Origin of the sequence: Singulisphaera chitinilytica (genome assembly GCF_049331405.1) — a bacterium.
Classification (GTDB): domain Bacteria; phylum Planctomycetota; class Planctomycetia; order Isosphaerales; family Isosphaeraceae; genus PoT.
Map to the genome: position 1 here is coordinate 5,687,444 of NZ_CP186274.1, position 57,671 is coordinate 5,745,114.

The 57,671-nt window shown below is 66.7% G+C and carries 39 protein-coding genes and 1 riboswitch (2 of these 40 running past the window's edge); of the genes, 22 read left to right on the forward strand and 17 right to left on the reverse strand.

All coding sequences use genetic code 11. From position 1 onward, the window contains the following. Positions 1–3,131, forward strand: the final stretch of a protein-coding gene (locus ACOYYX_RS22605; RefSeq protein ID WP_422923925.1) for a DUF4082 domain-containing protein. 4,591 nt of this gene lie to the left of the window's left edge; only the last 3,131 of its 7,722 coding nucleotides appear in the window; the start codon falls outside the window, past its left edge; the stop codon is at positions 3,129–3,131. A gap of 293 nt (positions 3,132–3,424) precedes the next feature. Continuing rightward, on the forward strand, positions 3,425–4,252 hold the full coding sequence (locus ACOYYX_RS22610) for a metallophosphoesterase family protein (protein ID WP_422923927.1): 828 nt from the start codon (positions 3,425–3,427) through the stop codon (positions 4,250–4,252). A gap of 418 nt (positions 4,253–4,670) precedes the next feature. On the opposite strand, the gene ACOYYX_RS22615 is transcribed toward ACOYYX_RS22610, so the two are convergent. From ACOYYX_RS22615 to ACOYYX_RS22630, 4 genes are all read right to left on the reverse strand, one after another. Further along, on the reverse strand, positions 4,671–7,202 hold the full coding sequence (locus ACOYYX_RS22615; protein WP_422923929.1) for a protein kinase domain-containing protein: 2,532 nt from the start codon (positions 7,200–7,202) through the stop codon (positions 4,671–4,673). A 54-nt stretch (positions 7,203–7,256) separates the two neighbouring features. Further along, complete coding sequence (locus ACOYYX_RS22620; RefSeq protein ID WP_422923931.1) at positions 7,257–7,874, reverse strand: RNA polymerase sigma factor; 618 nt, start codon at positions 7,872–7,874, stop codon at positions 7,257–7,259. Positions 7,875–8,011: 137 nt separating this feature from the next. Further along, complete coding sequence (locus ACOYYX_RS22625; RefSeq protein WP_422923933.1) at positions 8,012–9,004, reverse strand: serine hydrolase; 993 nt, start codon at positions 9,002–9,004, stop codon at positions 8,012–8,014. A gap of 226 nt (positions 9,005–9,230) precedes the next feature. Further along, positions 9,231–10,604, reverse strand: a complete 1,374-nt coding sequence (locus tag ACOYYX_RS22630; RefSeq protein ID WP_422923935.1) for a DUF4832 domain-containing protein — start codon at positions 10,602–10,604, stop codon at positions 9,231–9,233. 463 nt (positions 10,605–11,067) lie between these two features. On the opposite strand from ACOYYX_RS22630, the gene uvrA reads away from it, so the two are divergent. From uvrA to ACOYYX_RS22650, 4 genes are all read left to right on the forward strand, one after another. Further along, positions 11,068–13,632, forward strand: a complete 2,565-nt coding sequence (gene uvrA, locus ACOYYX_RS22635; protein WP_422923937.1) for an excinuclease ABC subunit UvrA — start codon at positions 11,068–11,070, stop codon at positions 13,630–13,632. Positions 13,633–13,829: 197 nt separating this feature from the next. Beyond that, the gene (locus ACOYYX_RS22640; protein ID WP_422923939.1) at positions 13,830–14,702 is read left to right on the forward strand and encodes a glucose 1-dehydrogenase; all 873 of its coding nucleotides are present in this window, start codon (positions 13,830–13,832) and stop codon (positions 14,700–14,702) included. A gap of 445 nt (positions 14,703–15,147) precedes the next feature. Further along, on the forward strand, positions 15,148–16,311 hold the full coding sequence (locus ACOYYX_RS22645; RefSeq protein ID WP_422923941.1) for an NADH:flavin oxidoreductase/NADH oxidase: 1,164 nt from the start codon (positions 15,148–15,150) through the stop codon (positions 16,309–16,311). 11 nt (positions 16,312–16,322) lie between these two features. Beyond that, entirely contained in the window at positions 16,323–17,012 is a 690-nt protein-coding gene (locus ACOYYX_RS22650) for a DsbA family oxidoreductase (protein ID WP_422923943.1), read from the forward strand. 45 nt (positions 17,013–17,057) lie between these two features. Here ACOYYX_RS22650 and ACOYYX_RS22655 read toward each other — a convergent pair whose 3' ends face one another. After that, entirely contained in the window at positions 17,058–17,822 is a 765-nt protein-coding gene (locus tag ACOYYX_RS22655) for a sugar phosphate isomerase/epimerase family protein (RefSeq protein ID WP_422923945.1), read from the reverse strand. A gap of 166 nt (positions 17,823–17,988) precedes the next feature. Between ACOYYX_RS22655 and ACOYYX_RS22660 the strand changes: the two genes are divergently transcribed. Then, on the forward strand, positions 17,989–18,144 hold the full coding sequence (locus ACOYYX_RS22660; RefSeq protein WP_422923946.1) for a hypothetical protein: 156 nt from the start codon (positions 17,989–17,991) through the stop codon (positions 18,142–18,144). Positions 18,145–18,380: 236 nt separating this feature from the next. Then, positions 18,381–19,805, forward strand: a complete 1,425-nt coding sequence (locus tag ACOYYX_RS22665) for a DUF1501 domain-containing protein (RefSeq protein ID WP_422923948.1) — start codon at positions 18,381–18,383, stop codon at positions 19,803–19,805. 98 nt (positions 19,806–19,903) lie between these two features. On the opposite strand, the gene ACOYYX_RS22670 is transcribed toward ACOYYX_RS22665, so the two are convergent. Together ACOYYX_RS22670 and ACOYYX_RS22675 are read right to left on the reverse strand one after the other, a co-directional pair. Continuing rightward, positions 19,904–21,763 (reverse strand): serine/threonine-protein kinase, encoded by a 1,860-nt coding sequence (locus ACOYYX_RS22670; RefSeq protein WP_422923950.1) that lies wholly within the window; start codon positions 21,761–21,763, stop codon positions 19,904–19,906. Continuing rightward, positions 21,760–22,341, reverse strand: coding sequence for an ECF-type sigma factor (locus tag ACOYYX_RS22675; protein ID WP_422923952.1), 582 nt, complete (start codon positions 22,339–22,341; stop codon positions 21,760–21,762). Before ACOYYX_RS22675 ends, ACOYYX_RS22670 begins: the two co-directional genes overlap by 4 nt. Before the next feature lie 549 nt (positions 22,342–22,890). Between ACOYYX_RS22675 and ACOYYX_RS22680 the strand changes: the two genes are divergently transcribed. Next, the gene (locus ACOYYX_RS22680; protein WP_422923954.1) at positions 22,891–24,579 is read left to right on the forward strand and encodes a hypothetical protein; all 1,689 of its coding nucleotides are present in this window, start codon (positions 22,891–22,893) and stop codon (positions 24,577–24,579) included. A 142-nt stretch (positions 24,580–24,721) separates the two neighbouring features. Here ACOYYX_RS22680 and ACOYYX_RS22685 read toward each other — a convergent pair whose 3' ends face one another. After that, positions 24,722–26,986 (reverse strand): protein kinase domain-containing protein, encoded by a 2,265-nt coding sequence (locus ACOYYX_RS22685; protein ID WP_422923956.1) that lies wholly within the window; start codon positions 26,984–26,986, stop codon positions 24,722–24,724. Continuing rightward, the gene (locus ACOYYX_RS22690; protein WP_422923958.1) at positions 26,983–27,594 is read right to left on the reverse strand and encodes an ECF-type sigma factor; all 612 of its coding nucleotides are present in this window, start codon (positions 27,592–27,594) and stop codon (positions 26,983–26,985) included. The genes ACOYYX_RS22685 and ACOYYX_RS22690 overlap by 4 nt, the downstream gene beginning before the upstream one ends. Before the next feature lie 986 nt (positions 27,595–28,580). Between ACOYYX_RS22690 and ACOYYX_RS22695 the strand changes: the two genes are divergently transcribed. The 3 genes from ACOYYX_RS22695 to ACOYYX_RS22705 all read left to right on the forward strand — a co-directional run bounded on the left by ACOYYX_RS22695 (position 28,581) and on the right by ACOYYX_RS22705 (position 31,467). Further along, positions 28,581–30,182: an alkaline phosphatase D family protein gene (locus tag ACOYYX_RS22695; protein WP_422923960.1), complete on the forward strand. Its 1,602-nt coding sequence runs from the start codon at positions 28,581–28,583 to the stop codon at positions 30,180–30,182. A 176-nt stretch (positions 30,183–30,358) separates the two neighbouring features. After that, positions 30,359–30,916 carry a sugar O-acetyltransferase gene (locus tag ACOYYX_RS22700; protein ID WP_422923962.1) on the forward strand — a complete coding sequence of 186 codons (558 nt, stop codon included), beginning with the start codon at positions 30,359–30,361 and terminating at the stop codon, positions 30,914–30,916. Between the two features lie 227 nt (positions 30,917–31,143). Beyond that, positions 31,144–31,467, forward strand: a complete 324-nt coding sequence (locus tag ACOYYX_RS22705; protein ID WP_422923964.1) for a hypothetical protein — start codon at positions 31,144–31,146, stop codon at positions 31,465–31,467. A 158-nt stretch (positions 31,468–31,625) separates the two neighbouring features. Here ACOYYX_RS22705 and ACOYYX_RS22710 read toward each other — a convergent pair whose 3' ends face one another. The 3 genes from ACOYYX_RS22710 to ACOYYX_RS22720 all read right to left on the reverse strand — a co-directional run bounded on the left by ACOYYX_RS22710 (position 31,626) and on the right by ACOYYX_RS22720 (position 37,712). Beyond that, complete coding sequence (locus tag ACOYYX_RS22710; protein WP_422923966.1) at positions 31,626–32,312, reverse strand: response regulator transcription factor; 687 nt, start codon at positions 32,310–32,312, stop codon at positions 31,626–31,628. After that, a complete protein-coding gene (locus ACOYYX_RS22715; RefSeq protein ID WP_422923967.1) occupies positions 32,309–33,529 on the reverse strand; it encodes an ATP-binding protein in 1,221 nt (406 codons plus the stop codon). The genes ACOYYX_RS22710 and ACOYYX_RS22715 overlap by 4 nt, the downstream gene beginning before the upstream one ends. A gap of 2,119 nt (positions 33,530–35,648) precedes the next feature. After that, positions 35,649–37,712: a sigma-70 family RNA polymerase sigma factor gene (locus tag ACOYYX_RS22720; protein ID WP_422923968.1), complete on the reverse strand. Its 2,064-nt coding sequence runs from the start codon at positions 37,710–37,712 to the stop codon at positions 35,649–35,651. 223 nt (positions 37,713–37,935) lie between these two features. Here ACOYYX_RS22720 and ACOYYX_RS22725 point away from each other — a divergent pair, with 223 nt between their 5' ends. Then, positions 37,936–39,414, forward strand: a complete 1,479-nt coding sequence (locus tag ACOYYX_RS22725) for a sulfatase (RefSeq protein WP_422923970.1) — start codon at positions 37,936–37,938, stop codon at positions 39,412–39,414. 15 nt (positions 39,415–39,429) lie between these two features. Here ACOYYX_RS22725 and ACOYYX_RS22730 read toward each other — a convergent pair whose 3' ends face one another. Continuing rightward, entirely contained in the window at positions 39,430–39,927 is a 498-nt protein-coding gene (locus ACOYYX_RS22730) for a GNAT family N-acetyltransferase (protein WP_422923972.1), read from the reverse strand. Between the two features lie 203 nt (positions 39,928–40,130). On the opposite strand from ACOYYX_RS22730, the gene ACOYYX_RS22735 reads away from it, so the two are divergent. Beyond that, positions 40,131–40,448, forward strand: coding sequence for a plasmid stabilization protein (locus ACOYYX_RS22735; RefSeq protein ID WP_422923974.1), 318 nt, complete (start codon positions 40,131–40,133; stop codon positions 40,446–40,448). 281 nt (positions 40,449–40,729) lie between these two features. On the opposite strand, the gene ACOYYX_RS22740 is transcribed toward ACOYYX_RS22735, so the two are convergent. Then, positions 40,730–40,933: a hypothetical protein gene (locus tag ACOYYX_RS22740; protein ID WP_422923976.1), complete on the reverse strand. Its 204-nt coding sequence runs from the start codon at positions 40,931–40,933 to the stop codon at positions 40,730–40,732. A gap of 488 nt (positions 40,934–41,421) precedes the next feature. Between ACOYYX_RS22740 and ACOYYX_RS22745 the strand changes: the two genes are divergently transcribed. After that, positions 41,422–42,453: an ADP-ribosylglycohydrolase family protein gene (locus ACOYYX_RS22745; protein WP_422923977.1), complete on the forward strand. Its 1,032-nt coding sequence runs from the start codon at positions 41,422–41,424 to the stop codon at positions 42,451–42,453. Between the two features lies 1 nt (position 42,454). Here ACOYYX_RS22745 and ACOYYX_RS22750 read toward each other — a convergent pair whose 3' ends face one another. Beyond that, a complete protein-coding gene (locus tag ACOYYX_RS22750) occupies positions 42,455–43,642 on the reverse strand; it encodes a sialidase family protein (RefSeq protein ID WP_422923979.1) in 1,188 nt (395 codons plus the stop codon). 229 nt (positions 43,643–43,871) lie between these two features. Between ACOYYX_RS22750 and ACOYYX_RS22755 the strand changes: the two genes are divergently transcribed. Beyond that, positions 43,872–44,354 carry a hypothetical protein gene (locus tag ACOYYX_RS22755; RefSeq protein WP_422923981.1) on the forward strand — a complete coding sequence of 161 codons (483 nt, stop codon included), beginning with the start codon at positions 43,872–43,874 and terminating at the stop codon, positions 44,352–44,354. A gap of 56 nt (positions 44,355–44,410) precedes the next feature. Next, positions 44,411–44,552, forward strand: a riboswitch (cyclic di-AMP (ydaO/yuaA leader). Positions 44,553–44,665: 113 nt separating this feature from the next. Next, the gene (locus tag ACOYYX_RS22760; RefSeq protein WP_422923983.1) at positions 44,666–46,690 is read left to right on the forward strand and encodes a universal stress protein; all 2,025 of its coding nucleotides are present in this window, start codon (positions 44,666–44,668) and stop codon (positions 46,688–46,690) included. A gap of 42 nt (positions 46,691–46,732) precedes the next feature. On the opposite strand, the gene ACOYYX_RS22765 is transcribed toward ACOYYX_RS22760, so the two are convergent. Beyond that, a complete protein-coding gene (locus ACOYYX_RS22765; RefSeq protein ID WP_422923985.1) occupies positions 46,733–47,515 on the reverse strand; it encodes a DUF6171 family protein in 783 nt (260 codons plus the stop codon). Then, positions 47,397–48,173, reverse strand: a complete 777-nt coding sequence (locus ACOYYX_RS22770; protein ID WP_422923987.1) for a hypothetical protein — start codon at positions 48,171–48,173, stop codon at positions 47,397–47,399. The genes ACOYYX_RS22765 and ACOYYX_RS22770 overlap by 119 nt, the downstream gene beginning before the upstream one ends. A 266-nt stretch (positions 48,174–48,439) precedes the next feature. Here ACOYYX_RS22770 and ACOYYX_RS22775 point away from each other — a divergent pair, with 266 nt between their 5' ends. From ACOYYX_RS22775 to ACOYYX_RS22795, 5 genes are all read left to right on the forward strand, one after another. Further along, positions 48,440–50,857: a PSD1 and planctomycete cytochrome C domain-containing protein gene (locus ACOYYX_RS22775; protein WP_422923989.1), complete on the forward strand. Its 2,418-nt coding sequence runs from the start codon at positions 48,440–48,442 to the stop codon at positions 50,855–50,857. Positions 50,858–50,862: 5 nt separating this feature from the next. Continuing rightward, positions 50,863–52,311: a DUF1501 domain-containing protein gene (locus ACOYYX_RS22780; RefSeq protein WP_422923991.1), complete on the forward strand. Its 1,449-nt coding sequence runs from the start codon at positions 50,863–50,865 to the stop codon at positions 52,309–52,311. 289 nt (positions 52,312–52,600) lie between these two features. Next, the gene (locus ACOYYX_RS22785; protein WP_422923993.1) at positions 52,601–55,384 is read left to right on the forward strand and encodes a PSD1 and planctomycete cytochrome C domain-containing protein; all 2,784 of its coding nucleotides are present in this window, start codon (positions 52,601–52,603) and stop codon (positions 55,382–55,384) included. Positions 55,385–55,436: 52 nt separating this feature from the next. Continuing rightward, on the forward strand, positions 55,437–56,954 hold the full coding sequence (locus tag ACOYYX_RS22790) for a DUF1501 domain-containing protein (protein ID WP_422923995.1): 1,518 nt from the start codon (positions 55,437–55,439) through the stop codon (positions 56,952–56,954). Positions 56,955–57,148: 194 nt separating this feature from the next. Continuing rightward, positions 57,149–57,671 carry the 5' portion of a YdeI/OmpD-associated family protein gene (locus tag ACOYYX_RS22795; RefSeq protein ID WP_422923996.1) on the forward strand. The gene runs 92 nt beyond the window's last position, so 523 of the gene's 615 nt are visible here — the first part of the coding sequence; it begins with the start codon at positions 57,149–57,151; the stop codon falls past the right edge of the window.

Consider the following 57,671-nt stretch of genomic DNA (forward strand, 5'->3'; position numbering starts at 1 on the left):
AGTCGGACGTCGGCGGCTACGTCACGGGCGTCCGGTTCTACAAGGGCCCCCTCAACATCGGGACGCATGTCGCCCACATCTGGGCCGCGAATGACACGCTCCAGTTCGGCCCCTGCCCGGGCTGCAATTGCGGGGCCGTCTGCTTCCTGAAGTTCTCCGCCGGCGCGCTCATCGCCAGCGCGACCTTCACCAGCGAATCGGCCTCGGGCTGGCAGGAGGTCACGTTCGCTCAGCCGGTCCTCATCATGCCCAACACGACCTACGTGGTCTCGTACACGGCCCCGAGCGGCGGGTATGCCTACACCGGCGGGTATTTCGCCAACTCGGGGGTCGATTCCGGGGTGCTGCACGCCTCGGCGAGCGGCCTCGTCGGCGGCAACGGCGTCTTCGGTGCACCGGGCGCCTTCCCGAGCAACTCCTACAACTCGGCGAATTACTGGGTCGATCCCGTCTTCAGCAACAGCCTGGGCGACCACACGGCCCCGACCATCGTCGCCACGACACCGCACGCGAGCGACAACAACGTCAGCCCGGCGTCGAGCGTGACCGTGACGTTCAGCGAGACCGTCGACCCCGGATCGGTGGCATACTCCCTGGTCGACGCCTCGGGTCAGGCGGTGCCCGTGACGGCCTCGTGGATTCCGACGCCAGGCGACTCCAGACCGGGGATCGGCAACACCCTGATCCTGACGCCGCAATCGCAGCTCTCGCCCTCGACGACCTACACCGTCACGATCAGCTCGGCCTTGGACCTCGTCGGCAACGCCCTGGCGGCGCCGATGATCTGGTCCTTCACCACGGCCGTGGGATCCACCTTGGCGAGCAGCACGCTCTTCCCCAACTCCGCCACCCCGGCCGTCGCCTCCGCGAACGACACCGCCTCGCTCGTCCTCGGCGTGCGATTCACCTCCGACGCATCCGGCTACGTCACTGGCCTCCGCTTCTACAAGGGCCCGGGCAACACCGGCACCCACGTCGGCTACCTCTGGGACGCCTCCGGGAACCTCCTCGCGACCGCCACTTTCGCCGACGACGGCTCCGACGGCTGGCAGCAGGTCTCCTTCCCGACACCCGTCCCCATCGCCCCGGGCGCCACCTACGTTGCGGGATACTACGCACCCAACGGCGGATACGCCTACACCAGCGGGTACTTCAACTCCTCGGGCGCCGACTCCGGACCGCTCCACGCCCCCGCCGGCAACAACGGCGTCTTCTCCTACGGCGCCGGCGGATTCCCCGAACAGAGCTACAACGGCACCAACTACTGGGTCGACGTCGTCTTCGGGCAGCCCGTCGTCCAGGCGGCCACCAACACCTCTCTCGCCGCCTCGACCTCTTCGGGCTCGGGAGGGACCCTGACCCTGACGGCGACCGTGGCAGTGTCCGGCGGCGGCACGCCCGCGGGCTCGGTGACCTTCCTCGACGGGAGCACGTCGCTGGGCACGGTGACGCTCGACGGCTCGGGCGTCGCCACCCTGGTCACCTCGACCCTGCCGGCGGGAGCCCACCAGATCACAGCCGTCTTCGGCGGCTCGGCGATGTTCACGGGCAGCACATCGAACGCGATAAGCTATTACAAGGTCGGCGTCACCCCCGGGCCTGGCGAGTCCAACGTGGGCCTGTCGTCGAGCGTGACGGCGACGTTCGGCGGGTCGGTGGATCCGGGCTCGGTGACATACTCGCTGGCGGATTCGTCGGGGCATGCCGTACCGGTCAACGTCTCGTGGACGACGGCGAGCGACGGCAGCATCACGCTGACCCTGATGCCGCAGTTGGGCCTGTCTCCATCCACGACCTACACGGCCTCGATCGGCGCCGCGCTCGACACGGCCGGCAACGCCCTGACGGCGCCGGTGACCTGGTCGTTCACCACGGCCCTCGGATCCACCTTCACGAGCAGCACGCTCTTCCCCAACTCCGCCACCCCGGCCGTCGCCTCCGCGAACGACACCGCCTCGCTCGTCCTCGGCGTGCGATTCACCTCCGACGCCCCGGGCTACGTCACCGGGGTGAGATTCTACAAGGGCCCGGGCAACACCGGCACCCACGTCGGCTACCTCTGGGACGCCTCCGGGAACCTCCTCGCGACCGCCACTTTCGCCGACGACGGCTCCGACGGCTGGCAGCAGGTCTCCTTCCCGACACCCGTCCCCATCGCCCCGGGCGCCACCTACGTTGCGGGATACTACGCACCCAACGGCGGATACGCCTACACCAGCGGGTACTTCAACTCCTCGGGCGCCGACTCCGGACCGCTCCACGCCCCCGCCGGCAACAACGGCGTCTTCTCCTACGGCGCCGGCGGATTCCCCGAACAGAGCTACAACGGCACCAACTACTGGGTCGACGTCGTCTTCGGGCAGCCCGTCATCCAGGCGGCCACCTCTACCACGCTCTCGGCTTCCACGGCCCCGGCCGGCATCGTGACGCTGACGGCGACCGTGGCGGCGGGGGCGGGCACACCGGCGGGCTCCGTCACCTTCCTCGACGGCGGAGCGCCGCTGGGCACCGTCGCGATCGACGGCTCCGGCACCGCCACCCTCGTCACCTCCGCGCTCTCGATCGGCTCCCACCAGATCACGGCCGCCTTCGCCGGCGACTCGACGTTCACGGGCAGCACGTCGGACGTCCTCAGCCTGGTCGTGAACAAGCTCGCGACCAACGTCACTGTGAACTCCTCGGCATCGTCGTCGACCATCGGCCAGACGGTCACGTTCACGGCGGCTGTCGCGGCCTCCGCCGCGTCGGGAATCCCTACCGGCACGGTCACCTTCTTCGACGGCTCGACCCCCCTCGCCACCGTCACGCTAGGCTCCGACGGCCTCGCCGCATTCACCACGGCGGTGCTCGGGATCGGCTCGCACGACATCGGCGCCGTTTACAATGGCGACTCGACCTTCGAGGCCAGCACGGCCACCCCGATAACCCAGGTCGTCAATGGGACCGGTGGATCCGATGGAGGAGGTTCCTCCTCGTCGATGTCCATGATGGCGTTCGATACCGCCCTGGACACGGTGGGCAGCGACGGGGCCAGCCATCTCTTCGAGATCCTCATCCCCGAGGACCTCTCCGCGGCGATGACTCCGGGCGATTCGGATCCGAAGAAGGCCAAGCTCGTCGGCTCGGCCTGACGAGGTGGCCGACGACCCCTCGGATCTGGGATCTCAGATCCGAGGGGCACGAGCAGCGCGACAAGATCGGGGTCACTTCGACCGTCGGGATCCAGTATCCTGATGAACGAGGCGACCCCGTTCGCTGCGCATTCCACCCCGAGGGTCGAGCGTGATCGCCTGCAAGATCGACGGTCGGGTCGGGAGGCGGATCGAGGCGATAGGGGTCGCCCGCGTCGATTCTCGCGCCCGGGTCATGGATAGGCCGCCGCCCGAGGCGCTGTCGTGAGTGATCCTATGCGAGCCTCTAATCCATGCAGCTCTGGGCCCTGAGCGACCTCCACCTCGGATATGAGATCAACCGCGACGCGCTCCCGACCCTCCCTTTTCTGCCGGACGACTGGCTCATCGTCGCCGGCGACGTCGGCGAGACCGAGGCCGAACTCCGGTTCGCCTGGGAGACCCTCGGGCCTCGCTTCGCGAAACTCTTCTGGGTCCCCGGGAACCACGAGCTCTGGACGACCCCCAGGCAGCCGGAGCTCGCCGGAGTCGGGCGTTACCAGCGGTTCGTGGAGGTCTGTCGGGAATACGGCGTCGTCACCCCCGAAGATCCCTACGTCGAGTGGCCCGGCGGCGGGGCTCCGACCATCATCGCCCCCCTCTTCCTGCTCTACGACTACACTTTCTCGCCGGATGGGTTCGACCCCGAGGCCGCCAAACGCTGGGCCCGCGAGGAAGGGATCGAGTGCGCCGACGAGAGATACCTGAAGCCGACCCCCTACTCCACGATCCAGGACTGGTGCGACGCGCGCCTGGCAACGACCGAGGCTCGCCTGATGGGCCTGCCCTCGGATCGGCGGACGGTGATCGTCAACCATTACCCGCTTCGCTACGACCTCGTCCGACTCTTCCGCATCCCGCGATTCAGCCCCTGGTGCGGCACGAGGCGGACCGAGGATTGGCACCGCCGATTCCGGGCCGACGTCGTCGTCAGCGGGCACCTGCACATCCGCGGCACGGACTGGCGGGACGGCACTCGCTTCGAGGAAGTGTCGCTCGGCTACCCCAAGCACTGGAACCAGGCCAAGGGGATCGGCCACTACCTGCGCCGCATCCTACCACTCACTGAAATGAACACCTGAGTTCTCGACCAGGCCCCTTGAAACAAGCCACTCCGCTCATCTCTCTTCGGGCCGACAACCCAGGCATCGGCCTATCTCGCGACTGAGTTCGGTTCATGCGGGATCCGTACCGGCGGCAAAAACTCGCCGTGAAGCCAGGCTCCCGTCGCGGGGCGCATTGAGATTCGACTCCGCTAACAGCATTAATGGGATCACTACCATGCAGAAATAATCCAACAAACATAGCCAACTGCAATCCGCAAAAGTGCTCCTACGCCAACTCATGTTTTTAAGCAAATGGGCAACGGATGGCCGAGTTGTTCGGCCATCCGTTGCCCATGACTTGGAGCAACTCCGGGGAAGACATTTTCAAGACACGAATATCAAGCAGTAAACATGCACCACCGTGCGATCGAACTGCGGGATTCGGCTCCCGTCGTCACTGGAAGCCGTCCAGGCGATCCGAGGCGAAGAGGAGGTAGCGGCCGTCGGGGGAGAGGCTGAGGCCACTCAGCTTGAACCCGCCGGTGTCGAGCTGAATCGGGGGGTCCCCTTCGCGAGCTTTCGCGGGAAGGGTGTAGATCGTCCGATCATGATCGACCTGCTCGTCGTCTCCGGTGAAGAAGAGGTCCCCCGTGACGGCCGAGATGATGGGCCAACGCGCGAAGACGTCCGGCCCCGTCGACCGCTTCCAGAGGGTTTTGACCACCTTCGATTGCGCTGGCTGGCTGACGTCCAAGAGGGCGAGAGAATCCGGCGAGGCCACAGCTCCAATGCTCGCGACGAGCCGATCGTTGCCAACCCAACGAGCCCAGGAAGAGATCGTCTGGCCAGGCACGTTGACCACGGTGCGTTCCTTCGTCGCGACGTCGTAGATCGTTACCTCGGTGGGAGTCACCATATTGTTGAAGGCCAACCGCTTGCCGTCGGGCGACCACCTCATAGGAGCGAACTCGCCGATGTGCTGCCGATTGGTCCCATCGGAGTCCATCAGGTAGTTCCCCCTCAGCTCGCCGGGATTGTCGGGGAGAACGAGGGTAAAGGCGATCTTCCGACCGTCGGGCGAGAAGCTCACGCAGCAACCCGTCCCGAGGAACTGGAAGTGGGGCTTCCCGTCGCGGACCTCGATCGTGACGATCAGGGTCTGGGTCCAGTCGTTCTTCCTCGGCTGGATCTGGAAGATGATGCGCTTGCCGTCGTGCGACCAGTCGGGCATCTCGGCGAAGGCCATACCAAGCTGTAATGGCTCGACGATCAGATACGTCCGGCCCTCGACCAGGTCACGCATGAAGAGTCGCATCCCCCCAGCAGCGACGCGATTGCGCGGAGGCGGAGGATTTAGCTTCAGCGCCTCGGCCATTCGCTCCACCTCTTGCGACACTTCATTCACGGGAGGGCGCGGCTCGTCAGCCAGGGCCAGAGCGATTCGAAGTTGATCCGCCTTCGCCTTCGAGGCCCGAGTCGGCTCCGGTTCCGGCTCCCTGCGGACCTTCAACACCGAACGGCCTCCGCGAGTGATCGACACCAGTTCGTCGCGCAGGACCTTGCCGTCCTTGAGGGCCTGGACGCTGTGCGGGCCGACCGAGACCCTCAGCTCCTGGACGCCCGCGCCGTTGATGAAGAGGTCGTTGCCGTCGAGCTTGATATTGAGGTTCGGGTCGTCGGCCTCGATGACGAGGATCCCCTCGGGCGTCTTGAGCCGCAGCATGACGGCCATGTAGCCGACAGCACGGCCCGCGGCCTGACGAGCCCCGGGGGATCCCAGCGAGATCGCCAGCATGAGGACGACCGGGAGAGCCCCCCAGAGGGCGATCGCCCGCCGGTTCCGCGCCGGGAGGAGTTCGGCCGGCAAGGGCATGGTGGCCGGTTGCTGGACGTGGGCCAGGCAGCCGCCGAGTAACAGGGCAACTTCGGCGGCCGAGCCGTAGCGGTCGGTCGGGTTCTTGGCGTGCAGCCGGTCGATGACCTTGACCAGCCATGAGGGGATCTCGGGGTTGTACGAGAGGATCGGCCTTGGCATGTGCTCGCAGACCTTTCTGAGCGTGGCCATGCTGGAATTGCCCCGGAACGGCGCCTGCCCCGTACAGAGGGCATAGAGGACGCTTCCCAGGCTGAAGAGGTCGGTGCGGTGATCGATGGGCTCGCCACAGGCCTGCTCGGGCGACATATACTGCGGCGTCCCGGCCACCATCCCGGAGAGCGAGATGGTCACGTCGTCCACCGCACGCGCCAGCCCGAAATCCGTGATCTTGACCCGGTCGACGCCATCCTCGAGCAGGATATTGGCGGGCTTGATGTCGCGGTGGATCAACCCTTGCGCGTGGGCCGCGGCGAGGGCGCCGGCGGCCTGGCTGCCGATCCGGAGGATCTGGACGAGTTCGAGGGGCTTCCCTTCGTCAATCAGCTCCTGGACCGACTTGCCGGCCACGTACTGCATGACCAGGTAGGGAACCCCTTGCGGCAACATATCCACGGCGTGGATCGTGACGACATGCTCATGGACGACCGCCGCCGCGGCCCTGGCCTCCCTCGCGAATCGCCGACGCGCCGCGCCCGTCGCGGCCATGCCGGGCCTCAAAAGCTTGATCGCCACGAGCCGGTCGAGTGCCCTGTCCCTCGCCAGGAAGACGATGCCCATGCCCCCGCGGCCGATCACGCGCAGGATGTCATAAGGGCCGATCCTCCCGAGTTGTCCCGCCTCGTCGGTGGGCTCCAGCAGGCCCAGCGGGATCTCTTCGTCGTCATCGCCCGATGTGTCCTCTTTCAACGAGCCGCCCGAGGTCATCCCGAGCGTGGGGTCGCGGAGGAGCGAGAGGTCGTGCCAGATCCCGCTCTGGGCTGCGAGGCGGTCGAGCGTGGCTCGACACTTGGGACAGGTCTCGAGGTGGGCGGCCAGTTCCGCCTGGTCGTCCTGCGTCGGGTCGTCGCGGAGCAGGCGGAGCCAGCGATCCGGGCTCGGGCAGGTCGACATGGCGAAGGCCCTCAGTGGAAGCGCCGGGGAATCGTCAACAGTGCGGCCCGGGGCTCATGAATCTTCCGCGTCCTCATCGCCCCGGATCCGTTCGATCTCCTGCCTGAGCCGGGCGATCACTCGGCTGCGGGCGACGTAGAGGGCCCCCGGCGTCAGGCCCAGTTCGACGGCGACCTCGGCAACGTCACGGTTCTCGACGCCCGCCCGCCAGAAGGCCTCCCAGGTCGTTTCCTGGAAGTGCTCGCGGACGCGCTGGGACGCGACGGCGAAGACCTGGCGACGATACTCGAGGTCGAACTCGGCGGCATCGGCATCGACCCCGGGCAACGCTTCCAGGAGTTCGAGCATCTCGGTCCCCCCCTTCCCGAAACTCGCGGTCTGCCGGCCGTGCGCCGCCAGCAAATTGACGATCAGGTTCCGGGCGATCCGCGAGAGCCAGGCGCGAAACGAGCCCCGGGCCGGGTCGATATCCCACCTCTCGATCGCGCCGGCGACGGCCCGGAAGACGTCCTGCGCGAGGTCGTCCGCATCGGCCTTCTGCACCCCTTTGGCGCGGGCGAGGCGATGGATGAGCGGTTCGTAGATCTCGACGAACTCCGCCCAGGCCCGCTCGTCGCGGGGCGATTTCAGGCGGACCAGCAAACTCGCCCGCGTGGTTGGAACGTCGGCCAAGGAACCCTCCTGGAAGGATTCACAAACTGCTCCGAGCGATCTTACAGGTCGAACGCAAAATTTTCGGATGCGACCGCCCTACCTCGAGCAAACGGTCGCATCGACGGGACTCTAACCAGGAATGCCGGGGGCGATCGTCAGCGGGCGAGATCTTCCGCCACCATGCGGAAGATATTCCTGGCCGCTTCGACGAACCTGGGCTCGATGCCCTCGTCGTTCGAGTTGGTCATCAGGCCGAAGTAGACCCAGCGTTTGGCGACCCACATGCCGCCGGCCAGGCAGATGACGTGATCGGGCCCGAAGTCGATGCTGCCTCCCTTGGCGAACGCGCTCACGCCCAGCGGCATGACCATGGCGATCGCGTTCGCCGTCGAGAGGATCGCCCGGAACGCGTGCAGGCTCGCCCGGTTCGGGAAGAACTCGCCCTGCAAGGCGCGGGAGTAGAACGAGACGAAATCGGCAGGGGAGCAGACCATCGTCTCCACGTCGTTGATGATCGGGCGGAGCGGAAAGGGGGTCTCCTTCCGAGCGATCAGGTCGATCAACGTCGGCCAGTCCATGTCCTGCCAGTTGGGATGCCCGCTGACATAGGCGATGAATCGCCGGGTGCTCGTCGGGATCCGGGCGGAACGCAGGCCGATCGTGGCGATGAACCGACGCACGTTGTCGGCCCCCGCGCGACGGAGCACCATGTCGGTGGCCGTGTTGTCGCTGTGCGCGATCATGGCCTCGAGTGCCGTCCTCGCGGTCACCTTGCCCGTCAGGTGCGGCGGGTTGAAGACGGGGCTGCTGGGCGAGAAGACCTTCGCGTCGAGGTCCCACTGCTCCGCGAGCCATTCCTTGAGGCGCGACTCGGCGGTCCCCACCTGGCGCAGGTATTCGGCCAGGGCGAAAGCCTTGAAGGAGCTGCCGCAGAAGAGCGCCGCGTCGGGATCGATCTCGGCCGACCAGTCGGGTGCGCCGCCGGTCGCCGGAGCCCAGAATTTCAGGGCCTTCTTGCCCGGCACGCGGCCGAACTCCTCGACGACCTTCCGGGTCAGGTCGCCCTCCTCGGAACGAGCCGTGGCCGTCGCACCGAGGGTCGCCGCGGTGGCCGCGCCCGAGAGGAACAAGCGTCGCGTCTGGCTCATCGTCTCAAGATCTCTGGGTGTGGGAGAGGTGGCGGAGATCCCGCCAGTCGAGGTGATTTTGCCAGGCCCACAGCCCGGATGCCAGGATCTTCGTCAGCTATCGATTCTTGAACAAGTCGTTTCTCGTGAACGCGCAACTTGATTTTCAGTCTTCGGGAAATTCATGGGCATGCCCGGCCCCCACCGGGACGTCGTGTCCCGGCGGGTTTCGGTTCGATGCCAAGCGTCAGCGGACCTCAACATCCTCGGCCAGGATATTCAGGCCGGTCGGCTCATCGAAGCGGATATCCTCATTGGCAAGGCGGATGGCGTAGCGCCCGTCGTTCTTCAAGCTCGCCGAGGGATCCGCGAGTTGGAGGGCCAGGGTCCAGGCGCCTCGCGAGGCGTCGGCGGGTAGGCGCAGTTCTGCCTGGATGGGGATCGGGCTGCCCGGGATCCAACGCCGGGGATCGACGTTCACGACGACCCGGTGGCGGGTCTCGCCCTGACTCAACACCAGGGCCACCTCGCGCGGGAGTACTGGTGCGGCGAAGCCGACGTTCTTGAGCTCGAGTTCGACGCGGAGCAACCCGCCGGGCGCGAGGGTGGCCGTGCGGCGAAGCTTGTCGGCGACGAGCCGGTAGCCGAGGCGTCGCTCGATCTGGGAATACCCGTTCTCGCCGAGGTAGGCGGCCTTGCGCCAGCCCTCGATGGTCCCTCGGTGATAGGCGCTGTTCAGATAGGTGACGTGGATCCGCTCCATCTCGCTGACCACCTGCTTGATGGGGGTCTTCGCCGACGGGGGGACCGTCTCGCCGCCGACGAGCGTGTAGAGGCCGTGCTTGTCGCACCAGTTCAGCTCGCGTTCGCGGTCCCAGCCCCGCTGGGCGTAGGTCCCCATGTCGTTCGGCAGGCTCAGGAAGGCGTCGTTATGCCAGCCGGTCCTGGAGTATGGGCCCCCCTTCGCGGCGGTCTCGGCCGTCAGCTCGGGCTCGCCGGGGAAGAGGTCGCGGACGAACATGGGCCGGCGGATTTGCACCGGGATCGGCGCGGGGACGGCCTCGAGCAGGCCGAAGAGCACGGCCTTGCGGGCCTCCAGCGAGGGCGGATCGCCGTGGTTGGATCCGTGCCACTCCCCCCAGGGGCCGAGGAATCCCCCCTGGACGGCGAAGAGCACATCGCGATCGGCCTCGAAGACCGCGCTAAGCTGCTTGATGTGCCGTTGGATCAGGGCCAGGTCCTTGGGGTCAACCCGATAGTCCCGCCCCGTGAATCCGTAAGCCGCGCGGAAGATCACCTTCAGGCCGCTCTCCCTGGCCCTGGCGAACCCCTTGCGCAGCTCGGCGAGCTTCTCCGTGCTGATCTCGCGATCCCGGAAATCCTTCAGGTCCATCTCGACGAGGAGCAGCGTGATCCCCTTCGCCCGCAGGCCCTCGAGCCCGTCGACCCGGCCGCTCATCCTGGGCGCATAGAATCCGCGCTCAGGGTTCGCGAAGGACGCGCGACTCTCCTTGTAGCGAACCTCCTTCGTGTCGGGGGAGGTCTGGGCCTCCGTCGTCCGGGACTGCGTCCCCAGCCAGAGGAGGGCGACCAAGCCGAGTCGCGTCAGTAAGCCGAGCATGGACACCTCGGATCGAGATGGAGTGGAGGGGGGCGACGGCCGGTCGGGTGGGCCGCCATCGAACTCGCGAGGAGGCCGCAGGAGAGGCGGCCAACCCTGGAATGATCTTACGGAAGAGTCCCGGCACCTTCGGAGAGACTACCGCCGAGGCACGAATCTTATCAGACTTCCTCCCCACCGACAGAGGGTCTCCCGCACGAACCACGAACATTACAACTCGAACATCTATCCGATTCTTTGATTCATCGAGGCAAACAAGCCCAGCGGTCAAAGTACGCGCGTCGATTTCGCGACTCCCGCCCTGCCCGCTTGTTGCCGACGGTGGCGAGGGTTTATAACGCCTCGACGGCCGAGCGACCGGCGGGGATGGCACCTCGTTTGCCGCCTGGTGTCAGGCTCGACCAATAAAGAACCCAACGGGCCAAGGGCCTCCACCGAAACCCAGCGACGGCGAATCTCCCGCATGACGACCGACCTACTTCTTGGGGACAGGGCGAGACCGCATTTCTCGGGCTTCGTGCGAGTGCGAGGGGCGAGGGAGCACAACCTCAAAAATGTCGACCTCGAGATCCCCCGCGACGCCCTGGTCGTCTTCACGGGCGTCTCCGGCTCGGGGAAGTCGTCGCTGGCGTTCGGCACCCTGTATGGCGAGGCGCAACGGCGATACCTCGAGTCGGTCTCCCCCTACGCCCGCCGCCTCTTCCACCAGTTGGGGAACCCGGACGTCGACGAGATCGACGGGCTCCCCCCGGCGGTGGCCCTCCAGCAGCAGCGGGGCACGCCGTCGACCCGGTCGTCGGTCGGGAGCGTCACGACGCTCTCCAACCTGCTGCGGATGCTCTACTCCCGCGCCGGGGACTATCCGCCGGGCCAAGCGATCATCTACGCCGAGTCGTTCTCGCCCAACACCCCCGAGGGGGCCTGCCCCCAGTGCCACGGGCTGGGCCGGGTTTATGAAGTGACCGAGCGGTCGATGGTGCCGGATGACTCGCTCACGATCCGCGAGCGGGCCGTCGCCGCCTGGCCGACAGCCTGGCACGGGCAGAACCTCCGCGAGATCCTGATGACGCTCGGCTACGACGTCGACCGCCCCTGGCGTGACCTGCCGCAGAAGGACCGCGACTGGATCCTCTTCACCGACGAGCAGCCCACCGTGCCCGTCTACTCCGGCTTCTCGGCGGAGGAGGTCAAACGAGCCCTCAAGCGCAAGGAGATCCCAAGCTATCAGGGGACCTTCACCAGCGCCCGGCGTCACGTCCTGCACACGTTCGCCACCACGCAGAGCCCGCTCATGAAGAAGCGGGCCCTGCAATACATGCTCAGCAGCGAATGCCCACTTTGCGGTGGGAAGCGGCTCCGCCGCGAATCCTTGAGCGTGACGTTCGCCGGCCTCGACATCGCGGAGATCTCCCGGCTGCCGCTAGCCAGGCTCGCGGAGCTCATCCGACCTCATGCCGACGGCACGGCCCCGGGCATGGAGACGCTCGCGATCGAGCATCCCGAAAAACTGCTGGTTGTGCGCCGGATCGCGCAGGACCTGGCCGGGCGGCTCGCCGTGCTGATCGACCTCGGCCTCGGCTACCTCTCGCTCGAGCGGAGCACGCCGACCCTCTCGCCGGGGGAGTTACAGCGGTTGCGGCTGGCGACGCAGGTCCGCTCGAACCTCTTCGGCGTGGTCTATGTGCTGGACGAGCCCTCGGCGGGGCTCCACCCGGCCGACACCGAGGCCTTGCTGCGGGCCCTCGACCGCCTCAAAGCCTCGGGGAACACCCTGTTCGTCGTCGAGCACGACCTCGACGTGATCCGCCACGCCGACTGGATCGTCGACGTCGGCCCCGCCGCGGGCGAACAGGGGGGCTTCATCCTCTACAGCGGGCCTCCCGAGGGGCTCCGCGACGTCGAAGCCTCGCAGACCCGCCGCCACCTCTTCCATGAGGCTTCCCCGCGCAGCAAGCCGCGTCGCGAGCCGAAGGGCTGGCTGCGGCTCGCGGACGTCACGCGCAACAATTTGCAAAAGCTCGAGGCCGCCTTCCCGCTCGGGGTCTTCACGAGCGTGACGGGGGTCTCGGGCTCGGGCAAGTCGAGCCTCGTCAGCCAGGCACTGGTGGAACTCGTGGCGGAGGCTCTCGGGCATGCGCTCCCCCAGGAGGAGGAAGAGGGCTCGGAGCTGGAGCGGACCGCCGTCGACACGCTCGACGGCCGCATCACGGCCGGGATGGAAGGGATCAAGCGCCTGGTGAGGGTCGACCAGAGGCCGATCGGGCGGACGCCCCGATCCAACCTCGCGACCTATACGGGGCTTTTTGATCATATTCGCAAACTCTTCGCCGCGACGAAGTCGGCCAAGGCCCGCCACTATGACGCCGGCCGGTTCTCGTTCAACGTCGCCAAGGGACGCTGCGAGAACTGCGAAGGTGAGGGCTTCGTGATGGTCGAACTCCTCTTCCTGCCCAGCGTCTACGCCCCCTGCCCCGTCTGCCACGGGGCCCGCTACAACGAGCAGACCCTCGAGATCAAGTACCGCGAGAAGAGCATCGCAGACGTCCTCGGCCTGACGGTCGACGCGGCCTGCGAGTTCTTCGCGGGCGAGCCGCAGGTCCTCCGCCCCCTGACCGTCCTGCGCGAGGTCGGCCTGGGATACATCCGGCTCGGCCAGCCGGCCACCGAGCTTTCCGGCGGCGAAGCCCAGCGGATCAAGCTCGCGACCGAGTTGCAGCGTACCCAGCGTGGCGACACCCTCTATGTCCTCGACGAGCCGACGACGGGCCTCCACCCTGCCGATGTGGACAAGCTCATGGCGCAGCTCGTCGGCCTGGTCGAGTCCGGCAACACCGTGATCGTGGTCGAGCACGAGATGAAGGTCGTGGCGGCCAGCGACTGGGTCGTCGACATCGGCCCCGGCGCCGGCGATGAAGGGGGCCGGATCGTCGCCTCGGGGCCACCCGAAGAGGTCGCCAGGATGTCGGAGAGCCAGACCGCGCCATACCTGGCACGTTTCATGGACGGCTCCCATGAAAAGCCGGGGTGAAACCACCCTCGCAGCACCGAGCAGACGCGACCGCAAGCGTAAGCCACGCGGAGCCCAGCTTCCTGCAAGTGTGAATTCGTCTTTCCTCGCATCGGTACGCCCATTGCTGACGTAGAGGGGCAGAATCACAACCCGACCTATCAACGCGCCGAAGACCGCGTGCCAAGAAGCCGCGTCGCCGGCCGAGGAGAACCACCATGTCACTCGACCCTCGCGAGAAAGGCCCGAAGCCCCCCTACCCGGCCCAGCGACAGGAACCGCCCGGCCTCGAGTCCGAGATGGACCCGCTGCCGGACTACGGCGAGACGAGCTACAAGGGGTCGGGCAAGCTCGAAGGCAAGGCCGCGATCATCACCGGGGGCGACAGCGGGATCGGGCGGGCCGTGGCCATCGCCTTCGCGAGAGAAGGCGCCGACGTCCTGATCTCTTACCTGAGCGAGGACTCCGACGCCGAGGAGACCGCCCGCGTGGTCGAGGCCTCGGGCCGGAAGTGCGTCAAGTTCCCGGGCGATATCCAGGACGAGGACCACTGCAAGGCGATCGTCGACGCGGCCGTGAAAGAGTTCGGCAAGGTCGACATCCTGGTCAACAACGCCGCCTTCCAGAAGACCCGCGAGTCCATCGAGGAAATCACAACCGAGGAGTTCGACCGCACGTTGAAGACGAACCTGTACGCCATGTTCTGGCTGACGAAGGCGGCCGGGCCGCACATGCCGGTCGGAGGCGCGGTGATCAACACGTCGTCGATCCAGGCCGATAGCCCGAGCCCCACCCTGCTGGCTTATGCGATGACCAAGGCGGCGATCCAGAACTTCACGGGCGGGCTGGCCCAGATGCTCGGGAAGAAGGGGATCCGGGCGAACTGCGTCGCCCCCGGACCGATCTGGACCCCCTTGATCCCCGCCACCATGCCGCAGGAGACGGTGACGACGTTCGGCAAGGACGTGGCCCTCGGCCGCGCCGGGCAGCCCGCCGAGCTCGCCCCCGCGTTCGTCCTCCTGGCCTCGGATGACGCCAGCTACATGGCCGGCGCGACGATCGCGGTCACCGGCGGCAAGCCGCTCATCTGACGACAGGCCCGGGGCGTGCGGACTCGCTTCGGCGCGAATCCCACGCCCCGATCCAGTACGGATGAGCCTCCAGTTGAGACGGGCTTCGCAGGAACGCCGAAAGCCCGTCATCACGCGATAACTCGCTACGACGAGACCAGTTCCGACTCTCCCGCGGCCAACCCGATCCCCGGGTCCGAGCCTCCCATCCCCATCTCACCTCGGCTCCCGACGAGCGATCGCCACTTCTTTTGGCGGCCCTTTCCGCTTAGATGAGTAGGCGATTGCGCCCGGCTCGCTCGCGCCGCCGGCATGCGGCCGGACGACGGACTTGCGCAAGGTCGCGATCGCCAGGAAATCCCGCGGGCTGAAGGAGTCCCCTTTGTCCCGTCGCTATCATGAGATTGCCGACGGCTCTGAGCCCCGCGGGGTTTACACCCGGCACCAGCCCCTTCGAGGAGAAGCGATGACCGAATCCACAGGTGCGGAAGAACGGGCGGAACGCCATGGAAGCTGCCTGACAACCGACGAGCACGACCGCAAGCTGCCCGAGACGGACCTGTTCACCCCGCTGACGATCCGAGGCCTGACGCTGGAGAATCGGGTCGCGATGTCGCCGATGTGCCAGTACATCGCGGAGGACGGCTTCGCCGACGACTGGCACCTCGTGCACCTGGGCAGCCGGGCCTGCGGCGGCGTCGGCCTGATCATGGTCGAAGCGACGGGCGTCTTGCCGGAAGGGCGCATCACGCCGGGATGCCTCGGGCTCTGGAAAGACGAGCAGATCGAGCCACTCGCCCGGATCGTCCGGTTCGTGCATGGCCAGGGGAAGAAGATCGGCATCCAGCTCGCCCACGCGGGGCGCAAGGCGAGCTGCGACCTGCCCTGGAAGGGGGGCGAGCCGCTCCGGGAAGGCCAGGGGAGCTGGCCGGTCGTCGGCCCCAGCGCGATCCCGTTCGCCGAGCATGGCCCCGTCCCCACCCCCCTCGACGAGGCGGGGATCGAGCGCGTCGCCGAGGCGTTCATCCTCGCCACGCGACGCGCCCTCAAGGCGGGGTTCGACCTGATCGAGATCCACTCGGCCCACGGATACTTGCTCCACTCGTTCCTCTCGCCGATCAGCAACAAGCGGACCGACGGCTATGGCGGGTCGTTCGACAACCGGATCCGGCTGCTGCTGGAGGTCGCCGGGAGGGTCCGGGCCGAGTTGCCCACCTCGATGCCGCTGTTCGTGCGGATCTCCGCCACCGACTGGGTCGACGGGGGCTGGGACGGCCCGCAGTCGGTCGAGCTGGCGCGTCGGCTCAAGCCCATCGGCGTCGACCTGATCGACGCGTCGTCGGGAGGCATGGTGCCGGTGGCGTCGATCCCCGTGGCCAAGGGCTATCAGGTCCCCTTCGCCGCGACGATCAGGCGCGAGGCCGAGATCGCCACGGGGGCCGTGGGGCTCATCATCGAGCCCAACGAGGCGAACGACATCATCTGCCGCGGGGACGCCGACCTCGTCTTCGTCGGCCGGCAACTGCTCCGCGAGCCCTACTGGGCCATCCGCGCCGAGTCAGAGATGGACGTCGAGCCGACCTGGCCCATCTCCTACGGCTATGCCGTCCGCCGTCGACATCGATCTTAAAAGGAGTTCGCATGCGACTCACCGTGGATGTGACCTCCGACGTGATCTGCCCCTGGTGCTACATCGGCAAGCGGCAGATGGAGGAGGCGATCGCCGCCCTCCCCGGCTCGAACGAGATCCGGGTGCGCTGGCATCCCTTCCAGCTCAACCCGCGGATGCCCGCAGATGGGGTCGATCGGAAGACGTATAGGATCGCCAAGTTCGGGAGCTGGGAACGCTCGCAAATGCTGGAGGCCCGCGTTGCCGAGGCCGGCCTGGCTGTGGGCCTCCAATTCGCGTTCGACAGGATCGAGCGGACGCCGAACACGCTCGACGCCCATCGCCTGATCGCCCTGGCCGATGAGTTGGGCGTGCAGGACGCGGTGGTGGAAGCGATCTTCCGGGCCTATTTCATCGAGGGGCGCGACATCTCGAACGCGTCGACGCTCCTCGACATCGCGGCCGACGCGGGCCTCGACCGCGGCCGCGCCGAGGCCTTGCTGGCCGGTGACGAGGGTGTCGCCGAGATCCGGGCGGCGGACGAGCACGCCCGGCGCTCCGGCGTTCAGGGGGTCCCCTATTTCGTCGTCAACGACCGCGTCGTCATCCCCGGCGCGGCGGGTACCCCGGCCTTCCTCAGCATCCTCAGCCGCCTCGAGGCCGAGGCATCGGGCATCGGCGAGGGGACCATCTGCGAGATCGGCGGCGGGGCCGAGTGCTGAACGTGGGAGAACGTGGGCCGTCGACGATGGCGGCCCGCATCATATTCAGCGGTTTTCACCCTTTGTATCTCGCAACGATTCGAGATACAGGCGGCTCTGCCGCGCGGCCTCCAGCGGGTCGGTGGCACACTCATCGAGCTCGATGATCGAGTCGACCGGATGTAGCAAGGAGCCGAGGATCCGCGGGGCGTCGATGACCCCTTGGCCCAGTGCCGTCATGGGCTCCCCGTGGACGGCCGGGCCGTCCTTCCAGTGGAGAGACCCGATCCGCGGGGCCAACTCCGAGATCACGTCGGAGGGGTCAACCCCGGCCGTTCGCGCCCAGTAGACGTCGAGCTGCCAGAAGATGTCGGGACGCAACCTCTCGTGGAGGAGCCGGATCGGGGTTACTCCCTCGATCGGTTCGAACTCCCACCAGTGGTTGTGCAGGCCGAACTCGAGCCCGTGGTCGCTGACGAGCGCCCCTGCCTCGTTGCAGGCGGCGATCAAAGCTCGCAGCCCGTCCAGGGAGTCGAATCGCGGGTCACGCGGCCAGCCGTGCCAGATGATCTTCGAGCACCGGCATTCGCGGGCGAACCTCGCCAACGAATCGATGTTCGCGGGCGCGGGCAAGTCGCTGTGGATCGAGACGACGGCCAGGCCGTGACGCATGAGACAATCAGCCAATCGCCCGGTCGTCAGGCTTTCCGACAGCGGGGCGACCTCGACGGCCGAGAATCCGGCCCCCTTCACCCGGCGCAAGGTCTCGTCCGGATCCGAGGCCATCGCATCCCGGATCGTCCAGAGTTGCAGCGCAACGGCGGAATTCATGGAGAAACCTCGATGATTCGGGCAAGAACTCCATCGAGAGAACCTTCTTCGCGATCTCCGGGCCAAACTTCGTCAAAAATGCGAATCTTTTCACAAGTCACTGTCCCTGGCCCTGACATTGAGGCGGAAACCGCTCCCCCGGAGGTTGTGGCGAGGCTCGGCCGGCATGCAGATCAGCCGCGTCGAGGAGGCTCAGGGGCGTATGCTGCTCCGGTCCTCGGCGGCTCCAATCCCACTGGCGGTCGTCAAGCACGCGGGGGAATGGCGGGCCGACGCCAGTCCGATCATCGAGTTCCGCAAGCAAGTCCGCGGCGATTCTTGACCATGAAGCAATTCAACGAGTCGGTCCCACATCTCAAGGGCATTACCATCGCGTGCAAGGTGTCGCCCCTTGGCCTGAATGGAAATAAGACGGCGACCCTCGACGATCTCGCCTGGGAGATGTGCGGAAGGCCATCAGGCAAGACACGGCTTGCGGTGGGCGGGTCCGCCGCGTATGTTTAACACAAGTTTGTCAGACAATAGGGTTCGACGGAAGAATCTACCGGGAGCGTTACCATGCCGACCACACCCAGGCCGTGTCGTGGACCACGCGGAATCACCCGGCGCGAGATGGTCGAAATAGGCGGGATCTCCGCGATCGGCCTCGGCTTGCCCGGCCTGCTCCGCGCCGAGGAGGCCAGGGCCAGGGTCGAGGCGGCCTTGCCCCTGCCCTCGGCGGCGTCGGCAACGAGCCTGCCGCTCCCGAAGGCCGACGCCTGCATCGTGATCTTCCTCAACGGCGGGCCCAGCCACCTCGACATGTGGGATATGAAGCCGGACGCGCCGGCGGAGATCCGCGGGGAGTTCAAGCCGATCGACTCGACGCTGCCGGGCGTCCCCGTGAGCGAGCACCTGCCGAGGCTCTCGCGCCACATGCACCGCTGCACGGTCATCCGCTCGGCGCATCATAGCGTGAACAACGCCCATGCGGCGGCCGTGTACACGAGCCTGACGGGGCACGATCGGGGCGACGCGACCGTCATCGTCGGCGCGGGGCCGCACGACTATCCCTCAATCGGCTCGGTGCTCGGGCTCTGCCGGCCTCCCACGACCCCCGTCGTCCCCTACGTGTCGATGCCCTACATCACGGCCGAGGGGGCGGGCGGGCCGCCGCAGCCGGGGTTCTTCGGCGGCTGGCTCGGGCGCAATCGCGACCCCTTCTTCGTCCTCAAGGATCCGAACGCACCGACGTTCGGCATGCCCGAGTTGGCCCTGCCGGAGAACGTCACGACCTCGCGGTTCGGCAGCCGACGCGACCTGGCCCGCAACCTCGGGTCGATCCCGGACGGCTTCGATCGCGACCGACGCCTCCGCGAGCTCGACGGGTTCCAGGCGAAGGCGTTCGACCTCCTCACGGCGCCCGAGACCCAGCGGGCCTTCCGGATCGAGCAGGAGGATCCGAAGCTCCGCGATTCCTACGGCCGGAACATCTACGGCCAGAGCGTGCTGCTCGCCCGACGCCTGATCGAGTCCGGCACGAAGGCCGCGTGCATCTCGTGGGCCCCCGACGCCAACGCGACCTGGGATACGCACGCCACCAACTTCAAGACCTTGCGCGAGACGCTGCTACCCCAGTTCGACGCGGCGATCTCGAGCCTCCTGGAAGACCTCGAGGCGCGGGGGATGCTCGAGCGGACCCTCGTCGTGGCGATGGGCGAGTTCGGGCGGAGCCCCAAGGTCAACGCCCAGGGGGGTCGCGACCACTGGAACCTCGGATACTCCCTGCTCTTGGCCGGCGGCGGCATCAAGAAGGGGTATATCCACGGCGCCAGCGACAAGATCGGCGCCAGGCCCAAGACCGACCCCGTCACGCCGGCCGAGGTCGTGGCCACGATCTACCACTGCCTGGGAATCCCGCATGATCTCGAGCTGAGAGACCAACTCGGCCGCCCGCTCACGGTCGTCCCCAACGGGGAACCGATCGCCCAGGTTCTCGCGTAATCACGTCCTTTTTTTCATCAAGGCATGATATGCGGTTCGGAGCCGCCATTCCTCGCGGGACCGGCGAGGGGCGGCGATTGTCGTCGGGCCTTTCCGGATCAGCCGGCAGTCCGCCACCAGAGGGCGGCGAGGTCCTGATCCCAGTCGGCGACGCAGGCGCAGGCGGAGAGGGCACGCTCCAGGCTCGACGAGTCCGGGAAGCGGTCGGCGGGGGACTTGGCGAGGCAGCGCAGGACGACGCGTTCCAGGTCCTGCGGGATCCCTGCGCAAATCTCGGACGGCGGGACGACGGGGTCGCGGGCGTGCGCGATCATGAGCTGCATGCCGTCCGCCTCGTCGAAGGGGGGGCGGCCGGTCAAGAGGTAGTAGGCGACCGCCCCCAGGGCGTAGATGTCGCAGCGTTCGTCGAGTTCGTGCTCTCCCGTCGCCTGCTCGGGCGACATGAAGAGCGGCGTGCCGAGGATCTGCCCCTCGCCGCTGAGCTGCGGGACGCCGGCCCGGCTCATGGGCAGGACGAGGCCGAAGTCGAGGAGCTTGGCCATGTCGTCGATACCCCCTCGCCTCGACGCGAAGATGTTCGACGGCTTGATGTCGCGATGGATCAGGCCCGCCGAGTGCGCCTCGCGAAGGGCGAGGCAGACCTGGCGTAGCAGGTAGACGACGCGCCCGGGAGGCAAGGCCCCGTGCTGCTCGACGAGATCGGCCAGGCTCAGGCCGGGCAGGTACTCCATGACGTAGTAATACGTGCCGTCCTCGGTTCGGCCATAGTCGTAGATCTCGACCGTGTTCGGGTGCGAGAGCGTCGCGGTCAGGCGGACCTCACGCTCGAAACGAGCCAGGGCCCGTGCGTCGGTCACGCTGCTGGCGCGGATCAGCTTGATCGCGCAGGGGCGTTTGAGGAGCTGATGCTCGGCCAGGTAGATCTCCCCCATCCCCCCCGCCCCGATCTTGCAGCGGAGCCGGTACTGGCCGAGTTGCCTGGCCTCGACGACCTGCCGACGCAGGCGTGAGATCGCGTGCGCCCCGAACGTCGAGCCGATGAAGACGACCAGCAGGATCATCGCGTCGAACGTGAAGAGCAGGTATCGAGGGGTCCCCCCCGCCCTCCAGCCCCGCTCGATCCAGCCGAGCGCCTCCGGGTCTCGCACGAAGAGTAAGCCGAGCGTGGCGAACGGCAGCAGGGCGAGTGGGCCGAGCATGACGGCCGCGCGCCTCCAGTTCTTCGGCACGTAGAGCCCGGACGTCAGCATGAGGACGCAGGTCACGAGCACGATATTCTTCACGGTGAGCTGGGCCATCGCCGGGTCGCCCCGGAGCGAGAAAATATGCACGACGCGGTACTCGACGATGGCCACACGCACGGCCAGGAGCCCGACCATCCCCAGCTCGATCGCCCGCAGGCCCTCGATCGAGATCGGCCGACGGCTCGAGAGCCAGGCGATGACGCCGCCGAGCCCCGCGATCACGAACGCGTCCAGGAGGTGGAGCAGCCCGTCGTTGTCGCCGAGGATGAAGCTCCGCCAGAGGGTCGCCATCACGAGGATGAGGATGTAGATACATGGAAGCTCGCGGAGCCTGGCCCGCACGACCGACTCGGTCTCGGAGATCGGCTGCGGCCGTCGGCTGGCGACGATCGCCGGCCTGGGCGAAAAGCCCCGGGGGTCGGTCCCCGAGCCGGGCCCGGTCCGGCCGATCGTCCTCGGCCCTCGCGCGGGCCGGCCCGCGCCGCCGGCGTGCCAGCTCCTGGTCCGATCCGAGACCATGGTCCTCGAGCCCGAAGACTTCAGGAACGCCTCGCGGGTCGCGCTCCGATCCGCGTCCAGCAGGCGCCTGACCTTGGCGAGCAAGGCCTCGTCGCCGCCGCAGGCCTCGACGAGCCAGGCCTCGCGCCGGGCCGGGTCGACCTCGAGGGCCCGGTTGAAGATCTCGTCGACCTGCTTCCAGCGTTCCCCGGTCATTCGTCCTCCCTCCGGAGTTGGCTGCGGAGCCAGGCCCGGGCGAGGCGCCAGTCGCGTTCCACGGTGACCGGCGCGACGCCGAGCACCCCGGCGACCTCGGCGACGGTCAGGCGGCCGAAGTAACGCAAGGTCATGACCTGGGCCTGCCGCGCGTTCCACCCGGCGAGATCGTCGAGGGCCTCGTGGAGCGCGACGACGTCGAGCTGCTGCTCGTCGAAGTAGTCCAGCACCACGTCGAGCGAGACGCGCTGGCGTCCCCCCCCGCGTCGCCCGGCGGCCCTCCGCCGCGCGTGATCGATGAGAACCTCGCGCATCGCCCTCGCGGCCGAGGCGAACAGGTAGGCCCGATCCCCCGCCTTATGGTCGAAATCGGCGTCGGCCAGTAAGCGGATCACCGCCTCGTGCACGACGGCCGTGGCGGAGAGCGTATGCCCGGTCCGCTCCCGCCGCATAAGGCGGGCGGCGAGCAGGCGCCAGTCGTCGTAGACGACCGCAATCAACTCGTCACGCGCCCGTTCATCTCCGGCCCGAACACGCCCGAGGATCGCCGACAATTCCTGCCTCGTCTGGGTTTCCACGATAAAAATCCTCGCGATTTCGTGGTGATTCCGAGGCGTCACGCATGCAAAATACGCATGATGATCCCGGGACAACTCGAATCACCAGATTCCTTCACGGCGCGATCCGCCCATCGGTCCGAACAACATGGGCGTGGTTGAGCCCACCGCTCCGTCGAAGACGGCGCAGGGCGCCATCCTCGGCCGGATGCGGGCGGATCGACTCCTCATGCGCCGGCCATCGCGGTGACGGCCGGCGCATGACCTCGGGCTCCCATCGACCGAAGGGCGTCCTGGAATGGGAATTGTCAAAAGTCGGAGGGAGCCGACATCCGAGGGCGCGTATTCTTACAGGAATGCCCCTGGCACCTCACATACAACGGGAAAAGCTGAGGCACAGTCGCGATTTGCGGGCGGAGCCGAGGAATTTTGGAGGGATCGCGGGGCGTTCCTCGCATGAGTCTCCGGAGAGGTCGTGAGGGGGAGCCCGAGGGAGGGACTTCCCCATACCCCAGCGCGTGTGCGATCCTCCGTATTCGTCCCGGGTTCACAGACTGGAGAGACCCCCCAATGCGTCGCATCCCGATTTCCCTGGGCGTTGCCCTGGGTCTCGTCGCCTTCGCGGAGACCTGGGCCATGCCTAGGGCGTCCCTCGGGGCGGAAAAGGCCGCCCCGAAGCCCCTGGCTCCGCACCTGGCAGGGCTCGGCGTTTACCATCGCCCGATCAACACGACGAGCGAAGAGGCCCAGAAATATTTCGACCAGGGGATGAACCTCGTCTTCGCGTTCAACCACGACGAGGCCATCCGCTCGTTCGAATCCGCGGCCGCCTGCGACCCCAACTGCGCGATGGCCTACTGGGGCATCGCCCTGGCGCACGGCCCGCACTACAACAACCTGAAGGTCACGCCCGAGCACGCCAAGGCCGCCTGGGACGCCCTGACAAAAGCCAAGGAGCGTTCGGCCTCCTGCACGCCGCTGGAGAAAGCCCTCATCGAGGCGCTCGGCCGGCGCTACGCCGATCCCCAGCCGGAGGACCGGCGGTCACTGGATGAGGCCTATGCGTCGGCCATGCGAGGGGTCTGGGAGAAGTACCCCCAGGACGCCGACATCGGCGTCTTCTTCGCCGAGACGCTCATGAACCTTCGCCCGTGGGACCTCTGGACCCACGACGGCGAGCCGCAGCCGGGAACGCCGGAGATCCTGGCCACGCTCGAGACGGTGCTCAAGCTCGCCCCCGGTCATCCTCTGGCCAACCACCTCTACATCCACGCGGTCGAGTCGTCGCCGACCCCGGAGAAAGGTGACGCCGCCGCGGACCGGCTCCGCACCGTGGTCCCGGGGCTGGGGCATCTCGTGCATATGCCGTCGCACATCGACATCCGCCGAGGACGCTGGCAGCCGGCGATCGAGACGAACGAGCATGCCATCGAGGCCGACCGCACCTATCGTCGGATCGAGCCCCGGCAGGGGATCTATCGGATCTACATGGCCCACAACCACTGCATGCTGGCCTTCGCCGCCATGATGCAGGGGGAGAGCCGACGCGCCATCGAGGCCGCACGCACGCTCGTCGCCGAGATCCCCGAGGAATGGCTCGGTCGACCGGAAAACGCGGCCTTCGCCGACAGCCTGCTCGCCTTCCCGATCGAGGTCCTCGTGCGGTTCGGCCGCTGGGATGAGATCCTCAAGGAGCCCGAACCCTCCGCGAGCTTCCCGGTCGCTCGGGCCCTCCACCATTCGTCCAGGGCGCTGGCGTACTCCGTCCGCGGCCGCAAGGCCGAGGCGCGTTCCTCGCAGCAGGTCTTCCGCGAGGCCGCGTCGAAGGCGAGCAAGGCCGCCGTCTTCGGCGGCAACCTCGCCGTCGAGATCCTCGCCGTCGCCGACGCCCAGCTCGAAGGGGAGATCCTCTTCCGCGAAGGGAAGGTCGACGAGGCCCTCGCCTCCCTGCGAAAGGCGGTCGCCCTCGAGGACAAGCTCAAGTACGACGAGCCGCCGGACTGGCTGAGCCCCGTCCGTCACGCCCTGGGCGCCTCGCTCCTGCGGGCCGGCCAGGCGGCGGAGGCCGAGCCCGTCTATCGCCAGGACCTGGTGCGCTGGCCCGAGAACGGCTGGTCCCTCTTCGGCCTCGCCAGGAGCCTCGAGGCCCAGGGCAAGGACCGCGAGGCGGCCGAGGTCCAGGCTCGTTTCGAGCGCGTCTGGAAGAAGGCCGACGTCGAGCTGTCCTCATCCTGCTTCTGCCAGGCGGTCGGCCCCTGAGCGCAAGGCAACGATGTCGTCTGACTCCCGCCGTGATGACTATCGAGCCTTCGAGCCCCTCTCCTTTGGGAGAGGGGCTCGAAGGCCTTGCCATTGGTGCGATAACCATCGACGTCGACAGGATCGAACCGGCTCGATCCCGCTAGGATTCATCGATCTGTCCAAGCTTGACCTCGGCCGCGCGGGTGGCCTGATGGTCGGGCCCGAGGATGCGCCTCGACTCGTCGACCGCCTGACGATAGAAGTTCTCGGCCGCCTTGGCCTGGCCCGAGTCGCGGGCGACGTCCCCCTGGTTCGTCAGGGCGAAGATGCGGTCCGGGTGATTGGCCCCCATCGCGCACTGGACGTCGTGGGCGAAGCGATAGGCGAGGTCCTTGGCCTCGCCGAACTTCTGCCGCTCGCGAAGGACCCGGCTCAGGAGGTAGACCGAGTGCAAGGTCTGCGGGTGCTCGGGCTTGAAGACGCGGCCGCGGTCCTTGACGTTCTGGCGTAGCAGGGTCTCGGCCTCGTCGAGCTTGCCGCGATGCACGAGGATCGTGGAGAGCCGCTCGGCGCCATCCAGGGTGATCGGGGCATCGGGCCCGAGGATCCGCCGGCAATCGGCCAGGTTTGCCCTCAAGGCCGCCTCTCCCTTGTCGGAGCGGGCGGTCTGATCCAGGAGGGTCGCCAGGAGGTTGGTGGCGCGGAGGCCCGTCCGGCCGACCGGCGGGTTCTCGCGGGCGTCGAGCTGGATCGCCTTGCGGAGTTGCTCCTCCGACTTCGCGAACTGCTCGAGCGAGAGATAGGCCCCGCCGATCGTCTCGCGGACCTGGGCCTCGACGTCGGGCTGGCCGTCGAGCCATCCGCCGAGGGTGGCCGAGGTCGTGTCGAGCAGGTCGCGGACCGTCGGGTTGCGCCCGTGCAGGTTGATCTCGGTGTCGGCGCGGGCGAGCAGCTTTTGAGTCAGCAGTTCGACCACGGCGGCGGCCTTGGCTCGCTCCGCCTCGGATACCTGGGTGGCGGCGAGGGCCTCGCGCCATTTCCAGGTCACGGTCGCGAAGCCGACGACGAAGATGAGGGCTGCCAGCGAGGCCGTCGCGGCGAGGGCCGGGTTGCGCCCGGCCCACATCCGGGCCCGGACGAGCGGGCCGACGGGACGCGCCAGGATCGGCTCACCCCGGACCCAGCGAGAGAGGTCTTCCGAGAGGGAGAGGGCACTCGCATACCGCTGGTTCGGCTCCTTCTCCAGGCACTTCCGGCAGATCACGTCGAGATCGTGCGGCACGCGGGGGTTCAGCTTCGACGGGGGCTCGGGGTCCTGCGTGCGTACCATGTCGAGCGTCTCGATCAGCGTCGTTCCGTGGAACGGGGCCCTGCCCGTGAGCAACACGTACAGAACCGTGCCCAGGCCATAGACGTCCGTCGCCGTCGAGACCGCGCCTCGCCCTCGGGCCGTCTGCTCGGGGGCCATGTAGGCGGGGGTGCCGATCAGGGCGTTGGAGTGGGTCAGCTCGGGGTCGCCGTCGATCCACTTGGCGAGGCCGAAGTCGGTGACGAGGGGCTCGTCCTTCTCGTCCAGCAGGATGTTCGCCGGCTTCAGGTCGCGGTGGAGGATCCCGCGCTGGTGGGCGTGGTGGATCGCCTCGGCAACGGTGGCCACGAGCTTCGCCGTCGCCTTCGGCTTGTCCGCGAACTCCTCGAGCCTCCGATCCAGGCCGCTGCCGACGACGAGCTTCATGCTGAAGAAATGACGCCCGCGATGACAGCCCACCTCGTAGACGGGGACGATGTGGGGATGGTCGAGTTGCGCGACGGCCTCCGCCTCGCGCTGGAACCGCGAGAGCTCGGCATCGGAGGCGAAGCTGCCCGAGCGGATCAGCTTGATTGCCACCGGCCGGTTCAGAGAGATCTGGCGGGCCTCGTAGACGACGCCCATGCCCCCCCAGCCGAGCAGGCGCCTCACCTCATAGCCGACGGATTTCAGGTCTTCGAAGTCGGCCGAGCTCAGGCCGCCCCACGTCCCCGGACCGTCGGCCCCTGGCCAGACGAGCTCGGTCTCGGCGTTCGGGTCGGCCTTGTCGAGGCTCGAATCCTTGCCCTTGAGATGCGGGAAATCGTCGCAGATCGGCCGCTCGCTGAGGGCGAGGAAGACCGAGTCGATCACGTCCTGACGGCCGGGGAACTGGTCCCGGTAGCGCTGCGGGTCGAGGTCCTCGCCCCGGAGCCGGCGATATTCGCAATCGAGGCTCAGGAGGTTGCGGAAGAGCGAGTCTCGGGCCTCTTCGGGGACGCCGGCCAGGTAGGGGGCGAGGTCGGGACTCTGGCCCATCCGGCATTCGGCCTCGAATCGGTCGCAGGCGGCGTCGATCTGCATGAACGCCGTCATCGAGCCTGCCGCGGGGGAGTCGAGCTGCGATCGGGAGTTCATTTCGGGCTCTCCTGGCTCCAGATCGTGCGTATCAACTGGAGCTTGCGCTCGACCGTCTTGGTCGAGACGTTCAGCGCCTGGGCGATCTCCTGGTTCGAGCGCCCTTCCAGCCTCCGGAGTGCGACCGTCCGCAAGACCGGCTCCTTCAATCGATCGAGGAACTGATAGTAATCGTCGGCGAACTGGGCGACCTCGGCCGGGGTCGGGTCGCGGCTCAGGACCTCGGCCAGGCCCTCACCGTTCGAGTCTCCCCCGGCCTGCAACAGGGCCGATTCGCCCATCACGCGGCCGGCCCCTCGCTTCTGGCGAGACTGCCGCCTCAGGGTATCCAGCGTCTTCCGCACCGTGATCGTGGCCAGGAGCCGCCAGAGGTCGTCGCGGCCGCTCAACTCGGGGAACTGGCCCCGCCCCGCGCGATCGCAGAAGCTCTGGAAGGCGCTCAGGGCGATGTCTTCCTCGTCGAAGGCCCTGCGGCAATGCGCCGGCAGTCGTGCCCCGGCGAGCCGCACCAACCGATCGAAATAGCGATCCCAGAGCCGCTGGATGTCCGACCCGTCACCGACTTTGACCCCGTCGATCCAGAGCGTGACCGAATGATCGTGCAGCACGACCCGAACCTCCCAGTCGATCGAGCGGCAAGAAACCGGTATTCATGGCTCGGTCCATTTTCTTACGAAGCCGGTGAAACCAGGCTGCCTTGAGGGGGAAAAGATCGCTACCTATAACCGGCGTCATCGATAGTCGCGATACGAGACGATCGTCCCGGCGCGACACGCATTCTCTGATTGGATCCGCCCCGATCCCGACGCGAGGACTCCAATTCCGTCGGGAGCGGACGATTTTCGTCGTCCATCCCCACTACCATCGAGAATTGTTTGGCCCTGCGGCAAATTGGCAATGGTTGGACGACCTCCCAGGCGTCGTGCCATGGCTTTCCGAGCCCAACCTATCTGTCGTATCGAGCGGCAGGGAAAGCACTTGGGTTAATCAAACGGCAGCCTCTTCGACTTGCCCAAATAGACCGACATATCGGCAGGATCGAGTCGATTCCGTGGGTTCCTTCCCCCGCCTGGCGGCCAAACCCCGGTCACGCGGCCGAAACCATCCTCATCAAGGAACCGCGAATCCCGCAGAAACCGACTCCCCTCCTCCGCAAAATCTCGCCTCAGCAACCAAACATCCACTTCCTCATTCTCATTTCTTATGGTCAGGCCCTCATCCTTGACCCTTCGGGGCTCTCTGCCTCGTGGGTAAGGGTCTTCGGAATCGAGCCGAGGGCTGGAACGACGGCGCGAGCTCTCGCCAATCGTTCGACCGCCCTGCACCATTGAGACGGCGAGAATCACCGAGAGCAGGCTCTCAGAAAGACGATCGGAGACGTGAGCAAATCAGGAGTCGATTCCGCGATCGGTCCCGGATCCGCCTGGAGAGGCCTCCTCAAAGGATCTTCACGAGCTTATCGTGCGGGACGTCGTTAGAATCGTCGTCGCCTCCTTGCTGAGGGAGGACGTGATCGCGCTTTCGGCCAACCAGTCGAGTGAGCGATGGGTTCGCTCCGTCGCCCCCCCACCGAGACCGTTGTACGAGTCAAAACATGATGAATCCATCTGCGATCCGTGAAGCGGCCCGCCGCGAGGGCGGACTTTCCAGGCGACTCTTCCTGGCGCATTCGGCCGCGCTGGCCGCCCTGCCCTTGCTCGGTGAGCGCGTCGAGGGGCGGACGCTCCGTCATGCCAGCTTCTCCGCCGAGCCGTTCCAGCTCGGCGTGACCTCGGGCGACCCGACCAGCGACGGCGCCGTGATCTGGACGAGGCTTGCGCCCAAGCCGTTCGAGCCCCAGGGGGGCATGCCCCTCGAGAAGATCGCCGTCTCGTGGGAAGTCGCCGACGACGAGGCCATGACCAAGGTTGTGAGCCGGGGCGAGGCCATCGCCACGCCGCAGCTCGGCCACTCGGTTCACGTCGAGGTGAGCGGCCTGGCCCCCGACCGCTGGTACTGGTATCACTTCCGCGCCGGCGACGCAACCAGCCCGCTCGGCCGCCTGCGCACCATGCCCGCCGACACGACGACACCGGATCAGCTCAAGTTCGCCTTAGCCTCCTGCCAGCACTTCGAGGCCGGCTATTACACGGCCTACGAGCACATGGCCAAGGACGAGCTCGACCTCGTCTTCCACCTCGGCGACTACATCTACGAGAACCAGGGGCGCGACGGCCAGATCCGCAAGCACCTCGGCACCGAGATCATGAGTCTCGACGACTACAGGATCCGGCACTCCCAGTACCGGTCAGACCCCCACCTCCAGAAGATGCATACCCTCTGCCCCTGGGTCGTGACCTGGGACGATCACGAGGTCGACAACAACTACGCCGGCTCGATCTCCGAGCACAAGGACGTCGACGTCGTCTCCTTCCTCGAGCGGCGGGCGAACGGGTATCAGGCCTACTACGAGATGATGCCCTTGCGGAAGAAGTCCCTCCCCCGAGGGGCGGATATGCAGCTCTACCGCACGATCCGGTTCGGCAACCTGGCCGAGTTCCAGGTGCTCGACACCCGCCAGCACCGGTCCGACCAGCCCAATGGCGACAAGCGCAGCCCGCTCAACGAGGCCGCCCTCGACCCCAAGAGCACGATGCTGGGCGAGCACCAGTACGGCTGGCTCCGTTCGCGGCTCCTCTCCTCGACCTCGACCTGGAACGTCCTGGCCCAGCAGGTGATGATGGGAATGGTCGGCCATCGCCCGGCCACCGAAGGGACCAGCGAGCCGGCCTACTCGATGGACCAGTGGCCCGGCTACACCCACGAGCGCATCCAGTTGATGAAGTTCCTGGCCGAGCGCCACGTCCCGAACCCGGTCGTCCTGACGGGCGACATCCACTCGAACTGGATCAATGACCTCCGGGTCGACGACCGCAAGCAAGACACCCCGGTGGTCGCCACCGAGTTCGTCGGCACGTCGATCAGCAGCGGCGGCGACGGCCGCGCGCTCCTGCCCACGCAGGAGAAGATGATGTCGGACAACCCCCACGTCCGCTTCTTCAACGCCCAGCGCGGTTACGTCCGCTGCACGGTGACCCCCAAGGCCTGGAAGAGCGACTATCAGGTCGTGGAAGTCGTCACCAAGCCGGGAGCCCCGGCCGTGACGAAGACCTCCATGGTCGTCGAGGCCGGCACCCCCGGCGCCAAGCCCGCCTGATCCTCTTCTCTCGCCCAGAGATCCGGCCCGTTGAGACCGCGACGCCCGCGTCCGGCCTCAACGGGCCCTTTCTGTTTTGAGCCCAACAGGCCTCGGCTTTATCTCGCCGCCGGCTGGAATGGGGTTTGCAGCCGAGAAGCCCTCTTCCACCGATCCCCCCCTTTGGAGGTAGCGACATGCGGACCGAACGCGAGAAGATGCTGGCGGGCGAGTTGTACGACCCGATGGACCCCGACCTCTGCGTGGCGAGGGACCGCGCCCGGGACCTCTGCCAGGAACTCAACGCCACTCGCGAGGCCCATCAGGAAGAGCGTCGGCGGATCCTCCGCGAGATCTTCGGCGCGGGGGGAGACACCGTCTGGATGCAGCCCCCCTTCTTCTGCGACTACGGCTCGAACATCTTCCTCGGCGAGCGGGTCTTCTTCAACTTCAACTGCGTCGTGCTCGACGTGGCCGAGGTCAAGATCGGCGACTACACGCTGTTCGGCCCCTCGGTGCAGATCTACACGGCAACCCATCCGATGGACCCCGTGCTGCGCCGGAAGCAGGAATTCGCCAAGCCGATCGAGATCGGCGCGGACGTCTGGGTCGGCGGTGCTGCCATCCTCTGCCCCGGGATCAAGATCGGCTCCCGCTCCGTCATCGGCGCAGGGAGTGTGGTGACCCGGGACATCCCCGAAGGGGTCTTCGCGGCCGGCAACCCTTGCCGGGTCATCCGCGATATTCGGGAATAACGGCCACGTTCGGGGGCCTCACTCATGCGGCCTTTCGACCGCGGGTTTCCTCTCGAAAAAAAGGGAGAGAAACGGCCCGGTGTCATTGATCGTCTCGGCGAAATCCACTATAATTACGTACAGGTTTTTCATACGTTCCGCCCCTGCCGTCTGCCTCGTTTTGGAGGTGTGATCGGCAGGACTCGGGACTCGCGATCCGTCACCTTCAAGTCGCCTGGGATATCGCCATGACGTCTTCGATGACCTTGGGCCGCCCCGTCGAGAAGACCGTGCGGAGACGCCCCGCCGCCCTCGCCAGGTTTGGCATGGTCCTCGCGATCAACGGGGGTCGCTACCGGGTCCGCCCGATCCCTTGCGACCGCACCGCCGCCAGTCGCTGCTTCGAGTTGCGCAAGGAGGACGAGACGACCTATCACGTCTCTCAGCACGTCCACGGCCCCGAATGCGACTGCCCGGATTTCATCTTCCACCGCGCCGGCATCGACCCCGCCGGCTGCAAGCACATCAAGGCCCTCGCCGCCTACGGTATGGTCGAGCCGACCCGGAACTGAGGATGTCGGCAGGCCCAAGCCCGGGCCGGAAGCGGTGTCGCCCGTCGTCAGATCCGAACTCCGCGAAGAGGGGGCGGTCGCGGCCCGGCCTCGGCGCGGAGGTTTCGGCGTTTCCGGGGGCTCGAGCGATGCAAGGTGGGGTCTGCCATCACTTCGGCTCAACCGTGCTCCAACACCCACTGGAATGCGGTCCGCGATAGTTCGGTCCCGGTGCTGAGGTCGAGCTTGGCCCGGATCCGGTCGCGGTAGGTCTCGACCGTCTTGTTGCTGAGGCGAAGGCGGTTCGCGATCTCGCCGGTGTTCATCCCATGGCCGATCATGCGGAAGACCTCGAGCTCGCGGTCGGAGAGCGACTCGACGGGCGCCGAGTGGAAGTTCTTGTTGATGCCGTCGACGACGCGGTTGACCAGCTTCTCATCAAGATCCACGCTCAAGTAGACTTTACCGTCAAGCATCTGGCGGATAGCCTCGATGAGTGTGCTCGTGGCCTGGGTCTTGTTGACGTAACCCATCGCCCCCGCCCGCAATGCCCGCTCGGCGTAGAGGGTCTCATGATACATGGACCACACCAGGAGCAATGCCGACGGATTGCTGGCGCGGACCTGCTTGATCAGGTCCATGCCATCGCTGGCCCGGAGCGCTATATCGACGACGACGATGTCGGGCTGGCGCGACTCGATCAACTCGAGGGCCCCGCTCACGTCGGAGGCCTCGCCGCAGACCATCATGTCGGGTTCGGACGAGATCCGGATCGCCAGGCCTTCGCGAGTGGCAGGATGATCGTCGACGATCATGACCTTGATCCGGCGGACCTCTCCGTCGTCCTCCCATGGACTCGAGGTCATCGAGACAGCCCTTTGAGTTGGGTACAGACAACCAGGGTCCCGCCACCTACCGCCGGCCCGATGTCGAGCGTCGCGTCGATGAGCCTGGCCCGGCGACGCATGATCTCCAGGCCGATGCCTGCCTCCCTGGGCGTGGACGCCTCGGCCCCGAATCCGATGCCGTCGTCCTGGATTCGTAGCGTTACCAAACCATCGCCTCCCTCCAGGCCAATCCGAATGTGCCGGGCTCGGCCGTGTTTCAGGGCATTGGTGACCGCCTCCTGGACGATGCGGTACAACTGCGTCGCCGCGACCCCATGCTCGACGAGGACGGTCCCTTCGCAGGCGAAGGTGCAAGGCACCCGCGCCTGATTGGTAATCCGCATCGCGAGATCCCCCAGGGCCGCCATCAGCCCTTCGGGCCCGACCCCTGCGGGGACGAACCCTCGCGGGAACTCGCGCAACTTCTTGTGCGAGCGTTCGATCGCTCCCGTCAGCTTCGATACGAGCTCGACCGTCGCGGGCGAGCTCCCTTCGCATTGTCGGGCCGGGCTCTCGGCGATCAGGGCGAGCGCGGTCAATTCCTGCCCGATGTCGTCGTGCAGATCCTGACCGATCCGGGCCCGCTCCGGATCGGCCGCCTCGAGGATCTTGCCGTCGAGCCGCTTGCGCCCATCGACGCCGCGGGCAACCATCGAGACGCCGACCACGCGACTCAAGCTATTTCTTATCGGCAATAATGACAATGAAACATCAACAATCTTCCCGTTCCTTCGAATCCGAACGGTTTTGTTGTAGTTGATGCACGCCCCTCGCGCGGCCTCCCTTAGCGAGCCCGTCCGCTCGAACAATCGGGCCGGCCCCTGGATCATCGCGATCGAGTTCCCGGGCGCCTCCTCGTGTGCGAACCCGAAGATTTGCTCGGCCTGCGCATTCCAATCGGTGATGATCCCGTCCGACGTCGTGGCGATGATCGCGCCCTCGAACGAGCTCTCCCCCGAATTCCTTAGCCAGGCAGTCAGGTCGTTGGACACCTGCAGGGTGTCCAGCCGACTGCTGAGTTCCTCGTTGATGGCCCACAACTCGCCAACGAGGCCCGGCCGAGCGTCCTCGGCACAGGCTCCCGGCGTTTCCCCCGTGCCGACGCGGTGAAGATCACTCGAGCCCCGAGAATCACCGGCTCCCTGCTCGAAGAGATCCCGGGCGAGTGCCTCGACCTCCCCCTCACGCTCGTGCAAGACTCTCAGATACCCGCATATTTGATCAATTCCATACAATGCCGCACGACGCCGGAAGCAGCTCCTCAAGGAATCCGCATCGAGGCAGCGAAAGTCTCGCTTCGTCGCGGCGAGCACGAGTGCGAGGATCTCACGGGTTATGCCCGAGGCTTCCCCGTCGGCGGCCCCGAAGAAATCGCGAGGCTCGCCGAAAGGCGGGTGGGGTCTGGAAGCGGACTTGGTTTTACGTGCGTGCGACGAGGCGTGGGTCGCGAATCCCGGTAGAGACTCGTGATACGACAGCTGATACACCTGGGCTGTTTCTGGCTCCTTGGCCATGGCCAACCCTCCGTTTGCGTTCACGGATACGAGCGTCGACGAACCGGCAAATGCCGGCTCCGATCGGCTCATGCCGATCGCTTGCACCCTGGGATTGCGGGAATTGGATGCCGAAAACGCGTCGAGAGTGATCCGGCTCCTCCCATCATTGGGATAGAGCCCGTCATCTATCGCTTCGAAAGGATATGGGGGCGAGTTGACGCCGAGTGGACCTGCATCGGTCGCCAAATCTCCCCCAGGCACGCCGACCGGGCTGTCGGGTTTATCATGGTTCTTCCCGGCCATGCCGCGATCACGCGAATCATTAACGTGAGAGTGTAGTACAAAAGTCATGCCATCGGCGCACGGTCTGGCCATTCCAGGGTACTTCGGCGCGGCCTTCTCCGCCCCGAGGGGGGCAACCGAGGGCGCAAAGGGAACGCGATTCCGCGTCCCCTCCGCCGATAGAATGCCGGCCGTGCCCCGAGGTCTCGCCTGCTGGCGACGTCCTCGTGCCGCCGCGGAATCGTCCGACGCAAGCGCCCGGGAATCGATCGCGCACCTCTTGCTCGCGGCCATTGCGGACCCTCCCCATCATCTCAAACTGGCCACGATCCCGTCGACAAAGCACCATCCGGAAGGGCCCTCCCCTGCCGCGTAGGCATTCCCCCCCACATAAAGACTTCAAGAATCTCGAGGAATCATAACCCACGATGAACATGCCGCATACCGAAGTCATGAAATAAGTTAGGATAGGGCATTCGGCTGACAGGAAACTCCCTACGCGATCCAGCACGAGGCCGCGGCAGCCAACGCACCGGTCTCATTATAATATTCAAACATACAAACAATCAACCGCGTAACCCTGAACAGCCGGCGGGGCGATCACTCTGGTCGCGATATCAATGGGCGTCCACCGGCGATCAGGCCGCCCTACGACGCCCGGGGTCGTCCCTAAAATTAAGCCCGTAGGCCGGCATTATGCGTCGATCGATGGCCTAGTGACCGCGACCCGTTGATTCGAGAAATGCGGGCCGTATGAACGTAGTGGCAATCTCCCCCTGATTTGAGCCTCAGCGGCATTATGCTCAAATAAGCCGACAAGAATTATCAGGATGACAGGGTTTTTCATGAATCCACTTGCCAACGGGATCATCCTGCGTCGATGATTCCGAGCACATTAACATCTACATAAACAATTTCGATCGGATGAGTTCCAGAGAAATAAAGGCTCACCAAAGACGTGTTCCTCCTGGGTTATCAGGAGACCGACGGGGCGAATAGTTTGTTGCATTATTGCGACACCAAAAGGATGATTTTCGCCGACTCTCAACCCGCTCTGTCACAAATCGCAGGCTCTTACCACTTGGACAGGCCAGACGTTTACCACGTACCGCGGAGTGATCGACTCTCGCGATGCCGAAAAGCCTCATGAGCCGATATCGCACCACGCTTCTCGGGCGATCCATGCTTGCGAGCGAGTCCGGCTGATTGGCGCACGCCCCCAATCGCACCTGCATGTGCTCATTCAAGCTCGGCATATCCGGCGCAGGCATGGCCATCGCCACGGCAAGTCCCGTTGGATCGGATTGTGCGGAGAGGGTTCGTGGCCGGAATCGCGTGCAGCGGTTCGAGGCGGGATGCGAAAAGCCGTCGTCGCCCGAGAAAACCTCGGCTCGACGGCGGCTGGGATTATCAAGATGCGACGCCCCGCAATGAGGCACAGCTCAATTGAGTACAGTGCCTGTGACCCGCTCGTCGTCTCTGCGGCCTGGACCGGCCATGCATGCGGACCTTCGTGATTGATATTCCGCTTGGTAATTCATGGAGTACCCTCGTCCGAGGCGTTATCGAGTTCAAGGCGCGGCTCGATATCCGGAGCAGGCGGCGGCGATCCCTCTTGCTTGCCTCCCGAACGAGGCCCGAAGGGGAGCAGGCGAATCAGTCCATGCTTGCCCACGCTGGATCGGAGTGGTTCGATACTGCGAGAATGCAAAGAATCGAGTTCCGCGACGCGCTCGATCAGGGCCTTTCGCTCGGTGCGATAGCGTCGATCGAGAGCGCCGAGCGATTCCTGAAGTCCCCGATCGTCTCCTGCCTGGCGCTGCCGTTCCGCGTGCTGGATCAGCCGCTCATAATCTTTTTCGAAGGACTGCCTCGAGGTTTCGGAGCTCGCGATTGGCTCATTCGGGGATGAGGATGGCTCGATCTTGCGTGCAGGGTTGGAAGGTGAAGAACCCTCAGGATTCCGATCAAGAAGTTCGTAAACCGCTCGCAGGTTGGCGTAATAGCCAAGGTTGCTTCTCGGTTCGGAGTACCGGCAGAATCCGGCCAGACGCCCTTCTTCGTCGAACAACCCTCCCCCTGAGCGGCCTGGCGCGGGCGAGAACTCACAGGCGATCACCTCGAAGGAGCCTTGGCCCAGCGACAGCGTCGCCTTCGGGTCTTTGACTCGAGTTGACCAGAACGTCGCATCCTGCCCGAGAGAGCATCCACCAGTGATCATCATTGCGCCCGCCTCAGGAGACCAATCCCTCGGCAGGAGCGGTGACGCCGGGAGTTGCCGCCCGGGGTGGATCCTGATCAGGCAGATGTCGCGCTCCCGATCGAAATCCACGATATCGGCGTTCAGGGTCTCTGTGGGGGTCACCGCCTGCTTCGACGTGAGTTTGCCATCGAAGAGGTCCACGCGGATTGTCCGAGGATTGGATGCGGGCAGCCCGAGGCTTCTCTCTCCAACACGAAACCCAAAATTATGTGCGCACACCAGGACTAATGATTCTCGAGAGCTGCTCCGGATGATCGTGCCCGAACCGAATCCGATCGCGTTTTCATCTGGCCGGGAGACCTTGACGCGGACGGTCGTCTCCCAGGGTTTCGGAATGCCCTGCGACGGCGTAGGCGCCGACTCCATCGGCGACGGATTGACAACCGGCTCAGGAGCGAGCGGCCGAAGGATCTCATCCGCAGGGGCTGGCGCAGGAGTGGGGAGAGCTGAGCCTTCCTCTTGCATATCCCCGGTCGCCACGAGCCAACGCCCGGCCGGCTCTCCTCGCCCCCCCAGGGCGAAGCCAACCGCCAGCAGCAGGCCGCAGGCCAGGGCCTTGCCGAAGACAGCCCCCTGGAAGAGGCTGGCGGCCCACGTCGCCAGGCGACGGGCGGCCCGGGAATCGCGGCGAGACTCCAGGGCCATCACGACCTCGACGGCGCGGCGGATCACCAGATCGGCATTCAATGACCCGAGTGCGCGATCCGCGGCCAGGGTCCCGGCGAGGAAGCCAACAGGGGCACCGACGCCTCGGCGGAGCAGGCGGGCTCGCAGGCGCTCACGACCCCGGGCGAGCCGGCCTCGGATCGCCGTCTCGGTCAGGCCGAGTTGGCCGGCCGCCTCGGCGTAGCTCAATCCGCTAAGGCCGCAGAGCAAGATCGGGAGCCGATGCGACGCCGGGAGCCTCGCGATCTCCTCGTGCAGGATCCGGGCTTCGTCCGGGCTCAGGGGCGTGGCTTCGACCTCCCGGCTCGACGCGAAGGAGACAGCGGCATCCCCCTCGAGCCGTCGTCGCCGCTCAAGCGAAGTCCTGGACTTGGCGGCCACCCGACGAGCCACGCCGTAGAGCCAGCCGCTCAGGGACTCGTTCACCCAGAGGGTCCGCCCCTTCCTGGCCAGTAGCAGGAACGTGGCCTGGAAGACGTCTTCGGCGGCGTGGTCGTCCCGGAGCAGGTCCCGGGAGACGCGCAGGACCATCGGGCCGTGGCGCGAGACAATCGCCTCGAAGGCCGCCTCATCACGCCTGGAGACGAAGCGTTCCAGGAGCTCTCCATCGCTCTCGGCGGCGAGCGTGCCTCTTTCGAAGAGTCGACTCACGTCGCGAAGGACCTCAGACATTCGTGTCATCCTGATCTCCCCTTTCCGTCTCATCGCGAAATCCATGACTAATGCCACATGAGGGCCAGCTCCTCACGCAAAATCCCCGGCGGCGAGGAATTTCCGGCTCATTCCCAATGAGCCGACCTGTCGGGATGAGATGGGTCGACTTCGAACACATACGTGAGGACAATAGCGAGTTCCAACCAAGCCCCGAATCGACCTGGAAGGTGCGACTTTGCCCATGGCAGCGGCAATCACGTGTCTCATGCTCGCCCTGAGCGCGGCGGGCGCCAACGAGCCGGCGCGGGGAGAGGCCCGCAAGGACGCGAAGAACATCCTCTTCATCGCGATCGACGACCTGAACGACTGGGTGGGATGCCTCGAGGGTCATCCCCAGGCGAAGACCCCCAACATCGATCGGCTCGCGGCGAGGGGGGCGCTCTTCACAAACGCCCACTGCCAGGCCCCCCTCTGCAACCCCTCCCGCAGCAGCGTCCTGACCGGCCTGAGGCCCTCGACGACGGGGATCTACGCGCTCCACCCCGGCTTCCGCGCATCACCTGCCCTCAAGGAGAGTGTGACCCTGCCGCAATACCTGGCCTCGCACGGCTACTCCACCTTCGCGGCCGGGAAGATTTTCCACGACGGCTCCATCCCCCCCGCCGACAGATCGAAGGAGTTTCAGGAGTGGGGAGAAATCGGCGCCATGCCCTACCCCCCGCACAAGTTCGTCACGACCCCGGACCCGATCAAGGCCATGGACTGGGGCGTCTTCCCCGACCACGACGAACGCCAGGGAGACTGGAAGATTGCCGAGAGCGCCATCAAGCGGCTGAAGTCCCTGCCGGATGACAAGCCCTTCTTCGTCGGCGTCGGCTTCCGGCTCCCGCACGTCCCCTGCTTCGCCTCGCGTCGCTGGTTCGACATGCACCCCGAGTCGTCCCTGATCTTCCCGCCGGTGCGCGAGGACGACCGCGACGATGTCCCGGACTTCGCCTGGTACCTGCACTGGAAGCTGCCTGAGCCCCGCCTCTCGTGGCTCAGGCGGACCCAGCAATGGGGTCCTCTCGTCCGGGCCTACCTCGCGAGCACCAGCTTCATGGACAGCCAGGTCGGGCGCGTCCTCGACGCCCTCGAGGCGACCGGCAAGGCGGACAACACCATCGTCGTCCTCTGGTCGGATCACGGCTGGCACCTGGGCGAAAAGGGGATCACCGGCAAGAACACGCTCTGGGAGCGATCCACGCGCGTCCCCTTGATGTTCGCCGGCCCCGGCATCCCCAAGGGGGCTCGCTGCAAGCAGCCGGCCGAGTTGCTCGACATCTACCCGACCCTCGTCGACCTCGTCGGCCTCCCTGCGAAGCAGCGGCTCGAGGGGCACAGCCTCGCACCGCAGATCCATGATCCGAAGGCCCATCGCGCCTGGCCGGCGATCACCACGCATTGCCCGGGCAACCACTCCGTGCGGTCCGAACGCTGGCGCTATATCCGCTATGCGGACGGCTCCGAGGAGTTGTACGACCACCAGATGGATCCGCACGAGTGGACCAACCTGGCGAAGGACCCGCAGCATCGCGCGATCGTCGACGCCCACGCCCGATGGATCCCCAAAGACGACGCGCCCCCCGCCCCCGGCAGCGCCGACAGGCTACTCGTCCGCAAGTTCGGCGTCTGGACCTGGGAAGGGAAGTTGATCATCCCTTCGGCCCTCGAGCGCTGAAGGCCGATCCTCAGGTCAGAGGATCATCTGCAGGATATGCACGTCGAGCCGCTTGCCGAACTTGCGGCCGACCTCCTTGAGGGTCCCCACGCGTTCGAAGCCCAGAGACTCGTTGATGTGCAGGCTCTCGGCGCTCCCCGCAACCACCCTCGAAATCAAGGAGTGGAAGCCGAGCCGCCTGGCCTCGTCGATGATCGCCGACTTCAAGACTCGCCCGATGCCCCGGCCGCGGAACTCGGAGTGGACGTAGGAAGAGGTCTCCGCCGTCTCGTCGTAGGCCGCCCGCTCCGACCAGCGCCCCAGCGAGGCCCAGCCCACGACATGGCCTCCTACCTCGGCCACGAGGATCGGGTGCAGGTCGTCGTGAGACTCGAACCAGGCCGCCCGATCCTCGAGCGTCTTGGGCTCGAGGTCGAAGGTCGCGGTCGTGTTCAGGATGGCCTCGTTGTAGATCTCCGCGATCGCTTCCAGGTCAGCGGGCACAGCCTTGCGGATGAGCATCTCCGTTTTCATCGGCCCTTCCCAATCGCTCGGTGTTCGGCCCGATGCTCCTTGCCCGGAGTCCGATTTGATTTCATAGCAAGCGTATATTTCGAAGAAATGGTGCGTCAGACATCGGCGAACTTTAGATTTGGCATCCCATCTGCGTTAACCCATGGCAAGGTCTTAACTCATCGATTCGGGCCTGCAGGCCAGCCCCGGAAAGGAGACAAGCCATGCCTCGCGGCGACAAGTCCAAGTATACCGACAAGCAGAAACGTAAGGCCGAGCACATCGCCGAAAGTTACGAGAACCGAGGGGTGCCCGAGAGCGAGGCCGGGAGCCGCGCCTGGGCGACCGTGAACAAGGAATCGGGCGGCGGGAACAAGTCGGGCAGCGGCCGGGGCAAGCCCGATACCCACATCTCCAGCGAGAAGGGGGGCAAGAAGGGTGGAGCCGCCTCCGCCGATCGAACTCCCGAGCAACGCTCTGCCTCCGCCAAGAAGGCCGCCGAGACCCGCAAGCGGAACCGCGAAGCCAAGGCCCACGGCTGATCGATTCGCCAGGAGCATTGCCACGCGACGAGGACGGGTGAGGGCCTCGGTTTTACGCGGCCCTCACCCGTTAATGTATCCGACATCCTCGCCCCCTTCCCCGGCCGAAGCCAAGAAGCAAGAAGGCGGACGCCGAGACGTTCGCTCACCCCATCACATGTCCAATTCCATCGCGGCATGGAATTCTGCAAGCTAGCAATGAGGTCGCGGGCCGCTTACCGGGACGGACGGGTCCGGACCCGGTCCTCGGCAAATGGCCCGCGCCGGAGTTACACCTGGGATCAGGCGTGCTGCTTCTGGTATTCGCCTCGGAGGATTCCGAGCAGCAGGCCTTCCTGGTTGTCGCTGATCTGGCCCGCCTGATAGAGCTCCGCGATTTCCTCGGCACAACGGTCGACGACCTCCTGCTTGCCAGGATAATCGACGTGTCGCGCGATGAGATCGACGGACTCGGCCAGCCTATCGAAATGCGATAGTGTGATCATTATTTTCTGCCTACACAGGGAGTTTTCCGCCCACGCTCGGGGCATGGCGGAAGACATCGACCCAAAATGAGAAAGCCGCTCGACGAGGAGCCGGCTGACTAGAAGGGGGAACATTCCCTGTGATCCCGGCTTACACCCTCCTGGTGAGACTCTTCACGCTTCGGCCTGTCCTCTTATGGACAACCTTAGTTCGTGGCTTGCGACGCGGGGGTTCGAATGTTTTGAAATGGCCCCGACGATCGCCGCCATCAACGCGATAGACACCCGACGAAACCCGCCTCGGTGAAACCCTTGAAATGTGGTGACTCGTGCGTTGATTGGTTATCGTTGATGTGCAACCATCGTGCCATCGGGGCTTCTCAGCGAGCAACATCGATGCAACTGCCTCTCGCATCTCCATTTAAATGCGAGATCGAATCGGCCTCACTTTGAGAACACCCCTGCGCACGCCGGCAACTTCCTACAACAACTGTGGTGAAAGAAGCCGTATGAGCCACGAAGATCGCGTCGCCGGGACGCTGCTCGGGACCGCGCTCGGGGATGCACTCGGCCTCGCGACGGAAGGACTGTCGGCGCGGCGGATAGCCCGACGATTCGGGCGGATTGAGGGGTTCCGGCTGCTGGGGCGCACCGGGTTCGTCTCCGACGACACCGAATTATCCGCCCTGATTGCGCAGAGCCTCATCCAGGAGCCAACCGACGCAGAACGCTGCGCCAGGGCCTTCCGGCGCTCGCTGCTCGGTTGGTGCTGCCGGCTCCCCTGGGGCGCCGGGCGAGCCACCTTGAAGGCGGGCCTGCGGATCGGCCTGGTGATAACACCCAGCGGCGTGATGTCGGCCGGCAACGGCGCGGCGATGCGAGCGGCCGTGATCGGCTCGTTCTTCCACGAACGCCTCGAGTCGAGGAACCTCTTCGGCCGGGCCCTGGCCGAGACGACGCACTGCGACCCGCGTGCGGTCGAGGGGGCCCTCTACGTGGCCGAGTTGGCGGCGGCCAGCGTGCGTGGCCAGGGATCCGCCTCGCGCGAGGATGTGCAGGCGCAGGCACGTCGGATCGTGACGATCGACGCGCTGGGCCTCGCCGTCGATGAGGCCGCGGAGCTTGCCAGGTTAGAGGTCGACACGCAGGCCGCCGCCTCGCGGTGCAAGACCACCGGATTCGTCGTGCATAGCGTGGCCTTCGCCACGTTCGGCTTCCTGCGTTATGGCCAGGATCCGAAGCTTGCGCTGACCGAGGTCATCGGCGCGGGGGGCGACACCGACTCGATCGCGGCGATCCTGGGGGCCTGGCTGGGAGCCTATCATGGCGTATCCGGGCTCCCGGCCGACCTGATCGCCCGGATCCACGACGGCCCGTTCGGCCCCACCCACCTGCGGGCCCTCGCCCATGCCCTGAGCCGGCTCCAGGATGGGGAGCCGGCCGAGGCTCCTCGCTACTCGCCCGCCAGGGCATTCGCGAGGAACCTCGCTCTCTTCCCGGTGATCCTCGGGCATGGGTTCCGGCGGCTCTTGCCGTTCTGAATCACTTCCCCGAGGGGGCATCCCCCTGCATGACCCACTCTTCGTTGAAGGCGGTGTGCTGGATCGTGCTCCCCTCGCCTTTCAGGCGACGGGTATAAGTGGTGTGGATCAGGCCGTCCTGGGTCTGGAGCAGGGACGGGTAGTGGAAACGGTCCTGCTCGACGCCGGTCTTCTCGACGTGCCGGGTCCACTTCCAGGTCGCCCCTTCGTCGTCGGAGACGGAGAGGGCCAGCGAGTTCCTCCCCTTCTGTGCGTCGTTGTAGATGATGGCCCAGTGGCCGTTGGCCAGCCGGATGGCGTCGACGCCCGCGCCGGGGTTCTGGAGCGTCGAGTCGGTGACCGGCCCCCAGGTCTGGCCGTCGTCCTTCGAACTGCTGAGCCGAATCTGGTGATGTCTGCCGTTATCTCGCATGAATGCGACAATAGTTCCATCATTCTTGCGGACGAGGCTCGGCTGGATGTTGCCGAACCCGAGGATCGGGGCGCTCGTCGCCCAGGTCGCCCCCTTGTCGTCGCTGATAGCCATGATCGAGCCGTCGAAGGTGTCGGAATAGAGCGGCAGGAGCCAGCGCCCCGAGGGCAACGCCAGCGGTCGGACGCGCGGCATCCAGCCTAGCCGCTGGTAGAGCTCATCCTTCGAGCGCTCGGTGTAGCGGTTCAGGAGTTCCTTCTCCCCTTTCGCCTCCGCCTCGGACAGCGAGCCGATCGCCTTCGCGACGGCCGTGTCGAAGGCGCGCGGGGTCATGTGGATGACCCCTTCGCGGAACCAGGGCAAGGGGCCGTCATGCTTGCCGTCATCCCTGGCGACGGCGAACTTCAGCAATGCCCCTTCCCAACGGTGGTCGAGGATCGTCGGCCAGAAGAGCCAGATCGTACGATCGGGGGCCGCGAAGAGCGCGGGGTTGCAGTCGGGATACCCGGGGGTGTCGGCGAGGGTGAAGCGCGGGCTCCAGGCCTTCGCCCCGCGCTTGAACCACGAGCCGAGGACCACCACATCGTCCGCCTTCCGCTCCCCGCTCCCGCGATACCAGGTCGCGAGCAGGTCGCCGCCCGAGGTCTCGGTCACGCAGGAGGCGTGATTGTGGATATCCTCGGGCGCGAAGATGGCCCTCGTCTCGAAGAAGGGCTCCGCGCCCAGGGATCGGGTCGCGGCGAGGGCGATCAGGGCCAGGGCCAACGGATATCGCATGTCGGGGCTCGTTATTGAGGGAGGACGCTTTGCGTCGTCGCAAGAGGGCCTCGAGCGGCCGAGGCCGTCCGCAACGATACGAGGCCGGGGCCAGGGCGAGCAAGGGAGTGGGGCGTCGAAACCGATCGCATTCGTTTCCAAGGTGGTTTCCCACTCGATCGTCCTCGACTACGATGAGGCACTCGCCGGACTGACTCGCGTCGTCTCGTCGATGGACTCCTCAAGCAGCATGCGACTTCCTCGGCTCACCGTCCGTCGGCTCAAGAGCCTCGCCCTGGCCTCGGCCGGGTCGATGGCCTGGCTGCTCGCCCTCGCGACGGTCGGGGATGAGAGGCTCGCGCTGCTGGGAATCGGCCTGATCGCCTTGATCGACCTGACGACGGCTCTCCCCTTCCTCGGCTACGTCTTCGAGGTTGGCCTGCCGCCCCCCGATCCCGGAGGCCCCTCGCGCAGGCCCCCACGCCTGCCCAGGCTCACGAGCCGCCGCCTGATCGAGTTCATCCTGATCGTCACAATCGGATGCACGGTGGCGATGCTCGTGAACCGCCTCCCGCGACGAGGCCATGATCCCCGACCGCCCACAAAACAGCCCGACCGAAGAGACGTGTCAGGGGCCATGGATTCGACGATCCGTTTCCCGCGAGCAACGTCCCGAGTCCGGCCGCGGATGTCGGAACCCTTGAATGACCCGGCGGTTGGGTGTCCCTCTTGACGAAGGGTCCGGGGTTCTTTTTAATTCACGGCGATTAGGTGTTCTTGGGGATATTGTCGATGTGAGCGCCGAATCTCTCGGGAATGATGAGAGAACGGGGGACCCAAAAACTTGGGGCGAATCGCGTCCAAGGACGCGACGGGGCACCTTCGGCTCCGAGCCCGACAGCTAACCTCGTAGGCGTCCGAGGGGAATTTCCCGCCAGGTCGATCACTTCCGGCCAGCGATTGCCGGCTTCGTGGAGCCGGCCCCCATTGCAGGTGACCCCCCAAGAACTCTAGAAAACGATCGGGAAGGAAAAACGGTCGACCATGCTGGCCACTGGGGAACGTCCGCGCGAGTTGCATTGGTATCACGCGGGTCCCATGCTCTTCGGCGACTGGGGCACCAGCCGCCTCTACGTGCTCGGTCTGGCCTTCGCCTTCAACGGCAGGGCCTCGTTCTGGTTCGTCGCCCTGATGAGCGTGCTGCTCATCGGCGTCGGCTGGAGCTATGAGATCATCTGCCGCCTCTTCCCCGACGGCGGCGGCGTCTATTCATCGGCCAGGCATCGCTCGCAGCTCCTGGCGGTCATCGGGGGGTTGCTCCTCTGCGCCGATTACGTGGTGACGGCGTCGCTCTCTTGCCTCGACGCATTCCACTACCTCGAGGCGGCATTAGGCTTCCACGGGCTCGCGATCTTCGGGATGCCCATCGAGGCGATCCTGGCGGCCATCACGATCTTATTGATCGGCGGGCTCAACTATTTCGGCCCGGCGAAGGCGGGGACGGTGGCGATGTTCATCGCCATGGCGACGGTCGCGCTCACGCTGGTCATCGGCGTCAGGGCCGTCTTGCACATGACCGGCCTCGTGCCGATCCACGACCCGGCCATCGGGCCGCTCTCGCTCGAATCGCCGCTCAAGGACGGGGTCTGGAAGTCCTGGATCGGCTTCACCGAGATCGTCCTGGCCCTCTCTGGCGTCGAGGCGATCGCGAACATGACCGGCATCATGGTCCAGCCCGTCCAGAAGACGGCGCGCAAGTCGATCATCCCGGTCCTGATCGAGATCGTGCTCCTGAACCTGATCCTCGCGGCGGCGATGAACACGCTGCCTGACAGCATCCTCTACAGCGCCCCGAAGACGCCGGCGCACACCGACGACATGCTCAAGGTCATCGCCGTGCATTACGTCGGCGAGACCTTCGCCAAGGTCGCGTCGGTCGTCTTCGCGGCGCTCCTGCTCTCGGCCGTGAACACGGCCCTGGCCGACCTCGTGTCGATCCAGTTCATGCTCTCGCGCGACAAGGAGCTGCCGAAGGTCTTCAGCGGGCTCAACAATTTCGGCATGCCGATGCTGCCGCTCCTGATCGCGGCGATCGTGCCGGCGGTGGTCGTGCTAGTCTTCCCCAACGTCACCGTGCTCTCGGGGCTCTATGCCATCGGCGTCGTGGGGGCGATCGCGATCAACCTCGGTACGACGTCGACCAACTTCGAGCTCGCCCTCAAGGGGCACGAACGGCTCCTGATGATGGTGCTCACGGTCGTGATGATCGCGATCGAGAGCACGATCTGCGTGGTCAAGCCCGACGCCCGAGGGTTCGCGCTTCTGGTCCTGGTGACGGGCCTGGCCGGCCGGCTCGTGACGATCGTGACCAACCGCGCGGTGCCGCTCACCAAGTCGGCCCGCACGGGGTACGTCACCTTCGCCGTCGCCGCCATCGCGACCGAGGTGCTCATCACCGTCCTGGTGGGGCATACCTGGATGGGCTTCGGCCTCTCGGCCCTGGTGGCCGTGGTCGTCGGAGCGGCGAGCTACCGGACCCAGGCTTATCGCGCGGCCCTGATCGCCGCCGAGCACGCCGCCGGGCCGGCCGTCACCGCCAAGAAGCCGTCCATGATCCAGCCGGGGGCGTATACGCCCAAGGAGCGGATCATGGTGGCGACCCAGGGGAACCCGAAGCTCATCGAGTTCGCCATCAAGGAGTGCAAGAACCGCCAGGCCGAGCTCGACATCCTCTTCGTCAGGCACCTGGCCGTCACGCCGATGGGCCCGACGATCCCCCCCAAGCTCGAGGAGGACGAGCAGGCCCTCTCCCTCTTCGAACGCCTGAGAGAGCAGGCCAAGAACGTGGGCGTCCCGCTCCGCCTGCTCTACGGCGTGGCGCGAGACATCCCCGACGCGATCCTCGACATGGCCGTGACCCACGGCGCCGACCTGCTCTTGCTGGGCACGACGCGCCGAGGCACCCTCTGGAAGGCCATGAAGGGGGACGTCATCCAGGCCGTCGCCGAGCAACTCCCCGGCAGCATCGACCTCCTGATCCACGCCGGCACGCCCGACAACGAGGCCTGACCCGACAAGGCTTTGCACCCTCGAATCGGCTGGGCCGCCTCATCAGGCGGTCCAGCGGTTCGCCGGGCATCGCTCGTGCAGGAGCCTGGCCTTGGCGGCCGTGATGCAGCCGCAGACCCGACAGCGCACGCCCGTGTGGAACTCGCAGGTCGCGCAAGTGGCGAGGCGCTCGCGGTAGAGTTCCGCGGTCGCGGTCTTGAACCCCGATCCGACGAACGTGACCATCGCCTTGGCCGCGGTGATGGCCATGCGCAGCAACCCCGGCCCCTCGACGGTCGGCCCGGGCGCCGGCGCGGCCGCCGCGCCCACGAACGTCGGCCTCGACGAGAAGCCCCCCGAGCTCAGCGACGGCAACAAGGCCGGCTCGCCCCCCAGGCTCGACCGATAGTTCGCCAGGTGGTGGGCATACCAGTCGGCCGCCGGGTTCCCGAGCCGTCGCAGGCGGTCGACGGCGGCGGAGGCATAGCCGATCGCCTGGTCGCGATTCCCGAGCTCGGCGTGCTCGATCCCCGCCCTCCAGAGCAGGTCGGCCTCGTGCTTCACGTCCCCGAGTTCTGCGGCGATCGACCAGGCCTGTTCCAGGTGCGCGAGGCCGCCGTCGCGGTCGCCCAGCGCCAGGAGCACCTGGCCGAGTCGGTCGAGCGCGAGCTTCTCGCCGTAGCGATCCCCCGTCTGGCGGGCGAAGTCCAGGACCGGGATCACCAGCTCATAGGCCCTGGCGAGATCCCCCAGGGTGTGCGCGGCCTGTGTCAGATTGCCGAGGACGTCGACCTCGAGGGCCCGGTCGCCGAGCCGCCTGGCCTCGCCCAGGGCCTGCTCCAGCACCTGGCTCGCCGAGCGGGCGTCGCCGGCATAGAGGTGGGCCAGGCCGAGGTCGGACAGGGCCAGGACCGAGAGGCGGGCGTCGCCGCGGTCTCGGGCGGCCTTCAGGGCCCGCTCGGCGATCTCCCGGGGGCCTCGGCGGGGGCAACGCCCCTCCCGCCCCGGCCGACGCGACCTCGGCCTGTGGCCTCGCGAACTCGATGCCCGAGATCAGGAAGAGGCCCGCGCCGATCTCCTGGCACCCCCGGCTTTGAGCCCAATTCCCCCGGATCCTGGCCACGTCGAGCGAAGCCCCGGCAGCCTCGGCCCAGACGAGCCGCCGATCCGTGCGCTTCGCGCCGACCTGCTCGCCCGACTCGCCGTTCGGCAAGGTCCAGCCGTGATCCGCGCCTCGGCTCATCAGCTTGCGCGCAAGCTTTCCCAGGGAGAGGCCCAACGCCTGGCGGACCTCGATTGCCACCACTGGGACGGACAGGAGCCCCCCGTCGGCGTCGGCCGATGAACCGGCGATCGACGCGATGCGCTCCCAGGACTGGAAGCCCCCCTCGCGCCTGCCGGGCAGCCAGAGGACGACCCGCCCTTCCGAGGCCGGCTCGACGAGGATTCCCGGGGCGATCGCGAACGACCGCCCGAACAACTCGATCTTCGTTTCGGAGGCCATGATGGTCGGGCTCGGCTCGAGCAATTCGTGCGTGGAGACGGATCCATTCCTACTCCGACTAGCATAAAGCATCGACGGCCAATCAAAGCAGGGGACTTGTCGGGAGGGACATCCCCTCAATCGAAAAATCAACGCCCAGGACGGCAGCCGGCGGGGGATGGAGCCACGGGAATAGGCTCTCATTTGCGAAAAAGCTCGACGCGAAGGGTCTTGCGGGCGAAGATTGTAGAAGAGACCCGCCCCCCCTTGCCCGTCGAGACGGCTCGATGGGCACGAAACTGGATCTGAGGATGTCGAGCATGACCGCCGGCCGAATTCCAGGCGGATCGGGCCTCTGGAGCGCGACCCTGCTCGTCGCGCTCGGCCTCTGGGCCGCCCAGGCCCGAGGCGACGAGGCTCCCCCCGTCTCGTTCAACCGCGACGTGCGCCCGATCCTGTCGCAGCACTGCTTCCGCTGCCACGGGCCGGACGCCGGGAGCCGCAAGGCCAAGCTCCGGCTCGACATCGCCGACGACGCCAAGACCCTCCTGGAGAGCGGCGCGGCCGCGATCGTCCCCGGCAACCTCGACGAAAGCGAGTTGATCGCCCGGGTCATCAGCGACGACGCCACCGAGATCATGCCCCCGCCCGAGGCGGGCAAGCCTCTCACCCCCGACGAGGTGGAGACCCTCAAGCACTGGGTCTCCCAGGGGGCGAAATGGGACGAACACTGGTCCCTCGTGCCGCCGAAGCGCCCTTCATTGCCGACGGTGAAGGACACCTCCTGGCCCGGCAATGCGATCGACCGATTCATCCTGGCGAGGCTCGAGGCCGAACGCGTGGCCCCCTCTCCCGAGGCCGATCGGACCACGCTGATCCGCCGGCTCTCGCTCGACCTGCTCGGCCTCCCGCCCGAGCCCGAGGAGGTCGACGCCTTCCTCGCCGATCCTCGCCCCGACGCCTACGAGCGTCTCGTCGACCGCATGCTCGCCTCGCCCCACTACGGCGAGAAGATGGCGGTCGGCTGGCTCGACCTCGTGCGGTTCGCCGATACCGTCGGGTATCACTCCGACGTCAACCGCTCGATCACGCTCTATCGCGACTACGTGATCAAGTCTTTCAATGAAGACTTGCCGTTCGACCGATTCACGGTCGAGCAGCTCGCCGGGGACCTGCTCCCGGATCCGACCCCCTGGCAGAAGGTCGCCTCGGCCTACAACATGCTCGGCCTGACCACCGAGGAAGGCGGGGCCCAGGCGAAGGAGTACCTGGCACGCTACGCCGCAGACCGGGTCCGCAACGCCGGCTCCGTCTGGATGGGGGCGACGCTCGCCTGCGCCGAGTGCCACGACCACAAGTACGACCCCTATTCCACCCGCGATTTCTACGCCTTCTCGGCCTTCTTCGCCGACCTCCAGCAGCCGGGGGTCGGCACCCCCAAGCCGACGCTGGAGATGCCCTCGCCCGAGCAAATCGCAAGGAGATCCAGGCTCGCCGCCGAGGTCCACACGCAAGAGGCCGGGCTCAAGGCGGCAAGCTCCCCGGAGGATAAAGCCAGGGCCGAGAAGCGGCTCAAGGCGAGCAAGGCGGCCCTCGCCAAATTCGAAGGTTCGATCCGACGCACGATCGTCGCCGTTCCCGGCCCCCCTCGGATCACCCGAGTTTTGCATCGGGGCGACTGGATGGACGAGACCGGCGAGGTCGTCGAGCCGTCCACGCCGCATTTCATGAAGGCCCCGGATCGGCCCAAGGGCCAGCGTGCCAGCCGGCTCGACCTGGCCCGGTGGCTCGTCTCCTCCGAGCACCCCCAGACCGGCCGCGTCGTCGTCAATCGGCTCTGGAAGACGTACTTCGGCTCGGGGCTCTCGGAGTCGCTCGAGGACCTCGGCTCGCAAGGGGAGTGGCCCACGAACCTGGAGTTGCTCGACTGGCTGGCCGTCGAGCTTCGCGAAGGGGGCTGGGGGATCAAGCCGATCGTCCGGCTCATGGTCACCTCAAAGGCGTATCGCCAGTCGTCGCAGCCTCGCGAGGAGCTGGCCAACGTCGATCCGGCCAACCGGCTCTACGCGAGGCAGACGTCATTCCGGCTCCCGGCCGAGACGATCCGGGACGGGGCCCTCGCCGCGGCCGGGATCCTCGTCAATCGGGTCGGCGGCGAGAGCGTTCGGCCCTATCAGCCCGAGGGATACTGGCGGTTCCTCAACTTCCCCCCGCGCAATTACACCCCGAGCGTCGGCCCCGATCAGTATCGCCGAGGCCTCTACATCCACTGGCAGCGCACCCTGCTGCACCCCCGCCTGCTCGCCTTCGACGCCCCCAGCCGCGAGATGTGCACGGCCAACCGGCCGACCTCGAACACCCCGCAGGCCGCCCTCGCGCTTTTGAACGACCCGAGCGAGGTCGAGGCCGCCCGCGCCCTCGCCACCAAGGCCCTCAAGGAAGGCCCGGCCGATGACGAGGGACGCCTGGGCTGGATCTGGCGTCGGGTCCTCTCCCGCCCTCCGGTCCCTTCGGAGCGGGCCGTACTGTCGGCGCTCCTGGCCAAGCACCGGGGCGAGTACCGGGCCGACCGCGAGGCCGCTAAGCAACTCCTGGCGATCGGCCTGATCCCGGCCGATCCCGCGCTCGATGCCGCCGACCTCGCCGCCTGGACGTCGGTCGTCCGGGTGATCCTGAACCTCGACGAGACGATCACGAGAGACTGACTCCCATGAACGAACGCGAATCCGGAGCCCACCTGCTCCACCGCCGCGCCTTCCTGGGTCGGACCTCGACCGGGATCGGCTCGGCCGCATTGGCGTCGCTCCTCGGCCCGAGCCTCATGGCGGAGGCGGTCGGGAGCCCCTCGACCGTCGACGGGGCCCTCGGACGGCTCCACATCCCGGCGAAGGCGAAGCGGGTCATCTTCCTGTACATGGCGGGGGGGCCCTCGCAGTTCGAGACGTTCGACCACAAGCCGAAGCTCGCCGCGCTCGACGGCCAGCCGATGCCCGACTCATTCACCAAGGGGCAGCCGATCGCGCAGCTCCAGGACCAAGCGCTCAAGGTCCTCCGCCCCCTCACCACCTTCCGCAAGTATGGCGAGTCGGGGCAGGAGATCAGCGATTATCTGCCCCACATCGCCCGGCACGCCGACGACCTCTGCATCATCCGCTCGATGCACACGGACCAGATCAACCACGACCCGGCGCACACCGTCATGAACACGGGGACGGCCATCCAGGGCCGACCCAGCATGGGCTCGTGGCTGACCTACGGGCTCGGCAGCGAGTGCGCTAACCTGCCAGGCTTCGTGGTCATGACCTCCGACACGCCCGGCGGCCGGAGCCCGCAGCCGATCTCCACCCGACAGTGGCACAGCGGCTTCCTCCCCGGCCAGTACCAGGGGATCGAGTTCCGCGCGGGGGGCAGCCCCGTCTCGTACCTGAATCGACCCGCGGGCATCTCCGAGGGCCGCCAGCGCGACACCCTCGACGCCGTCGTCTCGCTCAATCGCGTGCGAGACCGCGCCGTGCATCACCCCGAGATCGAGGCGAGGATCCAGCAGTATGAGATGGCCTTCCGGATGCAGGCGAGCGTCCCCGAGCTGATGGACATCTCCGGCGAGTCGGCCGAGACCCGCGCACTGTACGGGGTCGAGCGGGCCGACGGCTCCTTCGCGGCCAATTGCCTCTTGGCCCGCCGCCTGGCCGAGCGCGGGGTCCGCTTCATCCAGCTTTACCACCGCGACTGGGACCACCACGGCGACCTCCAGCATTACATGGATCTCTGCTGCGGCCAGACCGACCGAGCCACGTCGGCCCTCCTGACCGACCTCAAGCGGCGCGGGATGCTGGATGACACGCTCGTGGTCTGGAGCGGAGAGTTCGGGCGCACCCCGATGTTCCAGGGCAAGGGCAAGGACCCCGGCCGCGACCACCACATGCGAGCCTTCTCGATGTGGCTCGCAGGCGGCGGCATCAAGGGAGGCATCACCCACGGGGCCACCGACGAGCTCGGCTACCACGCCGTCGAGTCTCCGGTCCACGTCCACGACCTCCACGCCACCCTCCTCCACCTCCTCGGCGTCGACCACAAGCGCCTGACCTACCGCTACCAGGGGCGCGACTTCCGCCTCACCGACGTGGAAGGGAATATCGTCAACGAGATTCTGGCGTGAGCAATCTATCACTTTGTGAAATCTTCCCAGGCTCATCGAATGCTGACGTGATGCAAGGTCTCTCGAATCAGCGGGCTTGAATTGCAACGCCCGCCCCATTTTCGAGGTTACTTTCCGGGGCGGACGTTGTATCTTTGTTGAATCGGAGGGACTCAAGGTGCGGCCGGAGGATCGGCAGAGCCGCCTGGAGCGACCTCCTCGATGTCGGCATCAAGCTCGACCCCACCGCCGGCCCGACCTTGCATCGCATCAAGGGATGGCATCCGCTCAACGAGGGGCAGCGCCACTCATGAGAGACCTCACTCCAACCTGGAGCCTCACGCTCGTTCTCCTGGCCCTCTCCGGGCAGAGTAGCGAGGCCGCCAAGCCCGTCGACTACCTGCGTCAGGTCAAGCCGGTCCTGAAGGAGCGCTGCCTGGCCTGCCACGGGGCCCTCAAGCAGAAGGCGGGCCTGCGGCTCGATACGGGCGAGGCGATCCGGCGCGGGGGGGACGGCGGGCCTGCCGCGGAGCCGGGGAATGTCGACGAGAGCCTCCTCATCGAGCGCATCGTCGAGAAGACCCCGGCACAGCGGATGCCCCCCGAAGGAGCCCCTCTCTCGGCCGAGCAGGTCGCGACGCTGCGGGCCTGGGTCGAGCAAGGGGCCAGATCCCCCGAAGGGGAGACCCCCGAGGCCGACCCCAAGCAGCATTGGTCCTTCCAGAAGCCGGAGCGTCCGGCCGTCCCCGAAGCCAGCAACTCGCGGCCCGATTGGGCCCGGAACCCGATCGACGAGTTCATCGCCAGGGAGCAGGCCAGGCGAGGGGTCACCCCCCTGCCCGCCGCGAGCCCACAGGTCCTGCTGCGGAGGGTCTATCTCGACCTGACCGGGCTGCCCCCGACTCGCGACGAGTTGCGACAGTTCCTCGCGGATCCGTCGGAGGCGGCCTATGCGAAGGTCGTTGACCGCCTGCTCGACAGCCCCGCGCACGGCGAGCGCTGGGCCCGGCACTGGATGGACGTCTGGAGGTATAGCGACTGGTACGGCCGCCGCTCGGTCCCCGACGTCACCAACAGCTACGCCCAGATCTGGCGATGGCGCGACTGGATCGTGAGGTCGCTCAACGAGGACAAGGGGTACGACCGCATGGTCCAGGAGATGCTCGCGGCCGACGAGCTCGCCCCGGCGGATGTGGATGGGTTCGCCGCCACCGGGTTCCTGGTCCGCAACTTCTATCGCTGGAACTATAACTCGTGGATGAAGGACAACGTCGAACACACCGCCAAGGCCTTCCTCGGGCTCACGGTCAATTGCGCCCATTGCCACGACCATAAATATGACCCAATCACGCAGGAGGATTACTTCCGCCTCCGCGCCTGCTTCGAGCCCCTGGAACTCCGCCACGAGCGCGTCGCCGGGGAGCCCGACCCCGGCATCTTCCCCAAATATGATTATGGCAAGAATTATCCACCCATCACCTCGGGGATGGTGCGGATCTTCGACGAGAAGCTCGACGCCCAGACGTTCCTCTACACGAGGGGCGAGTCGCGCAACGTCGTCCCCGGCCGCCCGCCGATCCCCGCCGGCGCCCCGGCCTTCCTCGACCGAAATGCCACGATGCGGGTCGAGCCGATCAATCTCCCGGCCGAGATCTATTACCCCGGCCTGCAACCCGTCCGGCAACGAGAGGCCCTCGACCATGAGACCGCGGCCGTGGCGACGACGGGGACGGCCCTGAAGGGCTCGGCAAAAGCGCTGGCCGTCGCGTCGAAGGCGTGGCTCTCCCGGCTCCCCAAGGCTCAAGGAGACGCCGACTGGCGGACCGCCTGGATCACGTTCCGGGCCGACCTCGCCCAGGCCATGAACGCAAGGTCCCAGCGCGCGGCCATCGCCGCCAGGATCGACGCCGACAACGTGCGCTATGGACGTATCCCGGGTGATGCCGCGGGGCTCGCGAAGGCGGCGTCGAAGGCCGAGCGGCTGGCGGCGATCATCAAAGCCACGGCCGACCTCGCCGTCGCCGGGAAGGCTCGCGAGGTGGTGAGCCGGAAGGCGAAGGCCGACCCGAAGGCCGCACCCGAGGTCGCCGCGGCGGAGGCCTCGCGGGCGAAGGCGAAGAAGGACCTGGAGGCGGCCAGCGCGGCCCTGCCAAAGGAAACGGACGCGTACACGTCGTTCGGCCCGGCCTTCCCCTCGCAGAGCACGGGGAGGCGCCTGGCCCTGGCCCGCTGGATCACCGACCGGGAGAACCCGCTCGCGGCGAGGGTCGCAGCCAACCACATCTGGCGCTGGCATTTCGGGACGCCGCTCGTCGCCACGACCCAGGATTTCGGCCGCAACGGCAAGGCCCCCACGCATCCCGAATTGCTCGACTGGCTCGCCGTCGAGCTGATGGCCCCGACGACCTCGAACGCCCCGGCCTGGTCGATGAAGGCCCTGCACCGCCTGATCGTCATGAGCTCGGCATACCGGCTCGCCTCCGCCTCGGGACCTGCGCCACGCGAGAACCTCGCCGCCGACCCCGAGAACCAGGCGTACTGGAAATTCCCCGCCGCCCGGATGGAGGCCGAGGTCGTCCGCGACAGCATGCTCCAGGCGGCCGGCGAGCTCGACCCGACGGTCGGAGGCCCGGATATCGACTTCGCCCAGGGGCTGGCCTCGCGGCGGCGGAGCCTCTACTTCACCCACCACGGCGAGGCGAGGATGCCCTTCCTCGAGCTCTTCGACGCCGCCGACGCCGGCGAGTGCTATCGGAGGACCACGACCGTCGTCCCCCAGCAGGCCCTCGCCCTGACGAACAACGAGTGGCTCCTGGGCCTGAGCCAGAAGCTCTCGGCGCGACTCTGGGACGAGGCGAAAAGCCCCGAGCCCTCCGACCGCACCCGCGAGTTCATCGCCCACGCCTTCGAGCAGGTGCTCGCCCGGGGGCCGTCGAGCCTCGAGAGCGACCTCTCTTCGGGCTTCCTCAGGCGCCAGGTCGCGCTCCTCGAGCAGAGCGGGCCGGCGGCCGAGAAGGCCCAGGCCCCGGCGAAGGCCAGGCGCGACTTCATCCACGCCCTCTTCAGCCACAATGATTTCGTGACGATCCGCTGAGGCGTTCCCGGCCCCCTTCGACCCCGAGCCGAGCGACGGAGCATCGACCGACATGGCCAGACGAAACCCCGCAGCGCGTCGCGAGAGCTTCGGCCCCCCCTGCGGTCGGATCCACCGCCGGACCTTCCTCTCCGACGTCGGCTTCGGCCTCACGGGCCTGGCGCTCGGCTCGATGCTCGGGCGCGACGGGATCGTCCGGGCCGATGCGACCCAGGACGCCCCGATCGCCGGGCCGACGGGCATGCCGCACTTCGACCCCAAGACGAAGAGCGTGATCTGGATCTTCCTCTCCGGCGGCGTGAGCCACATGGAGACCTGGGATCCCAAGCCGGCCCTGAACCGGCTCGCCGGCAAGACCTACGCGACGACCGGCCTGGCCAACCCGCTCGACGCCCCCGAGTTCCGCGAGCGGTCGAGGGCTGTGGTCGGCGGCGAGCGTCGGCACGCCGAGATCTTCCCGCTCCAGGTCGGGTTCAAGAAGCACGGGCAGTCCGGGATCGAGATCAGCGACTGGTGGCCGCACCTGGCGGGCTGCGTCGACGACATCTCCTTCGTCCGCTCCATGTACACGACCGACAACGACCACGCAGCCGAATTCCAGATGCACCACGGCCGGCACAAGCTCGACGAGAAGCAGCCGGTCATCGGCTCCTGGATCAACTACGGGCTCGGGACCCTGAACGAGAACCTCCCCCAGTTCGTCTTCCTCGGCCAGTACAAGGACAACCGGGTCAAGGAGAACTTCTCGGCCGACTACCTCGGCCCCCGCTTCGGCGGCGTCGAGCTGGCCCTCGACCCCAAGAACCCCCTCCCCTTCGGCACGAGGCCCCGCGACCTCATCGCCGAAGAACAGCGCAACGAGTTCGAGTTCGTCGGGGAGCTGAACCGGCTCGCCGCCGTCGAGTACCCCGACGACGAGACCCTCCGAGCCCGGATCAAGTCGTACGAGCTCGCCTTCCGCATGCAAGGCTCCGTCCCCGAGGTCCTGAACCTCGACGAGGAGCCGGCCTCGACTCAGCAACTTTACGGGATCGACCAGGAGACGACCGCCGTCTACGGCCGCCGCCTGCTCGCCGCCAGGCGCCTGGTCGAGCGCGGGGTCCGGTTCGTGCTTGTCTACCTCAGCGACTACGGCGAGTGGGACTCGCACCAGCAGCTCCGCGACCTGCACGCGAAGTCGTGCGGCCGGGTCGACCGCCCGATCGCCGGTTTGCTCAAGGACCTGAAGCGGCGGGGCCTCACCGACGAGACGACGGTCGTCTGCTGCACCGAGTTCGGCCGCACCCCCGGGCTGGAAATCCCGCTCGGCACGAAGGCCGGGGCGATGGGTCGCGACCACCACCCGCACGGCTTCACCGTCTGGTTCGCCGGCGCAGGGATCAAGCCGGGGCACGTCCACGGGGCCACCGACGAGCTCGGCTTCCACGCCGTCGAGAACCCGCACTACGTCACCGACATCCACGCGACGCTGCTCCACCTCATGGGTCTCGACCCCCACCGCCTCGACATCCCCGGGCGGAAGCGGCTCGAGATCGACTACGGCCAGCCGATCCACGGGATCCTGGCCTGATAAGGGCATCAGGCCCCCTTGCGCAGTCGCATCCAGAAGAATCGACGCGAAAATCGGTGAGATCCCGGCGCGATCATGCCGATTCTCAAGAAAGAAGCGGCGGGCGAGATCGCCGGCCCAGACCCGATTTTGGCGGTCCGTCACTCCCGATGGATGCTCGACGGAGAGCCATCCGAGATCCGGAGCGTAGTCCCATGGGGCAGCAAGACCCTCGCGTCGACGCCTACATCGAGAAGTCGCCCGAGTTCGCCAGGCCGATCCTGACCTATCTCCGCGAGGTCATCCACACCGCCTGCCCCGAGGTGGAGGAGACCATGAAGTGGAGCCGGCCCCATTTCCAGTATCGGGGCATGCTCTGCGGGATCTCCTCGTTCAAGCACCACTGCGCATTCGGCTTCTGGAAAGGCTCCCTCGTCGTCGAGTCGGCCGCCACCGCGGACGAGGATGACAAGAGCATGGGCCAGTTCGGCAAGCTCGCGCAGCTCTCCGACCTCCCCTCGAAGAAGGTCCTGACCGGCTACATCAAGAAGGCGATGAAGCTCAATGATGACGGGGTCAAATCCCCGGCTCGATCCGCCCCCAAGGTGCCCAAACCAGAGGTGGCTATCCCCGAGGCTCTGACGCTCGCCCTCGCGAAGAACGAGGCGGCGCAGGCCTATTTCGCGAAGCTCAGCCCGAGCCACAGGCGCGAATACATCGACTGGATCAACGAGGCCA

Coding starts and splice junctions, on each gene's coding strand:
- ACOYYX_RS22640 (WP_422923939.1), top strand. CDS start 13,830: ATGTCACTCGACCCTCGCGAGAAAGGCCCGAAGCCCCCCTACCCGGCC.
- ACOYYX_RS22660 (WP_422923946.1), top strand. CDS start 17,989: ATGCAGATCAGCCGCGTCGAGGAGGCTCAGGGGCGTATGCTGCTCCGG.
- ACOYYX_RS22730 (WP_422923972.1), bottom strand. CDS start 39,927: ATGAAAACGGAGATGCTCATCCGCAAGGCTGTGCCCGCTGACCTGGAA.
- uvrA (WP_422923937.1), top strand. CDS start 11,068: ATGACGACCGACCTACTTCTTGGGGACAGGGCGAGACCGCATTTCTCG.
- ACOYYX_RS22670 (WP_422923950.1), bottom strand. CDS start 21,763: ATGACCGGGGAACGCTGGAAGCAGGTCGACGAGATCTTCAACCGGGCC.
- ACOYYX_RS22655 (WP_422923945.1), bottom strand. CDS start 17,822: ATGAATTCCGCCGTTGCGCTGCAACTCTGGACGATCCGGGATGCGATG.
- ACOYYX_RS22745 (WP_422923977.1), top strand. CDS start 41,422: ATGAGCCACGAAGATCGCGTCGCCGGGACGCTGCTCGGGACCGCGCTC.
- ACOYYX_RS22775 (WP_422923989.1), top strand. CDS start 48,440: ATGGGCACGAAACTGGATCTGAGGATGTCGAGCATGACCGCCGGCCGA.
- ACOYYX_RS22725 (WP_422923970.1), top strand. CDS start 37,936: ATGGCAGCGGCAATCACGTGTCTCATGCTCGCCCTGAGCGCGGCGGGC.
- ACOYYX_RS22740 (WP_422923976.1), bottom strand. CDS start 40,933: ATGATCACACTATCGCATTTCGATAGGCTGGCCGAGTCCGTCGATCTC.
- ACOYYX_RS22755 (WP_422923981.1), top strand. CDS start 43,872: ATGCGACTTCCTCGGCTCACCGTCCGTCGGCTCAAGAGCCTCGCCCTG.
- ACOYYX_RS22750 (WP_422923979.1), bottom strand. CDS start 43,642: ATGCGATATCCGTTGGCCCTGGCCCTGATCGCCCTCGCCGCGACCCGA.
- ACOYYX_RS22650 (WP_422923943.1), top strand. CDS start 16,323: ATGCGACTCACCGTGGATGTGACCTCCGACGTGATCTGCCCCTGGTGC.
- ACOYYX_RS22685 (WP_422923956.1), bottom strand. CDS start 26,986: ATGAACTCCCGATCGCAGCTCGACTCCCCCGCGGCAGGCTCGATGACG.
- ACOYYX_RS22645 (WP_422923941.1), top strand. CDS start 15,148: ATGACCGAATCCACAGGTGCGGAAGAACGGGCGGAACGCCATGGAAGC.
- ACOYYX_RS22720 (WP_422923968.1), bottom strand. CDS start 37,712: ATGTCTGAGGTCCTTCGCGACGTGAGTCGACTCTTCGAAAGAGGCACG.
- ACOYYX_RS22610 (WP_422923927.1), top strand. CDS start 3,425: ATGCAGCTCTGGGCCCTGAGCGACCTCCACCTCGGATATGAGATCAAC.
- ACOYYX_RS22625 (WP_422923933.1), bottom strand. CDS start 9,004: ATGAGCCAGACGCGACGCTTGTTCCTCTCGGGCGCGGCCACCGCGGCG.
- ACOYYX_RS22695 (WP_422923960.1), top strand. CDS start 28,581: ATGATGAATCCATCTGCGATCCGTGAAGCGGCCCGCCGCGAGGGCGGA.
- ACOYYX_RS22630 (WP_422923935.1), bottom strand. CDS start 10,604: ATGCTCGGCTTACTGACGCGACTCGGCTTGGTCGCCCTCCTCTGGCTG.
- ACOYYX_RS22710 (WP_422923966.1), bottom strand. CDS start 32,312: ATGACCTCGAGTCCATGGGAGGACGACGGAGAGGTCCGCCGGATCAAG.
- ACOYYX_RS22780 (WP_422923991.1), top strand. CDS start 50,863: ATGAACGAACGCGAATCCGGAGCCCACCTGCTCCACCGCCGCGCCTTC.
- ACOYYX_RS22785 (WP_422923993.1), top strand. CDS start 52,601: ATGAGAGACCTCACTCCAACCTGGAGCCTCACGCTCGTTCTCCTGGCC.
- ACOYYX_RS22615 (WP_422923929.1), bottom strand. CDS start 7,202: ATGTCGACCTGCCCGAGCCCGGATCGCTGGCTCCGCCTGCTCCGCGAC.
- ACOYYX_RS22790 (WP_422923995.1), top strand. CDS start 55,437: ATGGCCAGACGAAACCCCGCAGCGCGTCGCGAGAGCTTCGGCCCCCCC.
- ACOYYX_RS22700 (WP_422923962.1), top strand. CDS start 30,359: ATGCGGACCGAACGCGAGAAGATGCTGGCGGGCGAGTTGTACGACCCG.
- ACOYYX_RS22680 (WP_422923954.1), top strand. CDS start 22,891: ATGCGTCGCATCCCGATTTCCCTGGGCGTTGCCCTGGGTCTCGTCGCC.
- ACOYYX_RS22760 (WP_422923983.1), top strand. CDS start 44,666: ATGCTGGCCACTGGGGAACGTCCGCGCGAGTTGCATTGGTATCACGCG.
- ACOYYX_RS22735 (WP_422923974.1), top strand. CDS start 40,131: ATGCCTCGCGGCGACAAGTCCAAGTATACCGACAAGCAGAAACGTAAG.
- ACOYYX_RS22705 (WP_422923964.1), top strand. CDS start 31,144: ATGACGTCTTCGATGACCTTGGGCCGCCCCGTCGAGAAGACCGTGCGG.
- ACOYYX_RS22770 (WP_422923987.1), bottom strand. CDS start 48,173: ATGGCCTCCGAAACGAAGATCGAGTTGTTCGGGCGGTCGTTCGCGATC.
- ACOYYX_RS22665 (WP_422923948.1), top strand. CDS start 18,381: ATGCCGACCACACCCAGGCCGTGTCGTGGACCACGCGGAATCACCCGG.